Annotated in this window: 47 protein-coding genes (2 of these 47 running past the window's edge); 30 read left to right on the top strand and 17 right to left on the bottom strand. The window is 41.2% G+C overall.

What is annotated here, in order from left to right; genetic code table 11:
- Nucleotides 1-994, top strand: the 3' portion of a protein-coding gene (locus BMY70_RS08025) for a hypothetical protein (RefSeq protein WP_229209520.1). It extends 86 nt beyond the left edge of the window; the window shows 994 of its 1,080 coding nt (coding positions 87-1,080); the start codon falls outside the window, past its left edge; its stop codon occupies nt 992-994.
- Nucleotides 995-1,178: 184 nt separating this feature from the next.
- Nucleotides 1,179-1,817, top strand: a complete 639-nt coding sequence (locus tag BMY70_RS08020; RefSeq protein WP_090334352.1) for a porin family protein — start codon at nt 1,179-1,181, stop codon at nt 1,815-1,817.
- Nucleotides 1,818-1,887: 70 nt separating this feature from the next.
- Here BMY70_RS08020 and BMY70_RS08015 read toward each other — a convergent pair whose 3' ends face one another.
- Both BMY70_RS08015 and fabF read right to left on the bottom strand, forming a co-directional pair.
- The gene (locus tag BMY70_RS08015; protein ID WP_090334349.1) at nt 1,888-2,325 is read right to left on the bottom strand and encodes a DUF6526 family protein; all 438 of its coding nucleotides are present in this window, start codon (nt 2,323-2,325) and stop codon (nt 1,888-1,890) included.
- Nucleotides 2,326-2,396: 71 nt separating this feature from the next.
- Entirely contained in the window at nt 2,397-3,656 is a 1,260-nt protein-coding gene (gene fabF, locus BMY70_RS08010) for a beta-ketoacyl-ACP synthase II (RefSeq protein ID WP_090334346.1), read from the bottom strand.
- A gap of 208 nt (nt 3,657-3,864) precedes the next feature.
- Between fabF and BMY70_RS08005 the strand changes: the two genes are divergently transcribed.
- Entirely contained in the window at nt 3,865-4,221 is a 357-nt protein-coding gene (locus BMY70_RS08005; protein WP_090334343.1) for a DoxX family protein, read from the top strand.
- Nucleotides 4,222-4,343: 122 nt separating this feature from the next.
- Nucleotides 4,344-5,672 carry a DEAD/DEAH box helicase gene (locus tag BMY70_RS08000; RefSeq protein WP_090334341.1) on the top strand — a complete coding sequence of 443 codons (1,329 nt, stop codon included), beginning with the start codon at nt 4,344-4,346 and terminating at the stop codon, nt 5,670-5,672.
- Nucleotides 5,673-5,754: 82 nt separating this feature from the next.
- Here the strand turns inward: BMY70_RS08000 and BMY70_RS07995 are convergent, their stop codons facing one another.
- The gene (locus BMY70_RS07995; RefSeq protein WP_090334338.1) at nt 5,755-7,323 is read right to left on the bottom strand and encodes a capsule assembly Wzi family protein; all 1,569 of its coding nucleotides are present in this window, start codon (nt 7,321-7,323) and stop codon (nt 5,755-5,757) included.
- Between the two features lie 459 nt (nt 7,324-7,782).
- Here BMY70_RS07995 and BMY70_RS07990 point away from each other — a divergent pair, with 459 nt between their 5' ends.
- Nucleotides 7,783-8,487 carry a ferritin-like domain-containing protein gene (locus BMY70_RS07990; protein ID WP_090334335.1) on the top strand — a complete coding sequence of 235 codons (705 nt, stop codon included), beginning with the start codon at nt 7,783-7,785 and terminating at the stop codon, nt 8,485-8,487.
- 27 nt (nt 8,488-8,514) lie between these two features.
- A complete protein-coding gene (locus tag BMY70_RS07985) occupies nt 8,515-9,324 on the top strand; it encodes a ferritin-like domain-containing protein (protein ID WP_090334333.1) in 810 nt (269 codons plus the stop codon).
- A 149-nt stretch (nt 9,325-9,473) separates the two neighbouring features.
- Here BMY70_RS07985 and hemA read toward each other — a convergent pair whose 3' ends face one another.
- On the bottom strand, nt 9,474-10,733 hold the full coding sequence (gene hemA / locus BMY70_RS07980) for a glutamyl-tRNA reductase (protein ID WP_090334330.1): 1,260 nt from the start codon (nt 10,731-10,733) through the stop codon (nt 9,474-9,476).
- Nucleotides 10,734-11,010: 277 nt separating this feature from the next.
- On the opposite strand from hemA, the gene BMY70_RS07975 reads away from it, so the two are divergent.
- Entirely contained in the window at nt 11,011-12,303 is a 1,293-nt protein-coding gene (locus BMY70_RS07975) for a sensor histidine kinase (RefSeq protein ID WP_090334328.1), read from the top strand.
- An 83-nt stretch (nt 12,304-12,386) separates the two neighbouring features.
- On the opposite strand, the gene BMY70_RS07970 is transcribed toward BMY70_RS07975, so the two are convergent.
- The 3 genes from BMY70_RS07970 to BMY70_RS07960 form a co-directional block, all read right to left on the bottom strand.
- Nucleotides 12,387-15,077 (bottom strand): BamA/TamA family outer membrane protein, encoded by a 2,691-nt coding sequence (locus tag BMY70_RS07970; protein ID WP_218148609.1) that lies wholly within the window; start codon nt 15,075-15,077, stop codon nt 12,387-12,389.
- 65 nt (nt 15,078-15,142) lie between these two features.
- On the bottom strand, nt 15,143-15,655 hold the full coding sequence (locus BMY70_RS07965) for a hypothetical protein (RefSeq protein WP_218148608.1): 513 nt from the start codon (nt 15,653-15,655) through the stop codon (nt 15,143-15,145).
- A 53-nt stretch (nt 15,656-15,708) separates the two neighbouring features.
- On the bottom strand, nt 15,709-16,218 hold the full coding sequence (locus tag BMY70_RS07960; protein ID WP_090334323.1) for a hypothetical protein: 510 nt from the start codon (nt 16,216-16,218) through the stop codon (nt 15,709-15,711).
- A 189-nt stretch (nt 16,219-16,407) separates the two neighbouring features.
- Here BMY70_RS07960 and BMY70_RS07955 point away from each other — a divergent pair, with 189 nt between their 5' ends.
- From BMY70_RS07955 to aqpZ, 6 genes are all read left to right on the top strand, one after another.
- On the top strand, nt 16,408-17,436 hold the full coding sequence (locus BMY70_RS07955; protein WP_229209519.1) for an acyl transferase: 1,029 nt from the start codon (nt 16,408-16,410) through the stop codon (nt 17,434-17,436).
- A 242-nt stretch (nt 17,437-17,678) separates the two neighbouring features.
- Complete coding sequence (locus BMY70_RS07950; RefSeq protein WP_090334317.1) at nt 17,679-18,281, top strand: gluconate 2-dehydrogenase subunit 3 family protein; 603 nt, start codon at nt 17,679-17,681, stop codon at nt 18,279-18,281.
- Nucleotides 18,282-18,366: 85 nt separating this feature from the next.
- Nucleotides 18,367-20,085, top strand: coding sequence for a GMC family oxidoreductase (locus tag BMY70_RS07945; RefSeq protein ID WP_090334314.1), 1,719 nt, complete (start codon nt 18,367-18,369; stop codon nt 20,083-20,085).
- 182 nt (nt 20,086-20,267) lie between these two features.
- Nucleotides 20,268-21,461, top strand: a complete 1,194-nt coding sequence (locus BMY70_RS07940) for an acyltransferase family protein (protein WP_374754696.1) — start codon at nt 20,268-20,270, stop codon at nt 21,459-21,461.
- Between the two features lie 77 nt (nt 21,462-21,538).
- The gene (locus BMY70_RS07935; protein ID WP_090334308.1) at nt 21,539-21,928 is read left to right on the top strand and encodes a VOC family protein; all 390 of its coding nucleotides are present in this window, start codon (nt 21,539-21,541) and stop codon (nt 21,926-21,928) included.
- A gap of 168 nt (nt 21,929-22,096) precedes the next feature.
- Nucleotides 22,097-22,777, top strand: coding sequence for an aquaporin Z (gene aqpZ / locus BMY70_RS07930; RefSeq protein WP_090334305.1), 681 nt, complete (start codon nt 22,097-22,099; stop codon nt 22,775-22,777).
- Here aqpZ and BMY70_RS07925 read toward each other — a convergent pair whose 3' ends face one another.
- Nucleotides 22,778-23,257, bottom strand: coding sequence for a hypothetical protein (locus tag BMY70_RS07925; RefSeq protein ID WP_090334790.1), 480 nt, complete (start codon nt 23,255-23,257; stop codon nt 22,778-22,780). It abuts the gene before it with no gap.
- A 368-nt stretch (nt 23,258-23,625) separates the two neighbouring features.
- Here BMY70_RS07925 and BMY70_RS07920 point away from each other — a divergent pair, with 368 nt between their 5' ends.
- The 5 genes from BMY70_RS07920 (at nt 23,626) to BMY70_RS07900 (ending at nt 31,005) form a co-directional block, all read left to right on the top strand.
- Complete coding sequence (locus tag BMY70_RS07920) at nt 23,626-25,917, top strand: peptidylprolyl isomerase (protein ID WP_090334301.1); 2,292 nt, start codon at nt 23,626-23,628, stop codon at nt 25,915-25,917.
- 97 nt (nt 25,918-26,014) lie between these two features.
- A complete protein-coding gene (locus tag BMY70_RS07915; RefSeq protein ID WP_090334298.1) occupies nt 26,015-27,385 on the top strand; it encodes a peptidylprolyl isomerase in 1,371 nt (456 codons plus the stop codon).
- Between the two features lie 55 nt (nt 27,386-27,440).
- On the top strand, nt 27,441-28,403 hold the full coding sequence (locus BMY70_RS07910; protein WP_090334295.1) for an AAA family ATPase: 963 nt from the start codon (nt 27,441-27,443) through the stop codon (nt 28,401-28,403).
- 192 nt (nt 28,404-28,595) lie between these two features.
- The gene (locus BMY70_RS07905; RefSeq protein ID WP_090334292.1) at nt 28,596-30,185 is read left to right on the top strand and encodes an aldehyde dehydrogenase (NADP(+)); all 1,590 of its coding nucleotides are present in this window, start codon (nt 28,596-28,598) and stop codon (nt 30,183-30,185) included.
- A gap of 52 nt (nt 30,186-30,237) precedes the next feature.
- A complete protein-coding gene (locus tag BMY70_RS07900) occupies nt 30,238-31,005 on the top strand; it encodes a hypothetical protein (protein WP_090334289.1) in 768 nt (255 codons plus the stop codon).
- Nucleotides 31,006-31,087: 82 nt separating this feature from the next.
- Here the strand turns inward: BMY70_RS07900 and truA are convergent, their stop codons facing one another.
- Complete coding sequence (gene truA / locus BMY70_RS07895) at nt 31,088-31,825, bottom strand: tRNA pseudouridine(38-40) synthase TruA (RefSeq protein ID WP_090334286.1); 738 nt, start codon at nt 31,823-31,825, stop codon at nt 31,088-31,090.
- Between the two features lie 213 nt (nt 31,826-32,038).
- On the opposite strand from truA, the gene BMY70_RS07890 reads away from it, so the two are divergent.
- The 5 genes from BMY70_RS07890 (at nt 32,039) to BMY70_RS07870 (ending at nt 35,960) form a co-directional block, all read left to right on the top strand.
- Nucleotides 32,039-33,712, top strand: coding sequence for a glutamine--tRNA ligase/YqeY domain fusion protein (locus BMY70_RS07890; RefSeq protein WP_090334284.1), 1,674 nt, complete (start codon nt 32,039-32,041; stop codon nt 33,710-33,712).
- A 210-nt stretch (nt 33,713-33,922) separates the two neighbouring features.
- Nucleotides 33,923-34,282, top strand: a complete 360-nt coding sequence (locus tag BMY70_RS07885) for a hypothetical protein (RefSeq protein ID WP_090334282.1) — start codon at nt 33,923-33,925, stop codon at nt 34,280-34,282.
- Nucleotides 34,283-34,394: 112 nt separating this feature from the next.
- Nucleotides 34,395-34,919 carry a ferritin gene (locus tag BMY70_RS07880; RefSeq protein WP_090334280.1) on the top strand — a complete coding sequence of 175 codons (525 nt, stop codon included), beginning with the start codon at nt 34,395-34,397 and terminating at the stop codon, nt 34,917-34,919.
- 129 nt (nt 34,920-35,048) lie between these two features.
- A complete protein-coding gene (locus BMY70_RS07875) occupies nt 35,049-35,495 on the top strand; it encodes a MarR family winged helix-turn-helix transcriptional regulator (RefSeq protein WP_090334277.1) in 447 nt (148 codons plus the stop codon).
- A gap of 27 nt (nt 35,496-35,522) precedes the next feature.
- Nucleotides 35,523-35,960: an organic hydroperoxide resistance protein gene (locus BMY70_RS07870; protein WP_218148607.1), complete on the top strand. Its 438-nt coding sequence runs from the start codon at nt 35,523-35,525 to the stop codon at nt 35,958-35,960.
- A gap of 77 nt (nt 35,961-36,037) precedes the next feature.
- On the opposite strand, the gene BMY70_RS07865 is transcribed toward BMY70_RS07870, so the two are convergent.
- Genes BMY70_RS07865 through BMY70_RS07850 form a run of 4 tightly spaced genes read right to left on the bottom strand, consistent with a single transcriptional unit; the run spans nt 36,038 to nt 39,037 of the window.
- Nucleotides 36,038-36,589, bottom strand: a complete 552-nt coding sequence (locus BMY70_RS07865) for a GNAT family N-acetyltransferase (protein ID WP_090334275.1) — start codon at nt 36,587-36,589, stop codon at nt 36,038-36,040.
- 13 nt (nt 36,590-36,602) lie between these two features.
- Entirely contained in the window at nt 36,603-37,085 is a 483-nt protein-coding gene (locus BMY70_RS07860) for a GNAT family N-acetyltransferase (RefSeq protein WP_090334273.1), read from the bottom strand.
- A gap of 52 nt (nt 37,086-37,137) precedes the next feature.
- On the bottom strand, nt 37,138-38,409 hold the full coding sequence (locus BMY70_RS07855) for a chloride channel protein (RefSeq protein WP_090334271.1): 1,272 nt from the start codon (nt 38,407-38,409) through the stop codon (nt 37,138-37,140).
- Between the two features lie 46 nt (nt 38,410-38,455).
- The gene (locus BMY70_RS07850; protein ID WP_090334268.1) at nt 38,456-39,037 is read right to left on the bottom strand and encodes an HPP family protein; all 582 of its coding nucleotides are present in this window, start codon (nt 39,035-39,037) and stop codon (nt 38,456-38,458) included.
- Between the two features lie 198 nt (nt 39,038-39,235).
- Here BMY70_RS07850 and BMY70_RS07845 point away from each other — a divergent pair, with 198 nt between their 5' ends.
- Entirely contained in the window at nt 39,236-41,473 is a 2,238-nt protein-coding gene (locus BMY70_RS07845) for an FUSC family protein (protein WP_090334265.1), read from the top strand.
- A 1-nt stretch (nt 41,474) separates the two neighbouring features.
- Here BMY70_RS07845 and BMY70_RS07840 read toward each other — a convergent pair whose 3' ends face one another.
- Nucleotides 41,475-42,653, bottom strand: a complete 1,179-nt coding sequence (locus BMY70_RS07840) for an MFS transporter (protein WP_090334262.1) — start codon at nt 42,651-42,653, stop codon at nt 41,475-41,477.
- A gap of 428 nt (nt 42,654-43,081) precedes the next feature.
- On the opposite strand from BMY70_RS07840, the gene BMY70_RS07835 reads away from it, so the two are divergent.
- The 3 genes from BMY70_RS07835 (at nt 43,082) to BMY70_RS07825 (ending at nt 46,438) form a co-directional block, all read left to right on the top strand.
- Nucleotides 43,082-43,282 (top strand): YwbE family protein, encoded by a 201-nt coding sequence (locus BMY70_RS07835; RefSeq protein WP_090334260.1) that lies wholly within the window; start codon nt 43,082-43,084, stop codon nt 43,280-43,282.
- Nucleotides 43,283-43,295: 13 nt separating this feature from the next.
- Nucleotides 43,296-44,156, top strand: a complete 861-nt coding sequence (locus BMY70_RS07830) for a DMT family transporter (protein WP_090334258.1) — start codon at nt 43,296-43,298, stop codon at nt 44,154-44,156.
- Between the two features lie 137 nt (nt 44,157-44,293).
- A complete protein-coding gene (locus BMY70_RS07825) occupies nt 44,294-46,438 on the top strand; it encodes an alpha-amylase family protein (RefSeq protein WP_090334253.1) in 2,145 nt (714 codons plus the stop codon).
- 18 nt (nt 46,439-46,456) lie between these two features.
- Here BMY70_RS07825 and BMY70_RS07820 read toward each other — a convergent pair whose 3' ends face one another.
- The 3 genes from BMY70_RS07820 to BMY70_RS07810 form a co-directional block, all read right to left on the bottom strand.
- A complete protein-coding gene (locus BMY70_RS07820; protein ID WP_090334250.1) occupies nt 46,457-49,666 on the bottom strand; it encodes a PAS domain S-box protein in 3,210 nt (1,069 codons plus the stop codon).
- Nucleotides 49,667-49,733: 67 nt separating this feature from the next.
- The gene (locus BMY70_RS07815; protein WP_090334248.1) at nt 49,734-50,183 is read right to left on the bottom strand and encodes a response regulator; all 450 of its coding nucleotides are present in this window, start codon (nt 50,181-50,183) and stop codon (nt 49,734-49,736) included.
- Nucleotides 50,184-50,385: 202 nt separating this feature from the next.
- Nucleotides 50,386-52,698 carry a TonB-dependent receptor gene (locus BMY70_RS07810; RefSeq protein WP_229209518.1) on the bottom strand — a complete coding sequence of 771 codons (2,313 nt, stop codon included), beginning with the start codon at nt 52,696-52,698 and terminating at the stop codon, nt 50,386-50,388.
- 401 nt (nt 52,699-53,099) lie between these two features.
- On the opposite strand from BMY70_RS07810, the gene BMY70_RS07805 reads away from it, so the two are divergent.
- From BMY70_RS07805 to BMY70_RS07795, 3 genes are all read left to right on the top strand, one after another.
- Nucleotides 53,100-54,335: a DUF819 family protein gene (locus BMY70_RS07805; protein WP_090334787.1), complete on the top strand. Its 1,236-nt coding sequence runs from the start codon at nt 53,100-53,102 to the stop codon at nt 54,333-54,335.
- Between the two features lie 49 nt (nt 54,336-54,384).
- The gene (gene lepA, locus BMY70_RS07800; RefSeq protein ID WP_090334786.1) at nt 54,385-56,172 is read left to right on the top strand and encodes a translation elongation factor 4; all 1,788 of its coding nucleotides are present in this window, start codon (nt 54,385-54,387) and stop codon (nt 56,170-56,172) included.
- A 117-nt stretch (nt 56,173-56,289) separates the two neighbouring features.
- Nucleotides 56,290-57,671: the 5' portion of a pyruvate dehydrogenase complex dihydrolipoamide acetyltransferase gene (locus tag BMY70_RS07795; protein ID WP_090334246.1), read on the top strand. It continues 316 nt past the right edge of the window; only the first 1,382 of its 1,698 coding nucleotides appear in the window; the start codon lies at nt 56,290-56,292; its stop codon lies off the right edge, out of view.

Genomic DNA, 57,671 nt, shown 5'->3' with positions numbered 1-57,671 from the left:
GCGTATCGAGCAATTGGATAAAGTGATTCCTGAGCTGAAAAGCACATACGAACTTTTGATCGAAAGAGTACAAAAAGAATACAATCCGATTGTGATGGAATATCAGGAATTCCGGGTGGAATTAGTGAAACATCTGGACCGGATGTACGAGAAAGATCTTTACAGAAAAGCTTATCTTACCAAGCTGGCTTACCTGATCTCGGAGATTTCATTCGATCTGATCATTAATTATAAGTTTGAAGAATTGCTCCCGCTTTTCAATAAATACAGCGAAGTTGACCTCGAAACGGCACTTAGAGAATTAAAACGAGCTGAGTCTCAACTGATCGATACGAAACTTCTTGCCGAAGAAAATGAAATTACCGAAGAAGAAGCTTTTCATGAATTGGATCCTGAACAACAAGAAAAAATTAAGGCAGAATTACGTGCAGAAAAGGTAAAAGCACATCAGGAGGAAGCAAAACAGGCAAGACAAATTCTGCAAAAACAGAAAACAACCAAGTCTGTTAGAAAAGTATATATGGATCTTGTGAAAGCTTTTCACCCGGATCTTGAAACGGATGAAGCTGAGAAACTGCGTAAAACGGAAATTATGCAAAAGGTAACGCAGACGTATCAGGAAAATAATCTGCTTGAACTTTTAAAACTACAGATCGAATTTGAACGAATTGATCAGGATCACCTGGAGAATCTGGGTAAAGAACAACTCACCTATTATAATCTCGTTTTAAAAGAGCAGGTCGATGAACTGGAAAAGGAAAAGGAGGATTTACAGCAGCAGATTTCATATTTATGCGGATTAAAGCCGGAGCATGTCAATTCCATGACAACGGTGGTAGTGAAATTTAATACGAACATTAATGAAGTAAAATCTGAAATTAAAGAGATTAAGTACACTCTGAAAAAATGGAAGGAACCAAGTATACTGAAAACGTTTCTTAAAACGTACCAGATACCAAATATGACCATCTTCGACGACGAGGACGACGAATGATAATTTGTAAGGGGCATAAAACTTGTGGACATCACACCACAAATTTCCAATAATATCCCCGTACTGAAAATTGCAACCATCTTATATTTGGCTGATAACAAACCATCTAGATAAAACGCGGATAAACTATCTTTCGGGCACAGTAATTGGATAGTACGAATTAAATTAACTTAATCGTACTTATATGAGAAATTGTATTATTCTATTACTGGCACTTACTCTTAGCATCTCTGCTGCCTCAGCGCAAGAAAATGTTTCAATTGGACCTATTGCCGGTGTATCTTTTGCCAACCTTCACGGAAATCGTGAAACAAGCACGAAACCAGGTTTAACTGTTGGTGCTTTTTATAATTACAGCTCCAAAACAGGCTTCGGATTTAGCGGTCAGCTACTTTTTACACAATTGGGTGCGAAAGTATTTGAGAAGACAAACGAAGTTAATTTAAATTATATCCAGGCTCCTTTGTTGTTCACTTTCTTCTTCGGGCGTTTCGGTGATCGCCTTCGTCCAAAATTATTTGTTGGACCTAGCTTGAACTTCCTTGTCAGTGCAAAAGATAAAGACGGAAACAGTATTGAAAGACCGAATAACATGCGCTACTATAATATTTTTGACTTAGGGATCACTGGTGGAGCTGGTCTTAATTATGAGCTTAGCCCGAAAGTTTGGTTAAATTTTGATGTTCGTTATGGTATGGGATTGCTGAACGTATCACGTGCAAATAATGAAAACCTCAAAAACCGGAACCTTGGGATTAACCTTGGATTAAGTTTTCCACTAGGAACTTATGACAAGAAATCAGGCCGTCTAAGAACAAGATAACCGTCATTTTACACTTCATCTATAAGCAGGAAGGCATCCAGTTTGGATGCCTTCTTCATTTTAAAATTTATTAAACCCGCATACGGTCAGGCAGCCAGTTTACAATTGACCTCTTAATTTCATCCGGCGTTGTGTTTTCTTTTAAGACTCGCTCTACCAGAACCGGAAGCTCTTCGTCAGACGCAAATCGAAGCGCAAACAATTGTCCTTCGGAAAGTATGTCTTCATAGGTTTCCAGGCGCTGACCGGTCAAAACATAATACCTGAAACGAAGTTCCAGACGAATAATTCTGTTCTGATTATTTAGTGCATAATGCTGGCGAAGCATAAAAGCAACATACCCTATCATGAACAATGTCAGGGTCATAAAGGTCCAGATTAATGACTGTTCTTCATATCGGGAAATGTAGTAAATACTAAATCCGAGTAAAATCAGTAGAACTGGATAAAATACAAAGTGATGAGGCGGATAGTAGCGAACGTGGTTTTTATAATTCTGTTTTTCCATGAGTTTGATAAATATTAAGCTAACTACTTAATAATCATACCTAGTGACTAATCAGATTATTAGCTGCAACATTATTGACACTTCTTGAAAATACTCGAAGCAATATGCCCGCCAAATCCCAGCGTGTTATTCATTGCATAATTAACTGGTCTCTTTTTTGCAGTTCCCAATGTCATATCAAATTTCCCTTCAAAGTCCGGTTCGATTTGAGTCGTATTAATTGTTGGGGGAACAATATCGTCAGTGATTGCTTTAATGCAGGCGATCGCTTCAATTGCTCCTGCTGCTCCCAGTAAATGTCCCGTCATCGATTTCGTAGCGCTGATACTCAAATCCGGATTCCGCCCGAATATTCTTTCAATTGAATATAATTCGCTGATATCACCAACGGGCGAAGCTGTGCCGTGAACATTCAGATAATCTATTTCCGAAGCAGAGATTCCGGCTTCTTGCAAGGCAAGCTGCATCGCGAGCGCTGTGCCTTCGCCTTCCGGATGTGTGCTCGTTAAATGATATGCATCGGCCGTCATTCCGCCACCAACGATCTCGGCAATAATATTTGCACCCCGTTGGACGGCATGCTCATAACTTTCAAGAATAATTGCGCCAGCGCCCTCCCCCATCACAAATCCGTCGCGTGCCGGATCAAAAGGTTTACATGCCGTTTCAGCGTTGGAATTGTTAGTGGATAAGGCTTTTGTAGCATTAAAACCTCCAACAGAAATTTCATAAATCGGCGCTTCTGAGCCACCGGTAATAATCATGTCTGCTTTTCCCCACTGAATAAAATTGAAGGCTTCAATAATTGCCGTATTGGCACTTGCACAGGCCGATACTGAGGTGAAATTTACTCCCCTCAAACCATATTTAATTGAGATAACACCTGAGGCGATATCTACAATCATTTTAGGATAAAAGTAGGGGTTGAAACGTGGAATTCCATTTCCAGTAGCATATTCGGAAACCGCTTCCTGGAAAGAATAAATCCCTCCATTACCGCTTCCCCAAATCACTCCGACACGGTTTTTATTTAATTTATCAAAATCAATTCCAGCATTTTTAACAGCTTCCGCGACAGAAACCAGCGCATACTGCGTAAAAGGGTCATATTTCCTGGCTTCGTTGCGGTCAAAAAAATCCTGTGGATTGAATCCTTTTATTTCGCAGGCAAATTTGGTTTTGAAGTTTGTAGTATCAAATTTGGTGATGGCCCCTGCGCCGCTCACACCATTTACCAAAGCATTCCAGAAGTCATTTAAATTGTTCCCAAGCGGGGTCAAAGCACCAAGACCTGTTATTACTACACGGTTTAATTGTCCGACAAGTTTCATTTACTGAGTTATATTTTTGGGCTACTCTGAGTTTCTTTGCAGTCTCCTGTTATTCATCAAAGGTAATAAAGCTTTTAAATGGTTTAATCGTTCCTCGATTAAATCTATTAAGCATAAATTATCTTCTTAATTTGATTTTAGATTGCTGGCAAAAAATTATATATTACATTCAGCACAAAGGATTAAACCATTTTCTATTTCATTCAGAATGAAGCTTTTTTTCCTTTACCTGATGTCCGCATTTTTTATCGCAGCTGGCATCACGCATTTTCTAAAACCAGGTGTGTTTCTGGGTATCATGCCTAAGTTTTTACCTTACCCTCTGCAACTCGTTTATGTCAGCGGTGCATGTGAAATCATATTTGCCATTTTGCTAATCATTCCGGCTACCCGGCATATCGGCGCCTGGCTTCTTATTTTACTTCTTATAGCGGTTTTTCCAGCCAATATTCAGATGGCTGTCAGTTTTTATCAGGACAAAAATCCATATTTATGGATTGCTTTTCTTCGCCTTCCTTTCCAGTTTCTGTTGATTTGGGGGGCCTGGGTTTATACAAAGTTGTAATATTTTCCAGCAATTAACTTGTCTGAATTTTTAAAAAAAACAATAATTGACCTTATTGCCAATAGAAGTCGTCATCTACGCAATAATAGAATTACCTTTGCGGATTATTTAGCAGTTGTGTTATGACTTTTGAAGAATTAAATCTCAACAGACCTTTACTGAACGCGCTTGAAGATCTGGGTTATACAACGCCTACGACGATTCAGGAAAAGGTATTTTCTGTGATGATGTCCGGTAAGGATGTATGCGGTATTGCCCAAACGGGAACCGGTAAAACTTTCGCTTATTTGTTGCCGACGCTTCGGCAAATGCAATATTCCAAAGACAGATTGCCTCAGCTTCTGATCATCGTGCCAACCCGTGAACTGGTGGTCCAGGTGGTGGAAGAGGTAAAAAAACTGGCGGCTTATATGACCCTGACCGCAGTGGGAGTATACGGCGGCGGCAATATTAAAGTGCAGATGGCCGAGCTGAAAAATGGAGCTGACGTAGTTGTCGCCACACCGGGTCGCTTGGTTGATCTTGCTTTAAACGGATCATTGAAGACAAAAGCTATCAAAAAACTGGTTATCGATGAAGTGGATGAAATGCTGAATCTTGGCTTTCGCACGCAGTTGAAAAATATCCTTGATCTTCTTCCTCAGAAAAGACAAAACCTTTTGTTTTCAGCAACCTTAATTCCGGAAGTAGAGGTATTGATGGAAACGTATTTCAACAATCCTGTCAGAATTGAGGCAGCTCCCGTTGGAACTCCGTTGGAAAATATCGAGCAGATGGCCTATGATGTTCCTAATTTTTACACTAAAGTAAATCTTTTGGAACTGCTTTTGAGCGAAGATGAATCCATGTCGAAAGTACTTGTCTTCAGCGCTACAAAACACTTGGCCGATCAGTTATTTGCTCAACTTGAAATGAAATTCCCAGAAAAGATTGGCGTGATCCATTCCAATAAAGAGCAAAATCACCGTTTCAACACGGTAAAGCAGTTCCACGAAGGAAATTATCGGTTAATAATCGCTACCGATATAATTGCCCGTGGGCTCGATGTTGCTGAGGTTTCGCACGTTTTCAATTTTGATGTACCGGAAGTCCCTGAAAATTATATCCACCGGATCGGAAGAACGGGCCGTGCCGATAAAAAAGGTATTGCCATTACATTTGTTACAGAAAAGGAAAAAGAATTCCAGGAAAATATCGAAGGTTTGATGAACTATCAGATTCCGATGTTGCCTTTACCTGAAAATCTGAAAATTTCTGAAGTATTGACAGAGCTTGAAAAGCCGCATATCTTCATGAAAACGGTTGACGTAAAATTGCCTAAAAAGGGAACTGTCGGCGCAGCATTTCATGAAAAAATTGATAAGAATAAAAAGGTCAATGTTCGCAGAAATCACGCGGAAGAAAAAATGAAAAAATATGGGCGTCCTATAAAAAGGGCTCCCAAGAAATAAAAATATTCGACATTTCTGTAACAAGAGCGGTGGTTGAGCGCAAGCTTTAACCCCCGCTTTTTTGTTTTGAAATGTCCAGTTTTTATCTTCTTTTTCGGAAACTTGTAGCTCTTAGTCCAATATAACCACCAACAGAAGAAGGATAGAGATCACCCTGATCAATAGCAAGTTTTGTGATTAAACGCGTATCGCCCCATTTTAATATCGGCGCATCGACCTGTAATAAATAGGAAAATTGTTTTGCTGTCGGTTCAAACGGACGGTTGTTCGTACCAAAATTTGAGCTATACGAAATTTTTGTTCTCCACTGAATCGCTCCTGAGACAGTTCCTTCCAGTCCCGCATGATATACGACAACGCGATTATCGGAGAAAAACTCACCGCCACCGTATTGCTCCTGGTTAATCTCACTTGTAGGAGGTATAAATGGTGTGCCCATTCCCTTTCCGAAATAGGACCACCCTTCCCGGTACTGCGCATGATCAAAATAATTATCATTTCCTTTGAAACGCGTCCCCGGCACATCAAAACCAGCACCCGACTGATCCTTGGAAAACATGTATTCCAACAGCACCCCTCTTACCTGGACAAAAGATTTTCCGGCAGGATGACGTTTCCAGCTAAAACCGTATAATCCGTCAGGGATATTTTGTAACTGCAAACCAGATCCATCCTCAAAGGGATGATTGTGATACAATAATAGTTTCGATTTGTCGAGCTTGTATTCAAAAGCCAGATCATATTGCCCGACATGATTTCCTACACGATTTTCTCCGTCAAAATTCGTGAAACGCGTATTTCTGTAAACTTTCGGAATTTTTCCAATAACTACACCCCATAGATAATCTCCAAAATTATCGGTCAGCTTTCCGTCAATCGCTAACGGACTATCTTTCAGATAATCTGCTTCGCCCGCCCAGGTGACGCTATGTACTACGCCCAATTGCATGTTGAATTTCCCGTTTGGTTTTCCAAATCGCCCGTATAAGGTCTTCTGATGCAGATAAGCATTCTGAATATACGGCGTATTGTACCATCCATGCGAGTAAAATCCTTTTATGGCCACAAAACTTTTAAGAAATTTCAGCGGAACATAATCAGGAAAACCCAGCTGAATTTTAGGCACAGGAAGTGCATTTCCTGACCAAGTGAAAGAGCCCGTACTGAGCGTCGTATCAACAATTCCCAGAATTTCCTTTCTTCGTCCGCCCCAGAATTCCAGACTTTTCCAACGGACTTTGACATAGGCTTCCGGAAGAAAGACCTTCGTGTCACCTCTTCCTGTATTCAGCACAGTTTCGGCACCGGCTCCCCACCTGATTTTCGAACGTTTTGTTTTGCTGGTATCTGAAGGAACATAAGACTCGTAGACCATACCTAATCTTCCTGCGAAGCCAGGCATAGTGAGCGGAACAACGCCGAACTGATTTGCCCTCAGCCAAAATGGAGTCGTAGAGTTTGTTCCTATATAAGTACCAATTTCTGCGGAAGGCCTAAGATGTACTGTTTGTGCAGCCGCAAACTTGTCTGTCGAGGCTACTGCTGCAAGTGTAATAATTGAGAATTTATAAAAATTTGAAAAGTCAGAGCAGACTTTCCGTTTAAGAAAAGGCAGGCATAATTGAAGTATCCGGGAGCGTATTAACGCCATATTGGGTGGAGGTAAAAGTGTATTAATATAAATGGGGCTACTTAAAAGCAATACCTACGAAAAATAACCTTGGCCAGATTCCGCCTGGACGGCAAATTAGTGAAAAACACCTTAAAAAATTCTTTGTGTAAATATTGTTGATGATTCCTTAATCTGCTTCTGTTGAAGCCATATTCTTATCCAACGGGATTCTCTCAAAATAAAATGGTTATCAAATACAATAATTCGTACCAGGTCATTTTTTTTAGAAAATAACTTAAAAATTTTTATCTGATAAATATCCTATAAAAAAGCACATTCTCCAGACATCATTCCAGCTTAAATACAAAACGAACTTTGGCAAACGAATCGATTTACCAAATATTTTTTTTAGCGTTAAATCTATTTTCATTTCAACGGCGTAAGTCTTTAAAATTCTTTCATTTCAACGAACGCTTATATTAAGAAACTATCACGACTATGAAAAAAACCTTATCAGAAAACTCAGTTTCGACCGACAACGAAATGTTGGTGAAAGTGAACAGACGCTACTTCCTTAGATCTGCTGGCGTAGCAGCCGCTACCGGCGCATATATCCTGGGTGCATGTACAGACCACGATCTGGAAAGTGATCAGATTGTAGAATTGGGTTCTGGTGACGTTGGGATTCTAAACTATGCATACGCTTTGGAACAATTGGAAGCGGCATTTTACACACAAGTTTTGGCCTCTCCGTTCATAGGTATTACGGAAGAAGAGAAAATGATCCTTACTGATATCCGTGATCATGAAATCGTTCACAGACAATTCTTTAAGGCTGCTCTTGGATCTGCTGCGATCAAAGGGCTGACTCCTAACTTTACTTCAATCGATTTTTCTAATCGTGCAAGTGTATTGGGCGCTGCGAAATTATTTGAAGATACCGGAGTTCAGGCTTACAATGGCGCAGGTAAATTTATTAAAGACGCTGGTTATTTATTATTGGCAGGCAAGATCGTTTCAGTAGAAGCTCGCCATGCAGCAGCAATCCGTGATTTGCTGATGCCTGACACAGCTTTCTTCGCTGGGGATGATATTGTTACAACAAGTGATGGGTTTGATGTTGCACTTCCACCGGTTGTTATCCTTCCTTCAGTTCAGCCATTTGTGATGAACAGAATCGGTTACTCACAATTGCCAGTTTAATAATCAACTCTTTAACTTTCAACAGACATGAATATCTTCAATATATTTGATACTTTACAAAAGATTGACGGTGACGCAATAGGTCGCCTAGAGCATGCTTCGCGTCGCACATTTATGAACCGCATTGGAAGTACGCTGGCTGCTGCGGCTGTACCTACTGCATTTGCAACAGTTGTTAACAAAGCTTATGCTGCAACACCAACAGCATTAGAAGTTTTGAACTATGCACTTACACTTGAATATCTGGAAAACGAATTTTACGAAATTGGTAACAACACAGCAAATCTGATTCCTGCTCAATACAAAGCAGTATTTTCTCAGATTGGTATTCATGAAAGAAACCACGTTAAATTCCTTGTGACGGCGCTGGGTGCAAATGCGGTTAAAAAACCAACTTTTGATTTCACGGCAAAAGGTGCATTCCCTGCTTTTACGGATTTCCCAACTTTCGTAACGCTATCTAAAGCATTCGAAGATACAGGGGTTCGCGCATACAAAGGACAGGCTGGCAATCTTATTTCTGAGCCCCTTTTGCTTCAGTACGCGCTTCAAATACACTCAGTAGAGGCTCGTCACGCTTCTATCGCCAGAAAAATCCTTTCGAAGATCTCAGGCGATAAATCAATTAAAAGCTGGATCACAAACGACGCTGGTTTCCCAGGTGATGTTTATAAAGGAGAAACGAGTGAAGGACAAGTAGTACAAGGCGGATTGAACCTGCCAGGTATTGCCGGACTTGAAAATATCTCTTTTGCTACAATCACTGAGTCGTTCGACGAACCACTTACAATGGCAGAAGTTCTTAAAATCGCAGGACCATTTGTTGTGTCGTTGTGATAATATAAATATTGTGGAGGGTAAGGTAATGCATAGATCGGGTCGCAACAGCGCGTCCCGATCTTTTTATATTAGTGTTGTGACAAAAAATAACCCCGAAACTCTTTTCAGCGATTCGGGGACTTTTATATAATTTACGCCAGTATTTCTTAGTGACTTTCCTTTTGTTTTTCCAGATTAAACAAATCATTTAAAACGTCAATCAGGGTTTCTGCCTCTCCTCTTTTACAAGCAGCTTTCAATTGCAAAACAGGTAGCTTAAGGATTTTTTGCATCATGCTTGTGGTAATACGTTCTACTTTTTCAAGTTCTGAGTCGCTCAGGTTTTTAGTAAAACGTCCCAGCTCCTCCTTCCTGATTTGTTCCAAAGCACCTTTCAGCTTTTGAATAGTCGGAGAAACAATCATTTCTTTCGACCAGTCGTTAAACTCAAGAACTGCTTCGCCGATTATTTCTTTTACCTGAGGAACTGATTCCAAACGACGGGAAAGTGCTTCATCCGCTCTCGATTTGATTGAATCGATCGCGTATAACATCACACCAGGAATTTCTTCTACTTCCGGAGAAACACTGCGTGGTACCGAAAGGTCAATAAAATATTTGAAAGACATTCCGCGTAAACGAACCATCATTTCTTTGGTAAAGAAAGGTTCATCCCGCGCTATCGAAGAAACGATTATGTCTGCTCGTGAAATTTCGTATTCAACATCTTCAAAATCAGCAACTTTAAATCCAAGTTCCTGTGCCAAAACATCAGCTTTCGTACGTGTACGGTTTACCAAAGTAACATCTGCATCTGCCTTCTGGGCAAGATTACGGCAGACATCCGTCCCGATTTCCCCTAAACCGACAACTAAAATTTTAGGGTTTGGCATTAAACCATCCAATAATTCTACTGCGGCGTAAGAAACAGAAGCAGCGCCGTCACGGAAGAAAGTTTCCTGAGCGACACGTTTATTTGCAAAGAAAATGGTGTGAAGCAACCGGTGTAAAAATGGCCCGGCCAGGTTTAAATCAGCTGTCCATTGATATGCATGTTTGATCTGATTCGGGATTTGCATATCCCCGACAACCTGGGAATGAAGCCCTGTTGCTACTTCAAATAAATGCTTTACGGCTGTATCTCCCTCTGAAAAACGCTCAAAATAGTCAAGAAAAGGCTCGGTGTCAGAAATACCTTTTTCTATAAGAAGAAGCTTGATAATATCTTCATTAAGGTCCTCAGCCGAAGAATAATATATCTCAGTACGATTGCAGGTAGAAACGACAAGAACTTCGGAAACTTCAAAGAAATCCTTCAAACGAAGCATCATACCCTTCGCGCTGTCCTCCGAAAGAGCTAGTTGCTCTCTAATGGAAAGTGGGGCATTCCGATGTGATAAACTTATTGATTTGAAATGATTATACATCACTAGGTCTAATTCGATTCACAAAAATACAGTACAAAATTTACAATAGGAACGCTTAACAAAGAGCCTCCCTTTATTTAGAAGACATATAAATAAAACCGCCTTTTCTTATGTAAATTTCTCACTAACGTCATGGTGAATAAATGACCTGGGTCATCTATTTATATGACAAAGAGAACAAATGAAAATGCCGATAAAATCCACTAAGCACGATTATTTTACGTTATTTGTAAGCCTAATTACCAAACGGCTAATTCATTACGTGTCCAAACCATAAATGATCGCTGAAACCCCGAAAAATAAACCCCGTTTCCGATTACATCCCGTAGCTTTATTGAACAGCGACAGGCTTCGTCGTTCTTTAGTCGAAACTTATGAGCGCAAGGGAAACTTTAAGTATTTCATTGGGGTGGTCTTACTCATTCTGAGTATAGCTTCCCTATTTTACACTAACGATCTGGTTGACAAGCTTGAAGAAAGAGAAGAAAGAGAAGTACGACTTTATGGTGAAGGACTAAGGTATATCGTTAACAGCCCTGACGATGAAAATTTTACCGTAATCATGGGCGTAATTCAGGACGCGGTCACTTTTTATCAGATACCTGTTATTTACGTTGACGAAAATAATTTCCCTATCCACAGAAATATAAATTTCCCTAAAAATGCCTCACTTCGTGATAAAGAGCGGATTATTGAAGCGCAATTAGTGAAAATGAAAAGTGAGCATATCCCGGTACCTGTGCAGATCGGAGAAGGGAAAACCGGTTATATCTATTACAGCAACTCATTTTTATTGACTCAGCTTCGATATTATCCGTTTGTTCAGCTAACGGTTATGCTGCTGATCGGCTACCTTGCATATCTGGCTTTTAGTGCAGCGAGAAAAGCCGAGCAAAATCGAGTCTGGGTGGGTTTGGCAAAGGAAACGGCGCATCAGCTCGGAACACCGTTGTCTTCTTTAATGGCCTGGGTTGAATATTTCCGCAGTGACCCGAATATCGATTCTTCCATTGCTGATGAAATTGAGAAAGACGTTGTTCGGCTGGAAATGATTACGACCCGTTTTTCAAATATCGGATCAGTGCCAACACTGAAGCAAGAGTCAGTATCTACGATCGTTACCAGTTTTATCACCTATCTGCAAAAACGCGTTTCATCCAAGGTTCACTTTTTCATTCATGACCAGTTGTCGGAAGGACAGACAGCGCTCCTGAATAAAAATCTTTTCGAATGGGTTGTTGAAAATATATGCAAAAACGCGGTTGACGCCATGAGTGGTATCGGTGAAATTCATGTGACATTGCAGGCTCCGCCAAACAGCAAACAAATATTGATCGACATTCAGGACACTGGAAAAGGAATGACGAAGGCCAATGCAAATAAAATTTTCAATCCTGGTTTTAGTACAAAAAAACGCGGCTGGGGACTTGGATTAACACTCGCAAAAAGAATTATTGAGGATTATCACGGTGGTAAATTATTTGTTAAAAGCTCCGAAGTTGGTAAGGGAACCACATTTAGGATCCTTATTCCTGCAAAAATTGCAGAGGAAGTTATTCCTGAGGACTAATCCTTATCTGCAACATCTAAGACATTTGAGATAACCTAAGTTTTTTGGCGTTACATTTAACTATTTCGTTTGTTAGGATTTTATTAAAAACTAAATCCAATCGAGATATACGGGAGCGCACTTTCTTTGGAGAAACCGATAGCGGCCTGGACCAAAACTAATTCAGCAGGTTCTATATAAATACCTCCTCCATAACCATCATGCCATTTTTTTGATGACTGACCTGGCTCCCAAACTCTCCCTACGTCGTTGAATGCGATCACGCCTAAGGTTCCTGGAACGATATAGGATGTGAAATGGAGTATATCTAATCTCAGGTCGAGGTTGTGATAAACCATTGTTTTTCCTGTAAAACGATTGGTATGGAAACCTCTCAAACTTCTTACGCCCCCTAATTGCATATGCTGAAAAAAGGCCGGATCTCCGACAGTTGTTCCTCCGCCAATCCGGTTTGCCACCACAAACCGTGAATTTTTTGAACTGATATAATATCTGAATTCTGTCGCAAGTTTGCCGTAAGATTCATAGTTTCCATCCACCTTTTTCTTAAAGGAAAGGATTGTATTCCAGAGGATTCCCTTGGATGGCATGGTGACTTTATCACGCGTGTCATAAACCCAGCCGGCGATTGCACCTGCATAAAAACGATCCTGAAAGACTCCATACTCAGGATATTCCTTATTAAAATCGTTGAAAAAACGGTTTTTATTGGATTCTGATTTACTGGTATAGAACTCTGTTGATAACCCACCAAATAAAGTCAGGTTGGGTTCAAGTTTTCTTTTCAGTTTAAAATCAACGGTAAGATAATCGTACCGGTTCCGATAATACGACATGGTATAATCTCCTTCATTGATAAAACGAGTGTTATTTCCAATCCCGAAGAAGTTACTCAAATTTCTTGGTCCGAGTAAGTGCGCATCTACTTCAAGATCATTCTTGCCAAATACCTTTTTAAAGTCGCCAACGTAATCTAAAATAAAAGACTGCCGACCGGTTGAATAGTTAGCCCAAAATTCATTTTTAAATGCATATGGTTCTTTTCTGAATCCCTGTTTCTCGAAAATCCCCCCTACAGCCAATTGAATTCCCTGATCAATATTATAGTTTGCCCGAAAAAGAGGCCCTAAACGGTTAAACAGGAAACTCCTCTTGTTGTATTGATTTACAGTCGTATCAGTCGATAATCGAAGTTTGGCTCTGGATGATGGTGGCAGCGTATTTTCCTCATCCGACCGATCGTAGACATAGAGCTTGCTTTTGTTTTTCAACTTTTCGTCCACTTCAAACCTATCAACGTCGTCGCCACCTACCATACGGACAACAATAGGAGATTTCGTTTGTCCCGTAACCGAAAAAACATCTTCACCTGCGAATCCATATAGCCTGATCTCCTTCGTTAGATGATGATCAAATTTTCTTTTATAGATTGTTCTTCCATTCGTGCCGTCCTTTTTAATATTGAAAACTTTTAAATCAATATCACCGTTTTCGGTGTGGTGAATATCAAAAAACTCTCTTTTGTCAGACAAGGGAATTTCTACAGTTTCAGATAGAAAATGGAAATATTCAATGGCGTAAACAGGCAAATTTTGCACTCTGCCTAAGAGCGATTTATGGAGTTGTGGCGTTGTTGGATCAGCATAAATACTATCTGGCAGCTGCTTCATCGCACTTTCAACCAGATCGGGTGTCAATTTTTCCTGGACATATCTTATTTCATCTTTCCAGTCCTCTTCGTCTAACTGGCTCAGGAAATAACGATCCAGATAACGCGCGTTAAAATTCCATCCTTTAATATCACGAATATTTTCGCTGTACGGCTGAAGATTGGATTTCAACCATTGATGCGACAGAAACCATGGTAAGAAACCGGATGTTTTGTAGAACACCTTATCCCTATCGCGTGGTACCGGCATATATAATGTCTCGCCTTTCGACTTCTCCGGAAACCACCGCCAGTTGTCCTCATGTCTGTCCCAGTCGCCAATCACCATATCCAGCAAACGGGCACGAAGTGTTAGTTTTTCATTAAACCGGGTATCGTTGTCGCGCTCGACTTTACGTTGTGCTTTATCGGTAGCATCGGTTTTTTCAGTTTCGAAAGGATTTCTTTCTTCAAACAAATATGCGGCGTTGGCAAATTCTTTCCGGTATTCTCCAAGTCCCGGATCATCGCCTACGTATACAATTTCCGGATTCGAATGTAAAAGGCCGAGCGCATCGGCAAGCGGCGGCGTTATAAGCGCCCCGAATGGGTGACCCGTAGAAACCTGATCCTGAACAATTTCCTTTGCAATCGTCGGACGCAGGTATTCAGGAAGTCCGCGTTCAGGATATTTCTGGATCGTTCTTAAAACCCATTCTCTGCCTGATTCATCTTTAAGCCGTAGTGACCGCGTTTGCATTCCTCCGCCAAGTTTTACGATCTCCAAGCCACCGCGCTCTTTTTGCAAATTAAGAATTCGCATAGGGACGGGAGTCGCCCATAGTTTCCGATAATTTTCACCGAGAAAAAATCGGTGAATCTTTCCGACATCGTTGTATTCGGGAGAAATGGCAATATCAATACTGTCTCGAATGGAATTCTGTGCTAGCAAACGATTTGCAGGCAAAAATAGAATCAGCAGGAGAAGCTCAATTAAAATGAAATATCTTTTTGTAAAAGTTTGCTGCATATGCGTCGCGTCCGGTAAAGCTCCTAAATATACGGCTCTTATCCATAAGGAGCATAAAATCGCGTTTCGGTCAGCGAGATTTTCACGGGTATACAAACAGAAAGGCCGCTATCAAGATCGACAACAGCCTTTACTATTAACTAGTATATTCCACAAAATTCTTAATTTCTAGGTATCAAAATGCTATCTGTTACAACCTGATTGCTAAATTTTAAAGAGCGATCCCGAATCCGGATTTTCCACTTATGTAAAACCAAATTCGCGCTATTGGAAAAAGGGGCTTCTGTATTAAGATCAAGCTTTCCTTTTATCGGTGCCGATTTCCCATCCGGTTTTAACTCTGGAAAAAACTTATTGTGATCCAGGGAAGAAAAACGCTCGACCCACATATTGTTCTCAAAAGTACATGTGATCAGCTCGTAGTTTCCTTTTCCGTCAGCATACTTTACAGAATTATTTCTTTCAGCTTCCGAAGCGCCAAGGTCGCCGTTACCATCCTCAAAATCAATGCTTATAATTATTTTCTCAACTTTGTTTCCCAGCGAATTTGTATCCGGGTAATGATCGATACTATTATAATAAATTTTCGGAGTATCATTAAACTCAGGCAGATCGACACAACTTGCAACCAAAACTGACATAATGAAAAATAAGCAAACTTTCAGGTTCATCATTGATCTCTAAAATGTTATTGTCACTTTCCAATTGAATGTCAGCAGACTATCTTTTAAAACGCAGGCACCAAAATACTGTCAGTAGGAACCTGGTTGCTTACCCGCAAAGCTCTGTCACGTATCCTGACTTTAAATTTAACCCATACCGGTGTTGCACTTCCTGAATAGAAAAAAGTTGTATTCAGATCTAACTTTCCTTTTATTGGACCCGACTTCCCGTCTGGTTTGAGCATTGGGAAAAACTTGAACCTATCCAGCGCTAAAATTCTATCAACCCATTTGCCACCTTCAAGACGAGAGGTTACAAGTTCATAATTTCCCCAGTCTCTGTATTTTACAGAATCACTGCGTTCAGCATCCGAAGCACCAAGATCTCCGTCTCCATCCTCAAAATCAATACTTACAATAACATTCTCCTGAATTTTCCTTCCGGAGGAATCTGTCAAAGTACTCTGATCAATACTATTATAATAAATTTTCGGTGTGTTGTCAAAGTCAGGAATATCAACACAACTCGCCAGTGCGATTGACGAAACAAAAAACAGGTATATTTTCCACTTCATATTTTATAAATTTTGCCCTTCTCTGAGCTTGCTAATAGATTCTTTACAGGTTTACCTAATAACGCCAGCGCTGGATTTTGCATCGAATATTTTTCACAGCGACTTTACACAACCAAGCTACTAACTTCTAACTTTGTCCTACTAATTACGAAAGTACTACGATTGGAACTTCAAAGCAATATATTACCATTGGAAATACGTCAGCAACTTCGCCAACAGATTATTGATCTGAAACCAGCAGGTTTTGAGTCACTCGCTTTACGTATTTTTCAGTATCAGGCAAAAAACAATCCTGTTTATAGCCGATACATTTCCTATCTGAATATTGATATCGAAAAGGTAACTGAGCTGATACATATTCCATTTTTACCGATTCAGTTTTTTAAAAACCATACAATTAAATCCGGAACGCCGCCAGAGCCAACGGTAATTTTTGAAAGTAGCGGAACTTCCGGCACTTCTACCAGCCGTCATGCTTTATATGATGCGCCACTCTACCAATCGGTCTCCACAAGCATCTTTGAACAAAATTACGGGCATCTGAAAAATTTTCATTTGCTGGTTCTGCTACCTTCATACCTTGAACGAAACAACTCGTCTCTCGTGTATATGATGCAGCATTTTATTGATGAAGCAGATTCTCCCTATTCCAATTTTTATCTGCATAATACAGATGAAATGCTGAAAAGATTAAAAAATCTGGCAACAAATCCTGATGGGAGAAATATCCTTTTAATGGGTGTCACCTTTGCCTTACTGGATCTTGCTGAAAGCGGAATCGATTTTTCCTTTTTTAAAAATATCGCGAATCTTAAAATAATGGATACCGGTGGTATGAAAGGCCGTCGTCAGGAATTACTGCGTGAAGAAGTTCATGACATTTTGAAAGGAAGTTTCGCGGTGCCGGAAATTCATTCGGAATATGGAATGACCGAACTGCTCTCGCAAAGTTATTCGCCTGGCAGTGGTTTGTTTATTCCGGGAAACACGATGCGAATTCTTCTGCGCGATGTAAATGATCCATTTTCAATTTTTGACCATAATTTATCAGGTTCAAAAACCGGTGGAATCAACGTGATTGACCTTGCCAACCTCGACAGCTGCTCGTTTATAGAAACGCAGGACCTGGGTCGTTTCGGCACTAAGCCCGGCACCTTTTATGTTATGGGCCGTTTTGATAATTCTGATATCCGTGGATGCAATTTACTGGTTTTGTAAAGCGTTTCCCCTGACTAATTTATTCTTAAAAAGATCACTTTCAAGGCATTGAAAACATTAAGTATTTTCTAATCGTTTAAGTAGTTGCTGATTTATAGCAATATAGACCGCTCCAGCCTAATATAGAATAATTCTAACTGATCTAAAATAGAGAATATTTCATAAATTAGCCGGGTTGTTTTGAATTGCATTAATCTAATGTATTATTACATTTTGGATTGTTAACCTATAAAGTATATAAAATGAAAAGACGTGATGCGCTTGCCCGTGTGGCACTATTGATGGGTGGAACTCTTTCTGCCCCGACCATGCTGGCTTTTCTGGAGGGCTGTAAATCGTCGACCGAAACATCGACTAGTCTTACTTTTCCTTTTTCAGCTGATCAAAAGAGTTTAGTATCTGAGGTTGCCGAAATAATTATTCCTAAAACTGATACTCCGGGAGCGAAAGATGCCAAGGTTGGGGAGTTTATAGAACTGATGCTGAAAGATTGCTACGAAGCAAAAGATCAGAACAGTTTTGCGGCAGGATTAAAAGATCTTGAAAAAAGAGATTTCCTTAAAGCATCACCAGCGGATCAAACTAAAATATTAAAAGAGCTTGAAGCGTCTGCAAAGGCAGAATCTGAAAAAAGCTCAGAGGCGAAAAAGAAATTTACAGAAGCAGGAAAAGAATATACGGACGACCAGGGTGTTCCGTTCTTCAAATTGATCAAAGAGCTTACTTTATTAGGATATTTCACATCAGAGCCTGGCGCAACGCTGGCACTGGAATACGTTCCGGTTCCCGGCCGTTATGATGGTTGCATCGACTTAAAACCTGGTCAGAAGGCTTGGGCGATGTAATTTAAACTATAACTTATGAGCTGAGATTTTACGGTTTTCGGCTCAGTCAATTATTGATAATTAAAAGATATTATAAGAATTCACTATGAATTTAAACATAAAAGGTCAGAAAGAAGTGACGTACGATGCTATCGTCGTTGGTTCTGGTATCAGCGGCGGATGGGCTGCAAAAGAATTAACCGAAAAAGGCTTGAAAGTTGTCATGCTTGAACGCGGACGCGATATCAAACATATTACTGATTACAAAACCGCTACACTGGCGCCTTGGGAGATTGAACATCGCGGCCGTGTTACGACTGTGGCAAAGGAAGAGTATTGGGCAGGAATGCGTACAGGTTACACTGCAAATCCGGAGCACAGATATCTTTTCGAAAATGATAAGGAAAATCCGTATGAAGAAACACGGAAATTCGACTGGATCCGCGCATATCATGTCGGTGGCCGCTCGCTGTTGTGGGGCCGCCAGAGTTACCGTTTGAATCCGCAGGATTTCGAAGCAAACGCAAAAGACGGAATTTCAATCGACTGGCCGATCCGTTATAAGGATATCGCTCCGTGGTATGACTACGTAGAGAGATTCGCTGGTATCAGTGGAGCAAAAGACGGCCTGGACGTTTTACCAGATGGAAATTATTTGCCCCCAATGCAAATGAACTGCGTTGAAACAGCCGTTAAAGGTGAAATTGAGAAGAAATTTGCCGGCCGTCATGTGATCATGGGTCGTGCTGCACACTTAACGCAGCCGAAAGATTTCCATACAGAACTTGGCCGTGCAGCTTGTCAGTTTAGAAATATGTGTATGCGTGGTTGTCCTTATGGTGCCTATTTCAGCACACAGGCAGCAACGCTTCCGGCTGCAACGAAAACGGGAAATCTTACCTTGATTCCTGATACAATTGTGACCGAAGTTATATATGACGATAAGCTTGGCAAAGCGACCGGTGTCCGGACGATCAACCAGAATACGATGGAAACAAAGGAATATTTTGCAAAAATTATTTTCCTTAACGCTTCTGCGATCGCATCAGCTTCTATCCTTTTGAACTCCAAATCAAAAAGATTCCCGAACGGATTTGGAAATGACAGCGACCAGGTTGGCCGTAACATTATGGATCACCACCTTGCTGTTGGAGCCCGTGGAGATTTTGAAGGGTTTGAAGATAAATATTATTTCGGACGCCGTGCGAATGGAATTTATGTTCCGCGTTACCGTAACTGGGGTGATGACAAACGTGATTATCTAAGAGGTTTTGGTTACCAGGGCGGCGCAAGCCGTGATAGCTGGGGACGGGGAGCCGGAATCGACGGTTTCGGTGCTGATTTCAAAAAGGAAATTTCCCAGCCAGGCGGATGGAGCATGAACTTGGGAGGTTTTGGAGAAATGCTACCTGACGAGAAAAACCGTTTTACACTTTCAACAAAAACGAAAGATAAATGGGGCCTTCCAGTCGTTGTTTTCGATGCAGCATATGGTGAAAATGAAAAGAAAATGCGAGTTGATATGATGAACGATGCAGCGGAAATGTTGGAAGCAGCAGGCTTGAAAAACGTATCAAAATACAATGACGAGTCTAAACACCCAGGTATCGGTATTCACGAAATGGGCACAGCACGTATGGGTAATGACCCGAAAACTTCGGTTCTTAATAAAAATAACCAAGTATGGGGCGCGGAGAATGTTTACATGACCGACGGAGCTTTCATGACTTCGGCATCTTGTGTGAACCCATCGCTCACTTACATGGCCATGACTGCACGTGCGGCGGATCATGCTGTGAAAGAGTTGAAAAAGATGAATCTGTAATTCCTTCGTAAGGATTAAAGACAATACAAAGTAAATAAAACAGTATGACAAGCCTTGCCGGGTAAATCCGGCGAGGCTTTCTCTTTTACCAGCAAATAGCCCTGAATAAAACAAAAGATGTAATACATTGTAATTCCACCTGATAAGTGGAAATTCGATAACCCTAACCCCACTTCTTTACGTTGAAAGATTTTCCTCTACCAGTTATTCCTCAGCGGGTATCTTCTGTGGACGCTTACCGCGGTTTTGTAATGCTGCTCATGATGGGCGAAGTTTTGAAATTTGGCCGTGTCGCCGAAGCTTTACCAGACAGTCCTTTTTGGGCATTCCTGGATCATCATCAAAGCCACGTTTCATGGGTCGGCTGCTCGTTGCACGACCTCATCCAGCCATCTTTTTCATTTCTGGTAGGCGTTGCACTTCCCTATTCGATGGCCAGCAGGGCGAGCAAACAGCAAAATGCCGGCATGATGTGGTTCCATACCATTCGCCGATCGTTGATATTAATTTTGCTCGGAATATTTCTCCGCTCGATGCATGCTACGCAAACCAATTTCACATTTGAAGATACGTTAACCCAAATCGGGTTAGGTTATCCACTATTATTCGCACTCGGCTTCCGATCCGAACGTACGCAGTGGGCAGCACTAATTGCAATTCTACTTGCCTACGGGATTTTCTTCGCTGCATATCCTTTGCCCGGCCCTTATTTTGACTGGGCCGAAACTGGCACGACACCAGACTGGGAGCATAATCTGAAAGGGTTTGCCGCCCATTGGAATAAAAACACCAATGCAGCCTGGGCTTTTGACAGGTGGTTTATGAATATTTTCCCACGTGAAAGTTTGTTTAGATTCAATGGCGGCGGTTATAGTACGCTAAGTTTTATTCCTACGTTGGGAACGATGATTCTGGGCTTGATCGCAGGAAAATGGCTTAAAAACGCAACGTCCTCATCCGCTCTGATCAGACAATTTATTTTCACAGCTGCAACCCTTTTTGTGATCGCGGTAACCCTGAATCTGACAGGGATCAATCCTATCGTAAAAAGAATATGGACGCCAGCCTGGACTTTGTTTAGCGGCGGCTGGTGCTTTTTACTACTGGCTGCATTTTATTTCGTTGTGGACGTAAAGGATAACAAACAATGGTTTTTCCCGCTCGTTGTGATTGGGACCAATTCCATTGCAGCTTATCTTTTAGCACACACAATCGACAGTTTTATAGATTCGTCATTCAGGATTAACATCAGCCCAAATTATGACCTTATTTTCGGGGAAGCATACCGTAGCCTTGTGAGTGGGGCAATTATACTCCTTTTTGAATGGTGGATTTTATACTGGATGTATAAAAAGAAGCTTTTTATTAAAATTTGATTTGCGAACTAGCCAAATCAGGGTAAAATGCTCAATTCACTTTCTTACTTTTGGATATATATCAATACCTAATGCATATGTTATCACTAAAAGGAATACACCATATAGCGATCATTGCTTCCGATTATGAAAAATCGAAGCGCTTTTACACTGAAATTCTTGGGTTTAAAATTGACAGTGAGATAAACAGGGAGGAAAGAAAATCATTCAAACTGGACCTTTCGTTAAACGGAGAATATGTAATTGAGCTTTTTTCCTTTCCAGAACCTCCAAAACGTCCATCCCGACCAGAATCTACGGGGCTTCGTCACCTTGCCTTTAAGGTTGATAATATTGAGGAAGCCATTGAGGAATTATTAAGACATGATGTTCAACCGGAGCCTATTCGTATTGATCACCTAACGGGGAAAAAATTTACATTTTTCTCCGATCCGGATGATCTTCCTCTGGAACTATACGAAGCATAGACGAAATTCCCTAAAACAAAAAAGCCCTGAGAGAAATCAAATTTTCTTTCAGGGCTTTTTGCAGCTCGACATTGCCGTAAAGTGACCTCCTGTAAAAACTGGCGTATATGTGTTGAAAGATCGTTCAACCGTTTCGGTACACTTACACACAAAAAACACTTTACACACATGAAAAAGTATGCAGCAGAATTTATCGGTACATTTTGGTTGGTATTAGGCGGTTGCGGAAGCGCGGCATTGTCAGCAGCATTTCCGGAAGTCGGAATTGGCTTGTTAGGCGTTTCTTTTGCATTTGGTTTAACCGTTTTAACAATAGCTTATTCCCTTGGCCATATTTCGGGAGCGCATCTTAACCCGGCAGTCTCCGTAGGTTTGTGGATCGGGGGGCGTTTTTCAACAAAAGATCTGGTGCCCTACATTATCGCACAGATTTTAGGCGGTTTGGCAGCCGCAGGAATATTGTCAATCATTGTTACAGGAAATGGCAGCACAATCGGCGATTTTGCTGCAAATGGATATGGAGACCATTCTCCCGGAAAATACAGCATGGAAGCGGCATTAATCACTGAGATGGTAATGACCTTTATGTTCTTGATTATTATTTTGGGTGCTACGGACAAAAAAGCGTCAGGAGGATTTGCAGGTCTTGCAATCGGGCTTGCTCTTGCATTGATTCACTTGATCAGTATTCCTGTCACCAACACATCAGTAAATCCGGCGAGAAGTATTAGCCAGGCAATTTTTGTCGGTGGCTGGGCAATTGACCAGCTTTGGTTATTTATAGTTGCACCGATTGCAGGCGCAATATTGGCAGGAATCGTCTATAAGTTCCTTTCCAGTGAAGATTAATTATGCTGCAAAAGGATGACTTATCTCACTCCTTTTAACAATTACCTGCTTGGAGAGGATTTCATAAAATTCGGAAATCCTTTCCAGGTGTTCATCCAAAAGCCTTTTTGTTTCCGGCTCTCTCTCAATGTATTTATATAAAGAGCGATAACTCTGAAGAATCTTACCCTCTGTTTTCTTTAAAACGTCTGCAACCTCGGCCTTTTCTTCAAGATTATGTAAAGCCTGAACACTATCAGAATTCACTTCTGCTGAATTGACAAGGTCCTTGTCGTTAAGAAAACATTTGAAATAATCGTAAATCCAGTGGATCTCTTTTTGGAATAGCAGAGCGCTAAAATGACCCTGAGTCAGAAGTTTTCTCAACGGCCCCATGCTATCTTTTTTTAGTGCCTCAAGATATAAGACTTCCCTCTTCTTCTGTTCGTTCCATAACGCACTTATTTTCAGAACGAACTCATTCAATTTTGAATCTTCCATCACCATAGCCAATATCAGTTTGAGTACACGAAATTTTGTACAAACTTCATGCCTGCATGGTGACAAACCTTGTAGAAGTATTACTATTATTCAATTAACCATATAGATTAATTATATTTTCATAAAAGCTTCTTTTTGAAACACTTTAAGCCCAATTTGCGTACATCGAAATGTGGTTGGTTTTACACAAAAAATCTAATGGAATTTTCAGCAATACCACAGTACAAAACACATGCCAGAAAACTGATAATTTTTATACTCTGATGAAAGGAACTAACTTTGTTGTTGATACAATAATTATAACCTAATAAAGTTAGAATAAAATCTATAAGGAGATGATTATCTCTGATTTACGAATTGTGTAATTTATGTTTAAATATTCATTGATGTTTTCGCTGCTTCCGGCAGTTATATTTAGTTCTTGTAAAACTTCCGCTCCTAAAACCCAACCAGTTTCTGAAGCTTCGCCTCTGATCGAGATTGGGAACGAAAAATTCTCTGCAAACGATTTTCTTGATTCATACGCTAAAAATAAATTTTCCACAGATTCAACAAAAGAGTTAACGCCTGAGGAATATTTACCCGTTTATAAAGATTTGAAAATCAAAATTTTAGAGGCTAAAACCGAGGGAAGAGATACAACGAACGATTATAAACAAGAGATTAACTCGTATTATGATCAACTCGCAAAAAATTTTTTGGTAGATAAAGCGCTGGTTGAAAAACTTTCGACGGAAGCATATGCCAGACTGAAGCAGGAAGTAAGAGCGTCTCATATTTTGATCGCAGTGCCGGAAGACGCCTCTCCCGCTGATACCCTGGAAGCCTACCGTGCAGCCATAGCGATGCGTGGAAGACTGGAAGAAGGTTCAGATTTCGGCGATATGGCTTCAAAATTTTCAAAAGATCCGTCGGCTGCAAAAAACAGAGGAGACCTTGGATATTTTACTGCTTTTCAAACAGTTTATCCTTTCGAAACAGCAGCTTATACGATCGCTGTCGGAAAATTATCTCAGCCTGTTCGCAGTAAAACCGGTTACCATATTATCAAAGTACAAGATCGCCGTCCAAATCGTGGAACGGTACGTATCGCACATATTATGGTTCGTGTTGACCCGAACGCGACGGAATCTCAGAAAGTAGCTGCAAAAGCGAAGATCGATGACGCTTTCAAAAAATTACAAAACGGGCAACCGTGGGAAAGTGTTACTGAAACTTATTCCGACGATAAGCAGTCGAGTAAAAATCAGGGACTTCTACCGCCATTTGGAACAGGTCAAATGGATCCGGCAGTGGAAGAGGCAGCGTTCTCGTTGAGTCGATTGAACACTTACGCCGCGCCTGTTCTCAGCGCATATGGCTGGCATATTATAAAGCTGGTTGATAAAAAAGCGCTGGATTCATACAGCATTATGTCTCCATCGCTGCGTCAAAAAGTAGTAACTGATTCACGCGGCAAAGTTCTCGAACAATCAACGGCGAGAAGACTTCGTGAAAAATATTCAATTCAGGAATTTCCTGATAAGTTTGCCTTATTGACGCCCTTGGTTGACAGTTCGCTGATAACGGGGAAATGGGATTATATGAAACCCGTTTCCACCGACTGGGCTGCAAATACCTTATTCACCATTGAAAAACGCCCTTATGATGCGTTGTCTTTTCTAAATTACGTAAAGACTCAGCAAAAGGCTCGCCCGAAAGGTTCGTCTCCGGAAGTAATTTTCAAGCGACATTATTATGATTATCTGACAAACAAGCTTTCCGACTACGAAAAAGAACATTTAGAGGAAAGTTATCCGGAGTTCAAAGCCCAGATTACTGAAATCCGGGAAGGTGTTTTACTTTCTCAATTATTGGAAGAAAACGTTCTGGCACGCTCGCTCAACGACTCTACAGGGCAAAGAAATTATTATGAAAAAAATGTTTCGCATTTCCGTTACCCTGAACGTGCGTTTGCAACAGTAGTGACGGCGCCAGATACCGCTACACTTAATGCTGTAAAAAAGTCGTTATCTAAAAGCCCTTATTCACTTGAAAGAAAGGCGAATGAACTGATTTTCAAGGAAGGTGTAAGCGATGTGTCGATAGAGCAGATTGAAAAATTGTATGATGTATATGTAATCCTGCAAAAAAATCCTGAATACGTTGTCGAAATTTCCGGATACCGCTCAAATTCAGAATCGGAGTCTACTTCCGCAGACAGGATCAGAAATGTTGTAAAATACCTTAACTCTAAAAATATTTCCATCGTCAGAATTTTGGAAAAAGATTACGGATCATTCCGCCAGGCCGTAGAACCAGAACGGAACAGACGGATCAGTTTCCAGTTTTACAGCACGTCAAAAAAAGATGTTGAGAAAGCTTATAATTCAGAAACACCGGATGCCGTTATAATCCAGGAAGGTTATTTCCCGAAAGATAATGCACTTTTGAGCCAGGCGAAATGGGAAACCGGAGAGCAAACTGTTACAATCAATGGAATTTCTTACTGGATTCAAATCCAGAAAATAGAGCCAGCAAGAGCAAAAACTTTTGTTGAAGCACGAGGAAGCGTGATCAACGAGTATCAAAAGTTACTCGAAAAACAGTGGATGGAAAAGCTTCAGCAGAAATTTCCAGTGAAAGTGAACACGCAAGAATTAGAAAAAATTAAGCGTTAAACGTAAATTAGCATTTTGAACCGCTGCCGCTGAACATTTCAAGTAGACAGTCCGATAAATAAACCCTACGAATACAACTTAGGAACAACCAAAATATATGAAAATAAATAAATTAATTGTACTTCAATTATTTGCAATCTGCACATTCTGTTTTAGTCTGACAAGCTTCGGACAAGGACAGTCGGGTGTGATGCTCGACAAAATTATTGCCCGTGTGGATAACCACTATATATTGAGTTCCGAACTGGAAGAAATGTATAACAGTTATGCTGCCAATGGACAGAAAGCTCCTGAAAAATGCCAGATTCTGGAGTCGCTCATTATCAATAAAATGCTTTTGGCCAAAGCTGAGATTGACTCGGTAACGGTTGAAGACAAGGAAGTTGATAACGAGCTTGACGGTAAGATGAACTATATGATCCAGCGTTTTGGCTCAGAAAAGAACCTGGTTGAAGCTTACGGCAAAAGTGTTGATAACCTGAAGACAGAACTCCGTACGCAGGTTAAGGAACAGAAAATTGTCGAGAAAATGCAGCGGACGATCTCAGGAAATGTTAAAATTACTCCAAGTGATGTTCGTAAATTCTTTAATGGAATTCCAAAAGACAGTCTTCCTTATATTCCTTCTGAAGTGGAAATCGGACATATTGTTCGTTTGGGAACTGTAACGAGGGAGCAAAAAGACAAATTAAGAAATCAACTACAGGAACTTAAAGACCGGGCTGAAAAAGGCGAAGATTTTGCCATGCTTGCCACAATTTATTCGGAAGACGTAGGATCTGCAAAAAATGGAGGAGACCTGGGTTTTGCCAAACGCGGAGCGATGGTACCGGAATTTGAGGGCGCTGCTTTGGGATTAAAGCCGGGAGAAATGTCGAGCATCATCGAATCCCAATTCGGTTTTCACTTGATAAAACTAATTGAGACGCGCGGCGCGGAATATCATGCACGCCACATTTTGTTACGACCTGATTATAACAAAGGAACGGATATGTCTAGTGCGGTCCGTGTTTTAGACAGCTTGCGCGTTCTGATTAAATCTGATACGTTGAAGTTTGCGAAAGCAGCGCTGGACAATTCGGAAGACAAAGAAACTGCTGAAACCGGCGGGATCATTCAGGACAGAAACACAGGTTTGGGCCGTCTTACTCTGGACGCTTCGATGGACCCTGCGCTTTATTTTGCTATCGATACAATGAAAGTTGGTGACCTTAGTGTTCCGGTTTCTTACCGTACAGAAGATGGCAGAAGTGCGATGCGTATTCTTTGGTATAAGAGCAAATCTGAGCCTCATACAGCTAACCTTCGTGATGATTACGAAAAAATTTCCCAAATTGTACTGAGCAACAAACGTAACCACGCTCTGGAAGACTGGTTCAAAAAAGCACAAGGCGACGTATTTATCAGTGTAGAACCAGAATATAAAAACTGTCGAATCCTTGGCTTAGCATCCGGAAACGACAGCTGAGATGCTTGCCCAGAGAAATAGTTCTAGTAATTAAGATTTCCAAAATTGACTCACTGTGAATTATAAATCAGACGTTGAAGCAGCCGAGGCTATGAAAGTGGCCTATGAAAAAATCCGTAGTGAAATAGGGCAAGTGATTATCGGACAGGATGAAGTTATAAAACGATTACTAACAGCTATTTTTTGTCAGGGACATTGTTTGCTTGTTGGAGTTCCGGGACTTGCAAAGACTTTATTGATTCAAACCATTGCTTCATCGCTTGATTTAAAATTTAACAGGATACAGTTTACGCCCGATTTAATGCCTTCGGATATTTTAGGCTCGGAAACGCTGGACCAAAACAGAAATTTTAAATTCATTCAGGGGCCGATTTTTGCCAATATTATTTTGGCTGATGAGATAAACAGAACACCCCCAAAAACGCAGTCTGCACTCCTGGAAGCGATGCAGGAATATTCGGTAACAATTGCAGGCCAGAAACATGTTTTATCGCGTCCGTTTTTTGTTCTGGCAACCCAAAACCCAATCGAACAGGAGGGTACCTATCCCCTTCCGGAAGCACAGCTGGACCGCTTTATGTTCATGATTCAGCTGGATTATCCATCATATGCGGAAGAAGTAACGATTGTAAAAAACACAACCAACGACGTAAAACATCAGGTCAGAGAAGTGATCAGTGCTGAGGAAATTATGGATTTCCAGCATTTGGTTCGCCGCGTTCCCGTTACAGATCACGTGATCGAATATGCTGTAAAACTGGTACATAAAACTAGACCGTCGTCCGGACTTGCTAATAAAGATACCGCAGATTACCTTGAATGGGGGGCAGGTCCAAGAGCGTCACAATCGCTCATACTGGCTGCAAAATGTAATGCTTTGTTATCGGGGAAATATTCTCCGGACATTGAAGATGTGAAAGCGGTAGCACTTCCGGTGTTACGCCACAGAATTATCAGAAACTTTAAAGCAGAAGCCGAAGGCATATCTGTTGATGACATCATCAATCGTCTTCTCTGACTTGTAATAAATCCCTTTTATAAAAATTTGCGTTGATCCTTTCAGGCTATCGGCGCAAATTTTTGTTTTTCTAGCTGTATGACTTAGTTCTAAATTGCCAAAAAGCCAGATTTTCGGGTATAATATTAGTACGTCATTTTCTGGAATGATAAGTTCGTTCCAATCTTCAATCATAAAACCAGGGTTCCGATTATGGACATTTCAGGAAAAAATTTTATTGGTTATTCACTTTCATCAGAAAACAAACATACTTTCAAATCGTATGTTCCGGCTCAAAATATAGAATTGCCAGAGGAATTTCATACCGCTACACAAGAAGAAGTTTCGAGGACAATGAAACTTGCAAAAGATGCATTCAATGAATATTCACGTGTTCCAGCATCAAAAAGAGCAGATTTCCTGATTGCTATAACTGAAGAAATCCTGGCGGTTGGCGATGAACTCCTGGAACGCGCTCACCTTGAAACTGGCTTGCCGCTTGCGCGTCTACAGGGTGAAAGAGCACGCACGATCAACCAGCTTACGCAATTTGCCGAGCTCATCCGTGAAGGTTCCTGGGTAGAAGCAAGCGTTGATACAGCCATTCCCGACCGTTTGCCGGCTCCTAAATCTGACCTTCGAAAAATGCTCATACCAATCGGCCCGGTGATCGTTTTTGGCTCAAGCAATTTCCCCTTCGCATATTCTGTGGCCGGTGTTGACACTGGTCCTGCTCTCGCAGCTGGAAATCCTGTTGTCATTAAAGCGCATGCCGCACATCCGGGCGTATCAGACCTAACTGCTCAGGCGATCGTCAAAGCGGCGCAGAGAACAGGGATGCCCGATGGCGTTTTTTCTATGCTATACGACGATGGCTACGAAGTTGGAGCTGCGCTGGTCAAACATCCGGCCAGCAAAGCGGTCGGATTTACAGGTTCAATAAAAGGTGGAATGGCACTTTATAAAATGGCGCAGGAACGCGATGAGCCAATTTCGGTTTTTGCTGAAATGGGAAGTGTAAATCCGATTGTAATTTTACCGGAATACCTTGAAAATAATACCCAGGAACTTGCGAAAACACTGGCAGGATCCGTGACACTGGGTGCTGGTCAGTTTTGTACAAACCCCGGGCTGGTCTTTGTCATCAAATCAGAATCATTGCATGCGTTTGAAGCGTCTTATAAAAATGAGATTTTAAAAGTGGCTCCGGCTACGATGCTGACGGCAGGGATCAAAAAGAATTTTTACAAACTTCGGGATGAATTGGTAGCAGAAACGGGTGTTAGCGAACTTGCATTTTCTAACATTGCGTCTGATGCGGAAAACCAGTCACAGGCCTCCGTGGCCAGCGTTAGCGGAAAAGATTTTATTGCCAATCCGAAAATTCATGAAGAAGTTTTTGGACCATTTTCGTTGCTCGTTGTCTGTGAAAGCTATGAAGAATTGTTGTCAGCTGTGTCACAGTTGAGAGGCCAGCTTACTGCTTCGCTCATGGCAGAAGCACAGGAAACCTTGAAATATCCCGCATTGGTTCAAACATTGTCACAAATATGCGGACGTTTTATCATGAATGGGGTTCCGACCGGCGTCGAAGTTTGCCCATCCATGCATCACGGTGGACCTTTTCCATCTTCCACCGATGCGAGGTTTACTTCTGTTGGCCGCCATTCTATATTACGCTTTGTTCGTCCTCAATCATACCAGGACTGGGATGATTCTCTGTTGCCTGACGAATTAAAAAACGCAAACCCGCTGGGAATTTTCAGACTGGTTAATAACGAAACGACTAAACGCAAAATATAAAACGTAGCTTTGGCTTCTCTCCAATTTGGGAGAAGCCTTCTCCTTAATTTTCATGGCCCAGAATAAAATCTTTCATATCGTAAATGGCGATGCTCTGCTGGATAATTTTCCCGCGGAACTTCTCACAGGAGAAATTATCGTTGCCCGGGAATGCCTTGTAGATGGTCCGGTGTCCGGTGAAAACTTCCAGGAATTCGCCGAGACGCGCGCTAATTTTATTCATCAGGAATATGGTGAGGAAAAGCAGGCTTATTTTGAAGAAATAATTCCCGAATTCAATAAAATACAGGCGATTCCAGCCGACTCAGAAATTAACTTCTGGTTTGAAGATGATTTGTTCTGTCAGGTAAATTTATGGTTTTGTGTCTCGCTTCTGATGCCTGTGGCGCATACTTTAAAAGCTTATATAATAAAACCGGTCGTCGATGATAACCAACCCGACTGGCGAGGCTTTGGCATTATGGATAGCCATATGCTGGCGGAAGCCTACCTTCACAAACAGCTACTTTCGCAAGCAGATCTTAGTTTGCTTAATGACTTATGGCTGGCGTACAGGGACAACGATCTTGAAAGTCTGCAAAAATCAAGCGAAAAGAACTCTGTTAACTTCCCTTTTCTAAATCTGGTGATTCAGGCACAAATTGATCGAAGAAACGATCGCCCCGAAAATGTTCTAAAGGAAATTATGAAGGAAAAAGAAACAACAGATTTTAATACAATTTTTAAAGAGTTCAGCAAACGGGAAGGAATTTACGGTTTTGGAGACTGGCAGGTTGAGAAAATGCTTGAAAGAATTCAAAATAATAAGGTCCAGGAATAATTCTGAAAGACATAAAAAAAGTCAGCTTCAAAATGTGTTTGAAATTGACTTCTTTTTCTATTTGAGCGTTTAACAAACCGGGTCAATATTCTGGATAACCAACTTCCACTAAAAAAAGTCCTTGTGCCGGAGCTTGTGCACCAGCCTTGCTCCTATCCTGTGCCTGGATTATTTTTTCAAAATCTTTAATACTTCTTTTTCCCACGCCGACTTCAAGCAAGGTTCCGACCAAGGCTCTGACCATTCCGCGCAAAAAACGATTTGCTTTGATATTGAAAATAAGAATGCCGTCTTTTTCAAACCAACCAGCTGCCGTAATATCGCAAAGGAAATTATTTACATGAGTATGAATTTTACTGAAACTCTCGAAATTCTTATAAACCAATAGCAAAGCCGCAGCTTCGTTCATTTTTTCAATATCCAGAGGTTTATGAAAAATATGCGATTCATCGCTCAAAAAGGGATTTTTGCGTTTAATGATCCGGTACTCATATCGTCTGTGCGTGGCATCAAAACGGGAATGTGCCGTATTGTCAACTTTAAAAATCCGGTGTACTGCGATATCAAAAGGTAAACGACTGTTGAGTCTGTAAGTCAGCTGCTCTGTATCTTTAATTTCGTTAGCAATATCAAAGTGAGCGTACTGCTGCTCAGCATGCACGCCCGTATCCGTGCGGCTGCTCCCGACGGTTTCAATGTTTTCCCGGATAATCAGAGTCAATGCTTCATCAAGCAATTGCTGAACGGAAACAGCATTTTTCTGTCGTTGCCAGCCACTATAATTTGTGCCCTTATAACTGAATTCTATAAAATAACGCATTTCACAAAAGTACGAGAAAGTCCCGAACCTCATTTGACGGAGCCGTGAATTATACATTTAAGCAAAGTGTTATATAGCAGGAAGACCAGTTTTAGGGGAACAGTTTAAAGATTTTGAGTTTTTTTAATGATTTTAAACACCTCACGGATAAAATATTTCGAGGTTGACGCGAAGAACATTAACTTTGACAATTGAAATTATTTCCAGTACTGTATGATTACGGAAGAAAAGAAAGAAGAAAAAAGCCTGAATTTTATTGAAGAGATCATTGAGGCAGACCTAAAGGCGGGAAAGTACACGGAAATTGTTACTCGTTTCCCTCCTGAACCTAATGGGTATCTGCACATTGGTCATGCTTCGAGTATATGTCTGAACTTCGGGTTAACAAAAAAATTTCCGGGTTATACCAACCTGCGTTTTGACGATACCAACCCGACGACAGAAGATACTGAATATGTTGAAAGTATAAAAAACGACATCCGCTGGATGGGCTTTGAATGGGAAAATGAGCTATATGCTTCTGACTATTTCGATACCTTATATGGCTATGCAATCCAGCTGATTCATAAAGGATTAGCCTATGTTGACGATTCAACATCGGAAGAAATCGCGGTACTGAAAGGAACGCCAACCCAGCCGGGGAAAGATAGTCCTTACAGAAACCGTTCAATTGAAGAGAACAGGCTGCTTTTTGAGCAGATGAAAAACGGAATATTTCCAGATGGAAGCCGTACACTTCGTGCAAAAATCGATATGACGCATCCGAATATGTTGATGCGCGATCCTATTTTGTATCGTATCAAACATGCACATCATCACCGCACGGGCGATAAATGGTGCATTTATCCGATGTACGATTTTGCACACGGACAAAGTGATGCGATTGAAAATGTTACGCATTCGATCTGTACCCTGGAATTTGTTCCTCACCGTGAATTATATGATTGGCTGATTGCGCAACTGGAAATTTATCCGTCGCATCAATATGAATTCGCGCGCCGTAATTTGAATTATACTGTAACGAGCAAAAGAAAATTATTGCAGCTTGTTCAGGAAGGTCATGTAAACGGATGGGACGATCCACGCATGCCTACAATCAGCGGTTTGCGGAGACGCGGTTATACACCTTTTAGTATCCGTGATTTTTGTGATCGTATCGGTGTTGCCAAACGGGAAAATATGATCGACGTAGGATTACTTGAATTCTGCGTCCGAGAAGATCTGAACAAAACTTCTTTGCGCAGAATGGCGGTTCTTGATCCATTGAAAGTGGTTATCACGAATTTCCCGGAGGATCTTTCAGAGACTTGTCTCAGCGAAAATAATCCGGAGGATATAGCTGCCGGAATGCGTGAAATTCTTTTCACTCGCGAAATTTTTATCGAGCGTGAAGATTTCATGGAAGTTCCGTCTAAAAAATATTTCCGGCTTGCCCCGGGAAAAATGGTTCGTTTGAAAGGTGCGTATATTATCCAGGCAGAATCAGTTCTGAAAGACGAAAACGGAGAAGTGACCGAGGTGCATTGTACGTACATTGAAAATAGCAAAAGCGGACAAGATACAACTGGCATTAACGTGAAAGGAACGCTTCACTGGGTTTCCGCAAAACATGGCATACCTGTGGAAGTTCGTCTGTATGACCGTTTATTTTCAGTAGAAAATGTTTCATCCGAAGAAGGCGATTTCAAGGATTATATTAATCCTGAATCACTGAATATTATCACGGGATATGCAGAACCTGCTTTGCGTGATGCAAAACCAGGTGAATCTTTCCAGTTTCTGCGTAAAGGTTATTTTGCGGCTGATGCGGATGGAACTACTGAAAAACCTGTTTTTAACCGTACGGTAACATTAAGAGACAATTGGGCGAAGGCTGCTGAGAAGTAGATAACTTTTAGCGTTTAGCTTGGGAAAGACTAGGCATATCGCTGAAAAATTAGAATAGCTTTTAAAATTTGTTTAAACGCCGTTTGCCTGAAAAAGTGAACGGCGTTTTTATTCAAAAAAAACACTCCATATAATTAGATTGGTTTTAAATAACTCTTGCATGGTTAAAGTTTCCGCTTTATCTTTGTGTAAGATTCAGTGTTAAATAAAATGCCAGTTACAGTGAAACACCCGAATGAATTGTTCAGTACCTCCAAAGGTTTTAGTTTCCAGTGTGATAAAACTTCACGAATTGTGGTTCATTTTGGGGAAATGATTGCTTCATTTCGTATTCATGACTTTCTTAACTTCCGCCGTTTTGTAAATAACATTGATATCAAAAGCCGCTTGTTTGATTTGTCAGATGAGTCGGATTTCGAATTTGTAGAAGCTCCGCAACTTAATATCAATCAGAAGCTTACACTTTGCGAATTGATTCAATTGCGTGATCTTGTCAATGGAACTCACTTCGCTATTGAGCTAAATTCTTTGCTACACTCCATTCTTTACGTAGAACAAGAATTAGTCTAAATAGCTGATTCCCTTCATATTAGACCAATTCCAAATTTATAGGTTATCATTGCAATGATGAACTTTCGTATGATATTTGTGCTTATTACTTCAAAAGATAAACACATTTACAATGAGAGATCTACTTAGAGCCCGTACTTCTTTAAAAGAAGAGATAGAAATATTATTGAACAACCAAGTTAAAATGGAAGCAGAAGCATCAGCTAAATATCTGGCTATGGCTTCGTGGTGCGACCGTAACGGTTTCAAAAACAGCGCAGCTTATTTCCTTAAACAATCCGACGAAGAACGCGGACATATGTTGAAAATTTTCAACTACATCATGACCGTTGGCGGAACAGCTGTTTCTCCGGAAGTCCCAGCTGTGAAACAAGAATTCGCTTCTTTCAGAAGTGTATTCGAGACAGCTCTACAAAGCGAAATCAGCGTAACGCAAGCAATCAATAGAATTGTAACGCAAAGCCGTCGTGAAGAGGATTACGCCACCGAAAATTTCATGCAGTGGTTTGTGAACGAACAAATTGAAGAAGAAGATAACGCACGTCGCGCTATCGAGCTTTTCGATGTAATCGGAGAAGAAGGAACTGGTCGTTACCACATCGATAAGGCTATCCTTAAAATCAGCTCAGAAAACTAATTTTATAGGTTTTAGAAAAAAGGTCGTATCCTCCGATACGACCTTTTTTTGTGCCCTGTCCAATTGATTTCCGAAAACACTTGCAATTAAGTTGTATACAATTTAATTTTATACAATTAAAAATGAGACATGGAACTGTTAAAACTATCAAACCAACTTTGCTTCCCGCTTTACGCCTTGTCAAGGAAAGTTACCAGCCATTACCTTCCTCTGCTGGATAAAATCGGTCTTACGTATCCTCAGTATTTGGTTATGCTTGTTCTTTGGGAAGAGAATGGCGTTTCGGTTAAAGAGCTCGGATATAAACTTATGCTGGACTCTGGCACACTTTCTCCGATGCTAAAAAAACTGGAAGACAGGGAGCTTATCACCCGTAAGCGGTTGAAAGAAGATGAACGTGTCGTTATCATTTCATTAACTGAAACAGGAGAAAAACTAAAAGAAAGAGGAGCGGAAATTCCTGAGCAGATCAAGTGCAGTCTTGAACTTACTGATAAGGAGGTTCGGGAAATGAAAGCACTCGCGACTGGACTGCTTGACAAGATCAACAAAATCGAAGCCGTTCATAATAATTAACCAATATCAACCAAAACATCAACAAAAATGATCAAGGCAATTTATACGACCGCTGCAACAGCAACAGGCGGAAGAAATGGAAAAGTGGTTTCGGAAGATGGAATTCTGGACCTGGAAGTTCGTATTCCGAAAGAAATGGGCGGAGCCAATAACAATTATACAAATCCCGAGCAATTGTTCGCGGCCGGTTATGCGGCTTGTTTCGACAGCGCATTAAACCTGATTATTCAGCGCAGCAAAATCAAAACCGGAACGACTTCTGTGACTGCTCACGTTGGTATAGGAAAAAACGAAGCAGATGGTTTCGGACTGGTAGTCACTCTGGAAGCAAATATTCCGGGTGTAGAGCAATCGGTAGCGGATGATCTGATTGCCAAAGCGCATCAGGTTTGTCCGTATTCCAATGCAACGCGCGGAAATGTGGACGTTACTTTAAAAACAACAACAGAAGAAGTTTCAGCCTAATAAATCGTATCGTTCTTATTACAAAACATCCGTTTACAAATTGCAGACGGATGTTTTATTTATGACAGTTTAAAAATTCATCTGGGCGAGAGCAAAGAGTAAATTTCAACATCCTGAAATCTACCGTCGAAAAACGTATGCTCCCTGAAATAAGCCTCTCTTACAAATCCATGTTTTAACATCAGACTTGAAGAAGCCCTGTTTTCAGGGTGGATAACGGCTTCAATGGTATTCATACGTAGCTGTTTAAATCCAAATTGGATTATTTCTTTAAGTGCTTCGCTCATATAGCCTTTGTTCCAGTTTACAGGATCCAGCGAATAACCAATCTCACCGCGATAATTTTCCTTATTAATACGAGGAAAACCAACGGTTCCAAGCATTTTGCTCTCTCCTTTTAAAGATATCGCCCAGGTAATACTTATACCCTGCTCAAACAAAAATTCATAATTCCTGACAAGCTCTTCTGCCTCTCGCCGAGACTGGAGCAATGGCCTGACAATGTATTTCATTACGTCGGGGTTACTTCTCTGCTGAAACATCTCGTCAACATCGTCTATTGAAATAGGTCTCAAAGTAAGTCGTTCCGTTTCCAAAACCGGGAACTTTTCAAAGTTGAGAATGAGCATATAACGATTCGGTTTACAATTTTCTGAACATGATATGAGCATCGACAAAGCCTAACTCTAGATGCTCAAAACCACCTGGAATTGTCCCGATTATCTCAAATCCGTGTTTTTTCCAAAGTTTTATTGCGAACTTGTTCGTGCTCACAACAATATTAAACTGCATCCCTTTAAAACCGAAACGTTTCGCTTCTGCCAAAGAATGTTCACAGAGCAAATTTCCAATTCCTCGTCCCTGCGCATTCGGATGGACCATATAAGATCCGTTCGCAATATGTGAACCCAGATCTACCTGATTTGGCTTGATCACATAAGTCCCGAGAATTTCGCCATTCTCTTCCAAAACGTAAGTCTCCATATTAGCTGCAAACCAATATTTGTCAAGATCTTCCTTTGGCGTATCGGGTGCGAACACATAGGTATCACCTGTCTGAATTACGGCAGTAAAAATTTCCCAAATTTCGTGACGATCCTGATCGATAGCTTTTCTGATGTGCATAACCTGAAATTTAAATTAATAAAAAGCAATCTGAGCCAACAACGATTGTAAGTTACACGGTTGCTTTATAAGTATATACCGTGTAAGGAAAAATAAAATGCGCAACTAGCCAGGAAACGAGTGAAGCGATAACAATGGGGATAAATAAAACGTAATTATCTGCAATCGCGCACACCAGGAAAATGGAAGTCAACGGCGCGTGAATACTTCCACTTAGAACGGCCGCCATACCAATAATGATGAAGTTTAGGGCGATCAGGTCCAGATGGAAAAAGTAGTTGAGCGTCAATGCTGTGATTAAACCTAAAAATGCACCTATAAATAAGCTCGGCGCAAACACTCCCCCATCGCCGCCGGCTCCAAGCGTGACGGAAGTAGCGATTGGCTTTAAAAATAAAATGACAACGAAAGGTAACAGAATATACAGATCGGACGGTTGGGTAATGGAAGTCAGGTTTTTTATTCCCGAATATCCCTCACCATACAAACTGGGGAAGAAAAATATCAGAGTCGAGATAATTAAAGAACCGGCAATAATTTTCACGTAATCGTTCCGCAGAGTGCCGAAAAACTTCTTGCAAAACAGAACACTTTTTGTAAGAAAAACGGAATTAAAACCTGCTAAAATACCGAGCAGTACAAAGTACGGCAGCGCTTCCTTGTGCCATACGGTTACCTCAAAGTTGAAAACTTTTACGTAAAAAAAATATCTCGTCAATATGTAAGAGGTAAAAATTGCCGTTGCCAAAGCAGCCAAATGAGTCTTATTCCGCTTTCTGGTAAAAACTTCAAATGCGAACATAAAACCGGCAATCGGTGCATTGAACAAAGCCGTGACGCCAGCGGCTAAACCTGCGCAAACCAGATCCGTCCGATACTTATTTAAATGCCCGACTTTATGGCTGGATAACGCACCGATCGAAGCTGTCGCCACCACTGTAGAAACTTCGATGCCGGTGGAGCCGCCAAAAATCACCGTTAAAAATCCGTTGAAATAATGAGATGGTATTTTGTAAGCCGGCAAGGTTTTCCCGCCATTATTAATAGAATCAAGCACTTCCTTAATCCCTTTGTTTGGTTTATTTTTGAATAAAAACTGTCTGAGAATATGTATCGTCGTGAATCCGATGAACGGAAGAAAGAAGATCAGATATTGATTTTCCGCTAACCTATGTACAAAATCATGTTCATAATGTTCCGTGATCACTTTAAGGGTATCGGCTACGATTGCCGAAAAAACCCCGACTACCGCAGCGGCAGCCAAAACAGTTACTGTCCTCCTGACTTTTTTATGCCGATAGGATGATGTTGTACTGGTATTCATATAACACGGATTCTGGTAAAATCAATTATTGAAGTGAATGGTAAAATTATCTGTATCTGCGCTGCCAGATTTTATACCAATTTTTATTTTTCGGATACGTTCGATGAGAAGTCATGTTGTTGACGATCAGGGCAACAAACAGCAATATTAAAACGCCGGATAACACCGGGCTCAAGACGTAGATATACCCAAGGCTTGTGACTTTTTCAGACCCGATGTTGGCAATCAGCGCCGTCGCACCGCCGGGAGGATGAAGTGTTTTGGTAATCTGCATCATCACAATTGAGAGAGAAACGGCAAATGCCGATGACAACCATATTTCATTCGGGATAATATAGTGGACCGTCACCCCAACCAGGGCACAAATTACATGCCCGCCTACCAGATTTCTGGGCTGTGCCAGCGGACTGTTGACGATACCATAGATCAAAACGGAGGAAGCACCAAAAGATCCGATCAGGAATAAATTATCGCTCTGCGTGAAAACGTTCTGGTTTAAAAGTCCAATTAAACCAATTCCTGCGAAAGACCCGATAAATGTCCAGAGATGGTCCTTGAAGTCTATCAACGTTTCTTTATAAATCACATAACGTGCGATTCTGGCATGTTTCCTTATACGTTTTCTCAAAACCTTTATAGTATATTAATAAAAAGCATAGCTATTTATAACCATCATATAACTATTATGGTTCGGCATGATTCTACAAAATTTCATAACACATCGGGCACATGTACCACCCCGAAATTTAATTATGTTCAGGTATCGTTTTTGTCAAACATAAAGTTGATATTGGAAGCAAAGAATTAGTCACAGTTCCCTTTTTGCATGAATTACCTTAATGAGTTTAGAAAATTTATTTCCAGCCATTACCTCTATACAGGCGTCAGGCTCACGCTAGGGGCCGTAATTCCTTGTCTGATTTTTCATCACTACGGCATTTTAAGTGATCTTATTGCCTTCCCGCTGGGTACATTGCTGATCGGCACGACCGACAATCCCGGCCCGCTGCACCGTAGAAGAAATTCCCTGATGATTGCGATTGTGACTTGTTTTGCAGTCGCGTGTATAACTGGTTATCTCAGGCATATTCACTTTCTGGCATTCTTTGAAATTGTAATTTTCGGGATGTTTTTCTCTCTCGTAGGAGTATATGGAAACCGGGCGAACAGCGTCGGACTGATCGCACTTTTGGTATTTGTTTTCAACATCGATAACCACATGAGCGGTGATGCAGTGCTTAGGAATGCACTGATATTCTCTGCCGGCGGAATCTGGTATCTGATTCTTTTTCTCGTCTTACAAAAAATACGCCCTTATAAACTTATTCAGCAGTTGCTTGGTGAGAATTTTGTAGAACTAGGGAAGTTACTGTCGGTCAAGGCAGGTTACTATTTTGCCAAACCTGACTACGATGAATTGTTTAACCAGATGATTCATCAACAAGTAATTCTTCGCGAAAACCATGAAACGCTTCGGGAGATTTTATTCAAAACGCGCCAAATCGTAACGGAATCCACAAATACCAGCCGGATACTGATGTTGATGTTTTTAGATAGTGTCGATCTGATGGAGCGGATTCTTAACTCCCAGCAAAATTATTCCAACCTCCACCGGGCATTTGATCATTCTAAAATCCTTCGTCTTTTCGGTACTTATATTACCTGGCTAGCAGCTGAACTTCAAGAAATCGGATTGTCCGTTCAGAGTGGTTTTCCATCCAAACCAAGACATGATCTGGATGAAGCCTTTAATAAATGTCAGCGTACTTTTGACAGTATCAGAGAAAGAAGCATGACGCATGAAAATGTGGAGGATTTTATTATGCTGCGTCAGATTCTGAACAGTTTGCAGGATATCACCGAGCGTGTCAAAAAACTTCATCGCGCAACCCGTTATGACTCCGAGCTGAGTAAGGAATACAATATCAACGTTGAAATCGACGATTTTACGACAAAACAGGAATATAGTCCCAGGATTTTGCTGGATAGCTTGTCACTCAAATCCAGTCATTTCCGGCATGCGGTGCGCGTTACGCTCGGGTTGATGATCGGATTTTTAGTATCGTTGTTTTTCAGTGTCGGACATGGCTACTGGATTTTGCTGACCATTGTCACGATCATGAAACCGGCATTCAGTATCACTAAACAACGAAACCTTTACCGGATCGCAGGAACGATCGTCGGCGCTTTTGCCGGTTTCCTAACACTTTATCTGATCAAGGATGATACCGTTATTTTCGTCATTATGATGCTGGCGATGATTTCGGCTTACAGTTTTTTAAAGATAAATTACTTTGTCGCCTCCATCGGGATAACTCTTTATGTGCTTTTATGGTTTAATTTCCTGAATCCTGAGCATATCACGGCCGTTTTGCAGGATCGCGTGATCGATACCGTTATCGGGTCAATTATTGCCTATTTTGTGTCATCCTATATCCTCCCGGTTTGGGAACATACCCAGATCAATCAGTATATGAAAGCGGCTCTGGATGCCAACAGAAAATATTTCGATAACGTGTCGCAGATATTCACAGGTGTACAGCTTGATATCAACGAGTTAAAGCTACACCGGAAGGAAGCAATAATAGCAATGGCCAATTTATCGGATAATTTTCAGCGCATGCTTTCCGAACCGAAAAAGCAACAGGTAAAAATGGAGGAACATCACCAGTTTGTCGCAACCAGCCACATGTTAACGTCGTATATTGCCTCATTGTCAACCTATGCGCAGACGGTCGGTCAATCTTATCTTTCGGATGAGTTCAAACCTATGATCCGGCAAATTGACCGTCAGTTCGAGTCTGCAATTCAACTCATTGATAAGGAAGAAAATGCAAGCGTTGATATTATTAAGGAATCTCTGCCACAGAACCAAAAACTGCTGGATCTTTTGTCGGCAAGAAAGAAGGAAATAAAAGAAATGGGGATCGAAAAATCTGCTCAGTCACCGGCGAGAAAGGCGTTATCTGATTTTAAAACCATCAATGGTTTATTCGAACTTATCAGTACGATCACCATTGATGAAATCAAAATTCTTCAAAAAATTGCTATTGGAAAAGTCTGAATTATGCTGCCTGCAGTTCGGTAACCTCTTCTTTATTTTGTCTCGAATGAAACATCAATACGAGCGAAACCAGCACACCGCCAAAAGCCATGCCCGCACCTACCCATTCAGGGGAATTGTAGCCTAACCCAGCGGCAATGGGCAAGCCGCCGAGATATGCACCCAGAGCATTTCCAATATTGAAACTTGCCTGACTTACCGAAGCAGCAAGCATTTCAGCCCCTTTCGCGGTATTAATCATCAACATTTGCAAAGGGGAAAGCATTGCAAAAGCAATGGCACCTGTGATAAAAGTGAATATGAGTGTCAGTGTCTGGTTGCTGGAAACGAAATAAACTGCTGTTAATGACAAAACCATGGCAAGTAACAAAGCCGCCGAAGTATATAACGGAGAAAACCGGTCGGCCAGCCTTCCGCCAATGAAATTTCCCATAACCATTCCTAAACCAGCCAATACCAGAATATACATGATGGAATCATCGCTGAATCCTGCAACCTCAGTTAGCAAAGGAGCAATGTAACTATACCACGAGAAAAAGCCACCCGTCCCGATTGCGATTACTAAAACAATAAGCCAGGCATCCAGTCTGGTGAAAAATTTCAGTTCGCTCATCAGCCCTTTGGTATTTGTCACAGATAAACCGGGCATCCATAATTTGATACTGGTTGTTGTCAGTAAACCGATTACTCCGACGATCATAAACGTGATGCGCCAGCTGATATGGTGACCGATGAACGTGCCCAGCGGTACTCCAATCAAATTGGCGATCGTTAATCCCGCAAACATCAGTGATACTGATCTGGCTTCTTTTCCCTGATCAGCTAAACGACCGGCAACCACGGCACCAACACCGAAAAATGCTCCATGAGGCAGGCCAGAGAAAAATCTCGAAATAAATAAAGTTTCATAATTCGGAGCGAAAGCCGATAACGTATTGAATACTGTGAACAAACACATCAGCAGCAGTAAAATTGTTTTCGGCGGTTTACTTCCGGTAAATCCGATCAGCAGCGGAGCACCGACGACAACGCCCATTGCGTAAGCCGACACCAAATGACCAGCTTCAGGGATTGTGATTTGTAAAGATTTGGCGATGTCAGGCAGAATTCCCATGATTACGAATTCAGTCATGCCAATGCCAAAACCACCAAGTGTCAGTGTAAGAATACTTTTTTTCATAATTCAGTTCATTACCGTTTTGCTAATGGACAATCTTGGTTAAATCAAATTTTAGGAGATTATGAAAATTATAAAATATACCCCTCCTTATTTTATTCAAATTATCCTACAACTGAAACCCCAGCCTTATTGAAAGGTAACGTCCCAAATAAAAAATGTGTTCAATTTAAAAACATCGGCATTTTGTAAAACAAAATTTCATTTAAACATTTTAAGATCATAAAGGATTTATCCGACGGAAGTTGATTTATTACGTAGACAAATGTGCTAACTTATTATAAAATTGGTTACATTATTCAATTTGATGAATAAAAAAAGTACAATTTTATACTTTAAAATAACTGAATTATTGATTACATTATGCTTCCGCTTCTATTTGTCTTACTTTTGATAAAAATTTTTGATTTAAGCAGTAAAAACTCAAAAGCATGAATGAAGTATCAGGCACCGAACGTGGAAATATTCATCCGGGACTTGCCGTTTCCATTGTTCTAAAACAGGATCAGCGCACAGGAAAACTGACAAAAGGTATTGTGAAAGATATTTTGACAAGTGCTCCTAAACATACGCACGGCATAAAAGTCAGGCTGGTTACAGGCGAAGTCGGTCGTGTGAAAATTATCGGCTAACTGCGTCGTCCATATGCTTAACCCACGGGTCAGTCTTCTCATAGGCGTTATTGCGATCAGCATTTTTCCGGTACTTGTGAAATGGGCGCCAGTCTCAGGAATTTCCTCGGCTTTTTATAGAATGTCTATTGCCGTTATTTTTCTTGTCCCGTATGTATTGTTTAAGAAAAAGCTTCAAAGACCTGAAAGGGAACTATGGCTTCTCATTTTTATATGCGGGATTTTATTTGGCAGTGATATCGCCATCTGGAATTTATCGATCCATTATTCCAACGCAACACAGGCCACTTTGCTCACTAATCTTTCTCCGGTTTGGGTTGGAATCGGGTCAGCACTATTCCTTCATGAGCGCCCGGGAAAACATTTCTGGATCGGGACGTTCGTGGCACTTTCAGGAATGGTCATTTTGATGGGACCTGAAACTTTCATGCAAATGCGTTTTGACAAAGGGTTTATTATGGCAGTAACTTCCGGATTGCTCTATGCCAGCTATATGATTGTCAGCAAAAGAGTTTTGAACCAACTGAACATTGTAAGTTTTATGACTTACAGCATGAGCGTTTCCAGCTTTTATCTGCTGATTATTTGTCTGGGAATGGGAGAACCTCTTTGGCATTTCAGTCCGGTAATATGGGGTGTTTTGGGAATTCAAGGATTAGTATGCCAGTTGCTGGGCTGGCTAACGATCAGTTATGCCGTTCAAAAACTAGACGCTCAACGCGTTTCATTGAGTTTGCTCAGTCAATCAATTGTCACAGGTCTTTTGGCCTGGATATTTATAAATGAAAAAGTTACACTTCAAATGATCATTGGCGGGCTCATTATTCTTGCAGGAATCGGAATCACTTTTTTGAAGAGAAAAGCGCTGTCCTGAGTCGAATTCGTTGCGTCAATTGCTTAAACCCATTGCGTCCATTGCGGTTAACTGCCGTTAAGCAAGTATATTTCAGAATAAGCGTCTTTATTACATTTATTCCTTCCTTTTGTTATAAAAGAATTAATAAAGCGCCAATGAGAAGTTTTCCGTTCCGTTACCTGATTTGCTTTCTGCTCTCAAGCGGATGGTGTTTTGCACAAAAAAAGGCAAATCAGCCGAAACCGATCCTGCAAACGGATACAACTTCCTGGTGGAAACAGAATAATCTCAGAGTTATCCAGACCAATTTGCCGGCATACGAAGCCGCAACGCTGAATCCGGATTCTCTGCTGAAAGATCTGGAAGATTTTTCAGCCAATACGCTTCTGATCAATGCTGGTGGTATCATGGCCTTTTATCCATCCGAGCTGGACTTTCACTACCGCAATCCCTTCTTAAAAGACAATAATATGCTCAGTGACATCGTAAGAAAATGTCACGAAAAAGGCATTCGCGTCATTGTACGGTTTGATTTCAGCCGGGTTCAGGAAAGCATTTTTAAAGCACACCCGGACTGGTGCTATGTCTCTCCCAAAGGCGAACGGATCATCAACACTGATATGTACGTAGTTTCCATCAATGCGCCCTATGTTCAGGATAAAGCTTTCAAGATTATTGAAGAAGTGATTGATAAATTTCCTGTCGACGGGATATTTCTGAACATGCCGGGTTATCAGGTCAATAATCCATACGAAGGAAAATATCACGGAATTGATCAAAACGAATATGATAAAAAGCGGTTTGCAGAGTATAGCAAAGGCTTGTCGCTTCCAACCGAAGAAAATAAAGCCGATCCGTTATTTCAAAAATATCTGGAATTCAAAAAATTCACAATCGAAGACTGGTCCCATCGTCTCCATACGTTGATTAAATCGAAGAGCGATAAGATTGCGATTTGTACTTATATGGACAAGTATGTGGATATAATCCGTCACGAATCACAAAGCAGCACGGTTCTGCCTTACTGGCCGTACACGGCGTCAGATAACGTGGGAAATGCCGTAAGTTCATATCCAAATCATGTGATCAGCAATGCGAGTATCCAGCAGATTTCTTTTCAATCCCGATACAATGCAGTTGAGCCGGAAGAGGTCCGTATCCGTCTGTACGAAAATATTGCAAACGGTTCCGGCCTTGACATGAGCATGATGGGCGATTTGCGCGGCTACGAAGATGAACGCAATTATGATGTTTTTAAAAATGTTTATGCACACCATAAAAAACATGAACAATATTTCGGGAAATATAAGTCTGTTGCCAAAATAGCAGTGATCGCGCCGGGTTCATGGCCAAGTGGTCCGACGATGCAGGAATATCGAGGAATTTTGCTGATGTTAAAGGAAGCGCATATTCCATTTGATATTATTGAAGATGCTCAGATCAGTAATCTTTCGTCAACCGTCAAAAATTACAAATTGCTTATTCTTCCGGATATCACCTATCTGAGCAAATCATCTTTGCAAACTTTAAAGGAGGCTTCTGAAAATGGTACAAATCTGATCGCAACCAATAAGGCGTTTTTCGATTCGCCGGAAACACTTATCAACCTTTTCGGAGCGAAAATTGTGAACAACGATAACGATGGCAGCGGTAATTATTTGCAGCCGGATAACAAATCTGTATTCAAACGATTTGACAAGCAGAAAATGCTTTTCTGGAAATTTAATCTCGGGCTTTATGATTTCAAAGCTGCTGACCAGACTTTTCTGCCCATTCTTTCTAAAGGAAGACCGGGACCTCCGGAGATTATAGGTGGACACGATCCGACGGGAAGTTTTGCTATGGGTTTAAAAAGTCATGCAAAAAGTAAAGCTGCTTTGCTTCCGGTCAATATTGGACGACTTTATTACATGCATGGATATGAGGAACATAAAAATATTTTACTGGATGTGATAGACTATATTTATCCTGAAGCAACTGAAATTATTCAGACGGATGCGCCAGCCCGGATTGAAGTTATCCTTCAAAAGTATAAGAAAAACCTACCTGAAATAAAGTCGGCCGCTGATGCAAACGGCATGATCCTGCATTTAATCAACCTGACCGGATTTAGTGGAAATACTTATTTCCCTCCGCTTCCCGTTTCCCGGATAAAATTTAAAGTAAAATCTGATTTTAAACCGTCAAAGGTATTTTCGATGACAAGTGGGAGAGCAATTCCATTTACATGGAAAGCCGGGTACCTTGAATTTAAATTAGAGAAACTGGAAGCATTTGATGGAATTGTGATGGACAAATAAATAAAAGTCATTAACAAATCAGGCAACAGGTAAATAAACGATAAATTCTGCGCCTAGGCCCGGTTTGCCGATAGCCGTAATAGCCCCCTGATGATTGTCAACAATTTTCTTACAAATTGCAAGGCCTATACCTGTTCCTTCAAAAGAAGTTTTGTTGTGGAGCCGTTGAAAAACCTGAAAAATCCGATCTTTAAACTGAGGATCGAAACCTATTCCATTGTCGGCAAAGGAAATAAAATGATAATTTTTCAGCGGGTCAAGTTCTGAAATACCCGCATTTTTGCCAGAAATAATTCCCGCCGATATGTTCAGAGAAGGTATCGTCTCATTTTTTACAAATTTCAAGGCATTGGCAATCAGATTTGTGAAAAGCTGTTCGAACTGGTATACAATGACATTCAGCGTTGGCAAGGGAGTGCACCGGATTATCGCCCCTCTTTGCTGAATGCTCTCCTGCAACTGTTCTTTCACATTTTGAAGTAATATATTCAGGTCTGTTTCTTCAAAATTCTTTTCAATGGCATTAGCCCTCGAAAAAGCGAGAAGATCCACAATCAGCTGCTGCATCCGCGTCGAGGACGACTGCATTCTTTTAAAATAATCCTTCCCCCGGTCCGACAAATTGCTGTGCTCGGTTTCCATAATGCGGGTGGCGAAAGTCTGAATTTTCCGTAAAGGCTCCTGCAAATCGTGACTTGCCACATAAGCGAACTGGCCCAATTCGATATTCGTCCGTATTAATTCGTCATTGATGACTGTCAGCTCCCGCGTCCGCTGCTGAACTTTTAATTCCAATTCGTCGATAAACAATTTACTGTCGTGAATATCCGTGCTCGTCCCGACCCACATCTGGATAATTCCGTCCGCGTCACGTTGCGGAATTGCGCGGCTAAGCTGCCAGCGATATTCGCCATCATAGCGACGGAAACGGTGTTCGCAAGCGAAATCAAAACCGTTTTTCACCGCCTCATTCCAGGCCTTGATATTTTCATCCCGATCGTCAGGATGAACAATAACCAGCCATCCATTCTGTTGGATTTCTGCAAATGGCAATCCTGAATATTTAAAAACCGATTGACTAAAGTAATTCAGATTTCCCTCTGCATCAGCGGTCCATATAAACTGCGGCATAAAATCGGCCAAAGTCCTGAATTTTGTTTCACTTGTTTTCAACGCAAACTCTGCTTCTTTACGATCCGTAATATCAACAACTACATTCATAGCGCCCGTGACATTTTCATTGCTATCGTAAATAGGCTGCGGATTTGCAATGATATTTCTAAGCGTTCCGTCAGGCCGCTTTATATAGGCTTCCACAGTGAAAGCATTCTTTTCTTTCAGCGCGGTTGCCATTGGGCACTCCGCATGCGGCAAAAATTGACCATCGAGCGTATACATTTCATAAGATCCGCACCACAACTCTTTACCCAATTCAGGCTCTCTTCCCCACAATTTCACCGCTGCCTTATTAAATAAATTCACATAACCATTTTCATCGACGGTGTAAACAGCAACCGGTAATGTCTGGATAAGATCGCGATATCGTTTTTCACTTTCTTCGATAATAATTTCGGCACGCTTTTGAGAAGTGATATCCATCATCGTCCCAAGCATCCGCGCAGGTTTATGATTTTCATCAAAAATAATTTTGCCTTGTGTTCTGATCCAGTGTACGGAATCATCCGGATGAATAATCCGTGCTTCATAGTAATAAATGCCTGTTTGGAGTGCCACTTCGAAGGCTTTTTCAACAATGGAGACACGATCGTCGGGATGAATCTGATCACGAAGATCCCAGTGTGTCAAGACTTTACCCTCATCCTGACCAAATATCTGGCTAAGTCTAGGCGTGTAAACAATGGAACGGGTTTGTAAATTCAAATCCCAGGTAGCCAGTTGCGTCCCCTCTGTGGCAAGGCTCAAACGCTCCACCGAATCGCTGACCATCTGTCGCGCCTCCACTTTTTCCGTCACGTCATTGACAGACACAAGCACACCCGACACTGAACCATCCAGATCAAACATCGGTGAATATTGAAAATCAAGATAATATTTCTTGACCCCTTCGCGACTCTCTACATAGGCCATAGCCTCGTTTTCCCTGTGCGTTATTCCATTTTTATAAACGCCGGCAAGAATTTCAGGAAACTTCTGTCCGGTCAACTCAGGAAAGACGTCAAGAAGTTTTTTCCCTTGAACCTCCTCGATTTCGCGCTTCCATAAATCGCGCAGCATCGTTTCGTTGGCGATTGTTATCACCATATCCTCGCCTTTGAAAACTGCCTTGGCAAACGGAGACTGAATAACCAGATTCCGGAATTGGTTTTCACTTCTCTGCAACGCATGTTTTGCCCGCACTTGCTGGGTGACTTCGGTCGCCACTGTAATAATGCCGCTGATCGACTGGTCAGCTTCAAGCAAAGGTTGGTAAACAAAATTGAAAAAACATTGTTCAGCTATCCCTGCGCGTATCAGTGTTACCTCAAATTCATTTCCATAATAAGGAATGCCAGTTTTGAGGATGTTTTGTAAAATCGGGTTAACCGCTTCCTTGACCTCGGGCAGAGATTCAAACAACGACCGACCCACAAACTCCTCTTCAATTCTGTCGACAATCTGCAGATAAGTGTCATTAGCCATCTCGACAATCAAATCAGAGCCCCGAAGAATGGTAATGCCGACCGGCGCCTGCATCATCGTATTCCGGAATTTCTTTTCGCCTTCGTCAAGCTGTTTTTTCGTTGAATAGGCTTTATCAATTTCTGCTTTTACACGCTCGTCCAGCGCGAGAAGTGATTCCTGTAATTGAAGAAGTTCGTTGTAATTAATAATGAGCTGGCGGGAAATTTCGTCTTCCTCACCGTTCCGGTTTTCTGATTTAACCTTCAATTGAATAACAGACAAGAGTGTTGTCAGATTGCTGGCGATAAGTTCGATCGTGGCCAGGCCATCCCGGGCTTTTTCTACGTCTCCATTTTTGTATAAACCGACTAGCTCAAGAGCATAAATGTGAAGTTTCTGATGAACCTTTTCCAGATCATGCATTTCGGAAATGTGTCCGTATTTTGCCAGCGCAAAATTGTACACCCATTTCCCGACCGCGCAATCTTTATGATTTGTAAGCTCGGTTTCGTCTACCGGCAGACCATACAAGTAAGAACGTAGGTTGGTTTTAAATAAAAGATGCTTCGCCTTGGCTCGCTCAAAATCCAGTTCGAGTAAATCCATACTTTTATCCTATTTTCCGGCTGATAAATAAGTCTGATAACCTATCGGCAGCGGACAATAGGGATATCTAATATTGAAAATAAAAATTCTCTTTATAAGTATTCACGCCGCCTTTTCCCCAATCAATCGCCAGAATACGCTGAATGGCAGATTTTAATTTGGGAAATGAACCGGGTTTTCTGACAAAATAATTGGCGCCTTGTTCGTATAACTTATTAATAGCCTCTTCCTCACCTGTTGTCGAGAAAATTACTACCGGAATATTTTTGTACTGCTGTGAATTTCTGATTTCTGCAAGACATTCGAATCCATTTTTCTTAGGCATATTAAGATCGAGAAAGATTACATCCGGTGGTGGCGGAACAGTTTTGCCAAGCAGGTTCATCAACTCCACGCCATCATTTGCCGTGGCAAGTTCGGTTGATGCATTCACCTCTCTTAACGCGTCCTCAAATAACATGCAATCATCCTCATCGTCATCGGCCAGGAAGATGTATTTTCTTGAATTATCACTCATAAAAAGGCGGTTCAGTTATTGGTTGTAACGTTGCTTTGCCATCATTCGGTTGACAATTTACTAACGATCATTTGGAAACAACAATAAAAAGCCTGTAAAGTTGCATCTTTTATAAATCAATACTGATCGTTAAACAAGTATTAACGTTTGTTAACACAGTTATATTTTAAACCCCCCTGATTTGTGCCTGAAAATCAGCGAATTAAAATTCACCTTCTCCCAGTTCTTTTTTCTTCTTCGCCTGATGTAAACGGTAATTCAGCGTTAAATTTATTTGTCTTAATCTGCCTTGTGCGCTGGTAGTGGTATAAAAATTTGTTCCTTCCAAAATTGACCTGTACTTACGGGAATTGAAAACATCGGTTATACTTAGCGTCAATGTGCCGTTATTTTTCAACACGTCGCGACTTGCCGCGATATCCAGTGTCGCCAGAGATTTTCTTCTTCCCTGAGGCGTCTGCTGTGGTGCTTCATAGTTTCCACGGAATTGCAGATCAGTGTTTTTCCACAAGGTAAAACGTGAAGTTGCACGCACGAACCAGCTATACGTATCACTTTTAAAAGTTTCGTCAAGCCCTGTTCCATTCGTGATCGCACGGAAAAAATTGACACTTCCATCCATTTTCCACCATTGGTAGAAAGAGTATGAACTTGTAAATTCGGCTCCGTAAGAATTTTCAGTACCAAGATTTTCCGGACGTGTGTAAGAATTCCCGTTCTCTTCAACCCGCCGGATACTAATAATTTTACCATTGGTATGCCGGTAATATAGCGATGAACTGATGGAGCCTTTTTCCACATATTTGATATGCCCGATTTCAAATGCATTCGTAAACTCAGGATTCAGATCAGGGTTTCCACTGAAATAATTCCGGTTGTCACTATAGGTCATAAACGGACTCAGATCATTATACTGCGGACGACGGACACGCCGGCTAAAACTCAACTGCAATGCATTCTGTTTTGGTAAATCGTAAGTTACATGAAGACTTGGAAACAAATTAGCGTATTTTCGGTCGTTTACTTCATTTGTCTGCTTTAAAGTTGTTGTCACCCCAGTCCATTCCGCTCTTAAGCCAATTTGATACGAGAATTTATTTGTTTTATTCCCCATGATCCCATAAGCCGCATTAATATTTTCTTCGTATAAAAAGTCGTTCGTAAGGCCTGGAATCGGGCTGAAACTGCCGTCGTTATTTTCCTGCGTCACAGTGTAATCATTGGTCATATCGCGTGAACTGCTTCTTGCGCCTGCTTCCAGTTTTCCGTTTTTCCCGAAAGGATGCACATAATCGACTTGGAACAACCATTGTTTTTCCGTTTCATAATTAACAGCACGCTGCAAAGTTGGCGGGACGTCCGAAGCTCCTCCGTCAGGCTTAAAAGATTTTTCTCTGTAATACTGATCCGAATCTTCCCAGTTGTCAAGGTACCGTACATCAGCCGTCAACTCCTGCCCCTTTTTCTTAAAAGTTTTTTTATAATTGATGGCATACTCTGAGTTAGGCTCAGTTTCAGTTTCGTCTTGAGTCCGGTAAGTGGTGCTTGTCAGATTACTTAAATTGGATAAATAGTCACGGTAATTGATTTCGGAAAAGCGTTTTCCTTTACTCAACCGATAAGTATAAGATCCTGTCAGAACATTTTTATCGTTGAAATAATAGTCAATTCCCGCACGCGCACTATTGTTCTGGCCCTTCAGATGGCTTTCCATATCTTTCAATGTGATAAAAGTGGAATCATTCCGGAAAAGCTGCTGGTTCTGTGAGTTTCTTCCTGGTGTATTTCGATAAGAAACTGTGTAGTTAACAAAGAAATTAAGGTTTTTCTTGCGGTAATTTACGTTTGCGGCAGCACCAAAGTTGGTCGGATTTCCGGTTATTACATCGAAAGATCCATTAAAGCCCTCTTTCCTCTCTTTCTTCAAAACAATATTAATAATTCCCCCCATACCTTCCGCTTCATAACGTGCAGATGGATTTGTAATAATCTCAACACGCTCGATCATACTGCCTTGTAACTGCTGCAAACCGCTTCCGCCCTTCAAGCTTACCAGTCCGGATGGTTTACCGTCTATAAGTATACGGACGTTATTGCTTCCTCTCAAACTTACATTTCCCTCTACATCCACCGCCACCGAAGGGATATTTGTTAAAATATCAACACCTGTTCCGCCTGCATTGGCTAAATCCTTTCCGACGTTAAAAACTTTTTTATCCAACGCCAGTTCCATTGTGCTTTTCTCACCCTGTACTACTACCTCATCCAAAGTTTTTGCGGAAGCTGTTAATTTAATCACACCAATATCCAGCGGCAAATTATTGACATTGATACCAGAAGTTTTTCGCGCATTGTAGCCAATGAACTCAGATAATCCGTAGTATTTTCCTGCGCCAATTTCCACAATAAAAGATCCGGTTTCATCGGTGATGGCGCCTGTCACAAACGTGCTGTCAGAAACTTTAAACAAGCGGATACTTGCATATGCCAACGCCGAATTATTCTGATTGTCCATTATTTTTCCTTTGACAGAAAATTTTTCGCCCGTTTGAGCAATTAAATAAAACGGAGTTAAAAAAAATAATAGAATTACTAAACCAGATATATGGTTTATCCGCCGTGATAAATGATCTGAATATAAATAAAAACTCCTCTCTGCCGAGCCCGCAATTGTTTGTAATGGTTTAGTCATCGAATCTTTACCCGGGTTTATAATTTTATTTACTGTAAAACCCATTAAACCACTGGATTTACTCTGAATATTTATAGATAATGACAATATATCCAAATTGTGAATTTGATTGTTCCTTCAAAATCCTCATGTCTAATATCTGTATGTAATATTTTGTCTACACGGAATTGAAATTGATATATTTGGGAAATTCAATCGCTTTCCTGACCCTGAAAAATAAAAATATGCTGCAAAATGATGCGACCGTTTTAGGATTACTAATGGTGATACTTGCAATGGTATTTTACACAGCTTCTCTTTCTCAAAAGGGCTGGCAACGATTCTATGGAATTTTCCCTCCTTTATTGCTTTGCTATTTCATCCCTGGTTTACTTAACTCTTTCGGTGTAATTAACGGAGCCGGATCACAGCTATATCCTGTTGTTTCCAGGTATTTATTACCTGCCTGTCTTGTCCTTTTCACCCTTGGAATGGATTGGAAAGCACTGGCAAAACTTGGTCCGCCAGCCATTATTATGATGTTGGTCGGATCCTTCGGAATCATCATCGGTGGTCCCGTAGCTCTTTTTATTGTTGGAAAAATAAGTCCTGAAACGGTTGCCGGCGAAGGTGCTGATGCGATCTGGCGAGGATTGGCAACCATTGCCGGAAGCTGGATTGGCGGAGGCGCAAACCAAACAGCCTTGCGGGAAGTTTTCAAACCAAGCGACCGTTTGTTTTCACAAATCGTTGCTGTCGATGTGATTACGGCAGAATTATGGATGGCCGTTTTAATATATGGTGCAGGATTCACGACAAAAATAGATCGATTTCTGAAAGCAGATAGCAGTGGAATTGATGAAATTAAAAATCATCTCGAAGTATATCAGCAAAATAATCAGAAAATTCCGGCTACGAAAGATTTTATATATCTCGGCGCCGTTGGCCTGGGTGCTACTGGAATTGCTCATTTTCTGGCAGAAATAATTACACCTTATCTGAGCACAAATTATCCATCACTGGAAAAATACAGTCTCACTTCCAGCTTCTTCTGGATAACCGGATTGGTCACACTCATTGGAATCATTCTGTCTTTTACACCTTTACGAAAACTGGAAAATGTTGGAGCCTCAAAATTGGGAAGTGTGTTTCTTTACATTTTGGTTGCAACCATAGGCATGCAGATGGATTTAGGATCAGTTGCCGATAACCCCGGACTTTTTGCGATTGGGCTGATCTGGATGATGGTTCACGCAGGATTAATTATTCTGGTAGCACGACTATTGAAAATCCCTTATTTCTTTCTGGCCGTTTCCAGTCAGGCCAATGTTGGCGGTTCTGCTTCAGCCTCCGTCGTCGCAGCCGCTTTTCATCCTTCGCTGGCGTCTGTCGGCATTTTATTAGCGATTTTAGGATACGCTATAGGCACGTACGGAGGATATCTTTCTGCACTTATGATGCAGTGGGTTAGCGAAATGTAGGATTTGAAAGTTTAGGCATGTAATTTTGTCGGCCTATATAATTATTTTCATGAAGAACATTCGTAATTTTTGCATTATTGCCCATATTGACCACGGAAAAAGTACCCTGGCAGATCGTCTGTTGGAATTTACCAAAACGGTATCCAACCGCGACATGCAGGCTCAGCTCCTTGACAATATGGATTTGGAACGCGAACGCGGCATCACAATCAAGAGCCACGCGATCCAGATGACTTATCTTTACAAAGGAGAGGAATTCACACTCAACCTGATTGATACGCCGGGACACGTCGATTTTTCTTATGAAGTCTCCCGTTCGATTGCTGCATGTGAAGGTGCACTACTGCTCGTTGATGCTTCACAGGGTACAGAAGCGCAAACTATATCAAACTTATATCTTGCGATAAATCATAACCTGACCATCATTCCGGTACTGAATAAAGTAGACTTACCGGGTGCAAGACCCGAGGAAATCAAGGATGAAATGGTTGATCTGCTGGGTTGCGACCGTGACGATATAATTCCGGCAAGTGGAAAAGAAGGAATTGGTATCAGAGAAATCCTGGATGCGATCATTGAGAGAGTTCCCGCACCGGTTGGTGATCCGGAAGCTCCTTTGCAGGCACTGATCTTTGATTCAGTTTTTAACTCATACCGCGGTATTGAAGTAATATTCCGTATCAAAAACGGAAGTATCAAAAAAGGTGATAAAGTAAAATTCATGAACACCGGCAAGGAATATTTTGCTGATGAAATTGGAACACTCGGTTTGGTTCAGATACCAAAACAGGTGGTTGAATGTGGTGATGTAGGTTACCTGATTTCCGGAATTAAAGTGGCCAAAGAGGTAAAAGTGGGTGACACGATCACGCATTTAAACCGTCAGGCCTCTGAATCCATTGTTGGTTTCTCGGAAGTAAAACCGATGGTTTTTGCCGGTATTTACCCGGTTGACACCACCGAATTTGAAGAACTTCGTGATGCAATGGAAAAACTTCAGCTGAACGATGCCGCTTTGGTTTGGGAACCTGAAACATCTGCGGCACTTGGTTTTGGTTTCCGTTGCGGGTTCCTCGGTATGCTGCACATGGAAATCGTTCAGGAACGTCTGGAGCGTGAATTTGATATGACGGTTATTACAACGGTTCCTTCGGTTCAGTTTAGGATAACCAATACAAAAGACCAGTTGATCAATATCAGTGCTCCTTCAGAAATGCCGGAACCGAATCTTATCAACTGGATTGAAGAACCATATATCAACGCACAGATTATCACAAAATCTGATTACATCGGCCCGATCCTTACACTTTGTATGGATAAGCGCGGGATGTTGAAAAATCAGGTTTATCTGACTGCTGAGCGTGTAGAATTACAATTCAGATTACCACTTGCCGAAGTTGTTTTTGACTTTTTTGACAAACTGAAAACAATTTCAAAAGGTTATGCATCTCTGGATTATGACCTGGCCGGATACGAAGAATCCGATATGGTGAAACTTGACGTAATGCTTAACGGTGAACCAGTTGATGCTTTGTCGGCGATTGTTCACAGAACGAAAGCGTACGAATGGGGTAAAAAACTTTGCGAGAAATTGCGTGAACTGATTCCCCGTCAAATGTTTGAGATCGCGATCCAGGCCGCTATTGGTCAGAAGATTATCGCACGTGAAACAGTGAAAGCGATGCGTAAAGACGTATTGGCAAAATGTTATGGGGGTGATATTTCCCGTAAGCGTAAACTGCTCGAAAAGCAGAAAAAAGGGAAGAAACGTATGCGTCAGGTTGGTAATGTAGAAATACCGCAGGAAGCATTTATGGCTGTATTAAAGATTAATTAAATCGAAAGCAGCGTTATAATTTAATAACAAAAGAAAGTGCTTCGTAAGCCTTTTGTTGTAAATTTGACTCGAATCTATTTGTAATACCCAAGAAACTAAAATACGACAAATACCGATATGGCAGAAGTAATCCGTATGCCCAAGATGAGCGACACCATGGAAGAAGGTGTTATTGCAGAATGGCACAAACAAGTTGGTGATGTAATCAAATCCGGTGAAATTATAGCCGAAGTCGAGACCGACAAAGCTACTATGGATCTTGAATCGTATTATGATGGTACTCTTCTTTATATAGGCGTTAAAAAAGGCGATGCTGTACCTATTGATGGCATAATGGCTGTTGTAGGTGAAAAAGGTGAAGATTATAAATCATTACTGGAAGAAGGTGGTGGAAATGGAGCTGCTGCCAGCAATGGCAAAGCAGAAGCACCGAAAGAAGAACCTGCTCCGGAAAAAGCGGTAGAAACTGCAACACCGACTGCTGAAAAAGCGCCGGCTGCACCTGCTGCAAAATCTACTGAAAAAATCAATGCTGCCGTGGTTCGTATGCCAAAAATGAGCGATACGATGGAAGAGGGAACTTTGGTTTCATGGCAGAAAAAAGTTGGAGATAAAGTAAAATCAGGAGACATTCTGGCGGAAGTCGAAACCGACAAAGCTACGATGGAGCTTGAAGCATATGAAGATGGTACTTTACTTTATGTGGGTATCAAAGAAGGTGAAGCGGTTCCGGTTGACGGAATTATCGCTGTTATTGGTGAAGAAGGATCAAACGTTGAAGCTTTGCTTGCCCGTGAAAACGGAGAAGCAGAACCCGGAGTGGATGCTCCTGAAGCGGCTCCTGCTGCCAAAACGGAAGAAGCTGCTGCATCTGCGGAAGCCGACAAATCGACATCAGTTGCAGACTCAGGAGAACGCATTAAGGCTTCTCCCCTTGCACGTCGTCTGGCGGAAGAAAAAGGAATCAATATCGATCAGGTTTCAGGAAGCGGCGACAATGGCCGTATCGTAAAACGTGATGTTGATGAGTTCAAACCGGCTGCGAAAACAGAAGCTGCGCCTGCAAAAGCTGCCGAACCGGCTGCTCCTGCCTCGAAACCAGAAGCACAACCTGCTGCTGCACCTGCAAACGGAGATTTTGTCGACACACCAGTTTCTCAAATGCGTAAAACGATTGCACGTCGTTTGAGCGACAGCTTGTTCACTGCACCGCATTTCTATGTTACCATGGAAATCGTGATGGACAAAGCAATGGCATTACGTCCGCAATTGAATGAAGTTAGCCCTGCTAAAATCTCGTTCAATGACTTCGTGATCAAGGCTTGCGCGATTGCATTGAAACAACATCCTGCCGTTAACTCTGCATGGTTAGGAGATAAAATCAGAAAATACAATTATGTAAATATCGGCGTTGCCGTTGCGGTTGACGAAGGACTCTTGGTTCCTGTGATCCGTGATGCTGACAAGAAAAATCTTTCTACGATTTCTTCGGAAGTAAA

The sequence above is a fragment of the Dyadobacter koreensis genome (assembly GCF_900108855.1).
In the GTDB taxonomy this organism is placed as follows: Bacteria; Bacteroidota; Bacteroidia; order Cytophagales; family Spirosomataceae; genus Dyadobacter; species Dyadobacter koreensis.
This window is presented reverse-complemented; position numbering and strand designations above follow the sequence as displayed.

Coding starts and splice junctions, on each gene's coding strand:
- BMY70_RS08020 (WP_090334352.1), top strand. CDS start 1,179: ATGAGAAATTGTATTATTCTATTACTGGCACTTACTCTTAGCATCTCT.
- BMY70_RS08015 (WP_090334349.1), bottom strand. CDS start 2,325: ATGGAAAAACAGAATTATAAAAACCACGTTCGCTACTATCCGCCTCAT.
- fabF (WP_090334346.1), bottom strand. CDS start 3,656: ATGAAACTTGTCGGACAATTAAACCGTGTAGTAATAACAGGTCTTGGT.
- BMY70_RS08005 (WP_090334343.1), top strand. CDS start 3,865: ATGAAGCTTTTTTTCCTTTACCTGATGTCCGCATTTTTTATCGCAGCT.
- BMY70_RS08000 (WP_090334341.1), top strand. CDS start 4,344: ATGACTTTTGAAGAATTAAATCTCAACAGACCTTTACTGAACGCGCTT.
- BMY70_RS07995 (WP_090334338.1), bottom strand. CDS start 7,323: ATGGCGTTAATACGCTCCCGGATACTTCAATTATGCCTGCCTTTTCTT.
- BMY70_RS07990 (WP_090334335.1), top strand. CDS start 7,783: ATGAAAAAAACCTTATCAGAAAACTCAGTTTCGACCGACAACGAAATG.
- BMY70_RS07985 (WP_090334333.1), top strand. CDS start 8,515: ATGAATATCTTCAATATATTTGATACTTTACAAAAGATTGACGGTGAC.
- hemA (WP_090334330.1), bottom strand. CDS start 10,733: ATGTATAATCATTTCAAATCAATAAGTTTATCACATCGGAATGCCCCA.
- BMY70_RS07975 (WP_090334328.1), top strand. CDS start 11,011: ATGATCGCTGAAACCCCGAAAAATAAACCCCGTTTCCGATTACATCCC.
- BMY70_RS07965 (WP_218148608.1), bottom strand. CDS start 15,655: ATGATGAACCTGAAAGTTTGCTTATTTTTCATTATGTCAGTTTTGGTT.
- BMY70_RS07960 (WP_090334323.1), bottom strand. CDS start 16,218: ATGAAGTGGAAAATATACCTGTTTTTTGTTTCGTCAATCGCACTGGCG.
- BMY70_RS07950 (WP_090334317.1), top strand. CDS start 17,679: ATGAAAAGACGTGATGCGCTTGCCCGTGTGGCACTATTGATGGGTGGA.
- BMY70_RS07945 (WP_090334314.1), top strand. CDS start 18,367: ATGAATTTAAACATAAAAGGTCAGAAAGAAGTGACGTACGATGCTATC.
- BMY70_RS07935 (WP_090334308.1), top strand. CDS start 21,539: ATGTTATCACTAAAAGGAATACACCATATAGCGATCATTGCTTCCGAT.
- aqpZ (WP_090334305.1), top strand. CDS start 22,097: ATGAAAAAGTATGCAGCAGAATTTATCGGTACATTTTGGTTGGTATTA.
- BMY70_RS07925 (WP_090334790.1), bottom strand. CDS start 23,257: ATGGAAGATTCAAAATTGAATGAGTTCGTTCTGAAAATAAGTGCGTTA.
- BMY70_RS07920 (WP_090334301.1), top strand. CDS start 23,626: ATGTTTAAATATTCATTGATGTTTTCGCTGCTTCCGGCAGTTATATTT.
- BMY70_RS07915 (WP_090334298.1), top strand. CDS start 26,015: ATGAAAATAAATAAATTAATTGTACTTCAATTATTTGCAATCTGCACA.
- BMY70_RS07905 (WP_090334292.1), top strand. CDS start 28,596: ATGGACATTTCAGGAAAAAATTTTATTGGTTATTCACTTTCATCAGAA.
- BMY70_RS07900 (WP_090334289.1), top strand. CDS start 30,238: ATGGCCCAGAATAAAATCTTTCATATCGTAAATGGCGATGCTCTGCTG.
- truA (WP_090334286.1), bottom strand. CDS start 31,825: ATGCGTTATTTTATAGAATTCAGTTATAAGGGCACAAATTATAGTGGC.
- BMY70_RS07890 (WP_090334284.1), top strand. CDS start 32,039: ATGATTACGGAAGAAAAGAAAGAAGAAAAAAGCCTGAATTTTATTGAA.
- BMY70_RS07885 (WP_090334282.1), top strand. CDS start 33,923: ATGCCAGTTACAGTGAAACACCCGAATGAATTGTTCAGTACCTCCAAA.
- BMY70_RS07880 (WP_090334280.1), top strand. CDS start 34,395: ATGAGAGATCTACTTAGAGCCCGTACTTCTTTAAAAGAAGAGATAGAA.
- BMY70_RS07875 (WP_090334277.1), top strand. CDS start 35,049: ATGGAACTGTTAAAACTATCAAACCAACTTTGCTTCCCGCTTTACGCC.
- BMY70_RS07870 (WP_218148607.1), top strand. CDS start 35,523: ATGATCAAGGCAATTTATACGACCGCTGCAACAGCAACAGGCGGAAGA.
- BMY70_RS07865 (WP_090334275.1), bottom strand. CDS start 36,589: ATGCTCATTCTCAACTTTGAAAAGTTCCCGGTTTTGGAAACGGAACGA.
- BMY70_RS07860 (WP_090334273.1), bottom strand. CDS start 37,085: ATGCACATCAGAAAAGCTATCGATCAGGATCGTCACGAAATTTGGGAA.
- BMY70_RS07855 (WP_090334271.1), bottom strand. CDS start 38,409: ATGAATACCAGTACAACATCATCCTATCGGCATAAAAAAGTCAGGAGG.
- BMY70_RS07845 (WP_090334265.1), top strand. CDS start 39,236: ATGAATTACCTTAATGAGTTTAGAAAATTTATTTCCAGCCATTACCTC.
- BMY70_RS07840 (WP_090334262.1), bottom strand. CDS start 42,653: ATGAAAAAAAGTATTCTTACACTGACACTTGGTGGTTTTGGCATTGGC.
- BMY70_RS07835 (WP_090334260.1), top strand. CDS start 43,082: ATGAATGAAGTATCAGGCACCGAACGTGGAAATATTCATCCGGGACTT.
- BMY70_RS07830 (WP_090334258.1), top strand. CDS start 43,296: ATGCTTAACCCACGGGTCAGTCTTCTCATAGGCGTTATTGCGATCAGC.
- BMY70_RS07825 (WP_090334253.1), top strand. CDS start 44,294: ATGAGAAGTTTTCCGTTCCGTTACCTGATTTGCTTTCTGCTCTCAAGC.
- BMY70_RS07820 (WP_090334250.1), bottom strand. CDS start 49,666: ATGGATTTACTCGAACTGGATTTTGAGCGAGCCAAGGCGAAGCATCTT.
- BMY70_RS07815 (WP_090334248.1), bottom strand. CDS start 50,183: ATGAGTGATAATTCAAGAAAATACATCTTCCTGGCCGATGACGATGAG.
- BMY70_RS07810 (WP_229209518.1), bottom strand. CDS start 52,698: ATGGACAATCAGAATAATTCGGCGTTGGCATATGCAAGTATCCGCTTG.
- BMY70_RS07805 (WP_090334787.1), top strand. CDS start 53,100: ATGCTGCAAAATGATGCGACCGTTTTAGGATTACTAATGGTGATACTT.
- lepA (WP_090334786.1), top strand. CDS start 54,385: ATGAAGAACATTCGTAATTTTTGCATTATTGCCCATATTGACCACGGA.